The organism is Alcaligenes sp. GCM10023179, assembly GCF_042653705.1.
Lineage (GTDB): Bacteria > Pseudomonadota > Gammaproteobacteria > Burkholderiales > Burkholderiaceae_B > Alcaligenes > Alcaligenes phenolicus.
On sequence record NZ_JBHSIQ010000003.1, the window covers coordinates 400579 to 458249 of the forward strand.

A 57671-nucleotide genomic window follows, 5' to 3' on the forward strand; every position below is an offset into this window, starting at 1 on the left:
ATACGGAATGAAATTGAACAGAATTGGATGAAAGTTGATGGTTGTTTTTAGACTTTTCTGTTCGGGTCTGCTTTAGCTGGAATAAACGCAGATACTATTTATGATTGGCGGGCAGAAGCGGGTAGCGCCTTGATGAATGCGGGCTTTAGCAACTTCAAAGCCCTGGGTAACCACGGAGGCGACCCGGTGCGGTGGGATATTAATCAGTTAATAAGTGAGCAGCAAACTTTGCGGCCTATCCATGAAGGTTATCTTAAGGATAGATTTTTATTTGGGTTGATGTCCGAATGGCAGACTAATACAAACTCTATATTAGGTGCTGGAAATAATTTTGTTACTTCTGATAAGCAGGGGCAGCCTGGTGGGATTGATGTCTTGGATTATCAGTCTCGTGTTAGATACGGATGTAGGCTTCTAGGTTATTCTGAACAGCAAGGTTGCACACCATGAAGGGCTATCCATACTGGAAAGTTGGTCTGGGGTTTATTTTGTGCCCTGGAATTGCGGGTGTTATTGCAACTTTAGTGGGAACCTATTATCAAATAATAGATCCGAAAATAAGTTGGCTTGGGGTTTTGGGTTTTTTTTCTGGTTCTTTGCCGGTAATAGTTTTTTTTACTATCGTTATTAATATTCCACCGGCTTTTATTATATCTATGGTTTTGTTGTTTTTTCGTCCTTTTCGATCGTTGATGAGTTTGTTGTTTATTTCTATTTTTGGTGGGTTTCTGGCTTTTTTCTGGGGTCAGTATATATCTCCTGCTAATGATGGGCTTGGTTATTGGGAGGCAATTTCTGAAAATTGGTTAACCACGCCGTTTGCCAGTGCATTTGTACTTGGCGCGATTTCGTCATTGGTGATGGCGTTTTGGGTTTTGCCTAAACGGTCTGAAGTAAGCGACAGAAAACAGTGAAATAGTTGAAATTAACCCGGTCATGAATTGGTGAAAGCCAACGTAAATGGGTTTTATTAAATATTAAGACGATAGATCGATCATTTTCTTAACACCCTGTCCACTTGGAGCGGGTGAGCGAAGAGCATAACGGTGCGAGCAATCATGGTAATCAATAGCGCCATGACAGCCCTTGATGGCTTATGGGTCTTGCCTAAGTACCCTAGAGGCGAATAAGTTGATTCATCTTGGAAGAAGGGCTTAGGTTCGTTTTGCGTATAAGTTTTTGATGTATAGCCAATCAGGGGGGCGAAGCATGAGTCCGTACCCACGCTTGCGGGTATTTTTGGGTTTCTTGTTGTGTCCCATGCTGGCGGGTCTGTTTATTGGGGTGTGGCTGGCGCTCTCGGGGGCCCAGTCCGGGGATCAGGCTTGGGTGGTGCTGGTAGGCAGTATGGCAGGTGGTTTGTTGGCCGCTCTTAATGTACTTGCTTTTTATGGCGCCCCAGCGCTGTTACTGGCCTTGATCTATAGCGTGGTGAAACCTACCAGAACATGGCTTAACGTTTTATTAATTGCGCTTCTAGGAGCATTGACCGCCTTACTGTGGAACATGTTTGTATTTCCAGGCCTGAAGGATTGGGCGAGTGCGTTACTGGGAGGCGGCACCTCATTGTTAATGGCCATATGGGCCTTGCCTAAGCAGGCCCCAAATTCGTACCGGAAAGATAAGGTCCCGGAAAAGTAACGGAGCCTGAATAAATAGGTGATCTAGCCTGTGGGTGTGTTGAGCTTATTTCTTGGACGCCTTAACTAAGCCAAAAGGCAAGAGAGGGTAAGCCCAAAGTTGAACGGCTCAGTTTGATCAGGTGAGTGCCGGGGCTTGTCTGGACACAAAATTCAAGGATTAGCGCTAGGTATTTCGTTACCTAAGGTATGGATTGTGCCTGTTCGAGGCAGTACCGTGCGCCATGTTCTGAGAGCGCCAATAGGCTTAAGGGGTTGTTAACCTCGGTTGAATCGCAGTTCCAATTATGTTGCACTAGGCTTGGAGCCGCATTGTTGTCGTACTGTCTGGCGGCAGCGCTTGGCCTTGTGTTTTGAACGAGATTTTCTGGTAGTGGTGGCGATGAAGAAGAGTAGGCAGAACCTGGTAAATAATCGGATTGATGCGGGATATATAGTAAGAGACTTCAGCTTTAGGTCTGGTTCGCGGATCAGGAACCTGGTCTCAGCGGCTTTGGCTCTTGTGTTGGGCGGGGCCATGCTGGGAGTAGCGCAGGGGGAACCGGTACAGCCTGAGCAGCTTCGTTTTCCTAGTCTGGATAAGTGGAAGGGCGATCAGGCTTTAACGCTGGACGGATACCTGTTCAAGCCCGCAGGCGCTGCGCCTTTCCCTGCTGTTGTCATGTTTCATGGCTGCGCCGGTGCATTATCCGTCAAGACTGGGCGCATTACCTCGCGATTTACCAATATGGCGCACTTGCTCAACGAGATGGGCTATGCGGTGTTGATTGTGGACAGCTTTAATCCACGTGGCGTGTCACAAATATGCACGACACCTCTTGCGGACCGGGATATTAAGAACAGACACCGGATCAGGGATGCCTATGGGGCCTTGCAGTACTTGAATTCGCGCCCTGACATTGTGACTGACAAGATCGGTGCCATCGGGTTTTCGCACGGGGGTAGCGGTGCGTTGTCGGCAATGGACGCGACAAGCGAAGCGTATAAGCGCTCGGGACAGCAATTTGCAGCGGCGGTGGCCCTATACCCAGGCTGCGGCTGGCAGTCGCGCAAGCGCCCCGAGTTTTCTGCGTATGGCCCTTTGTTGATTTTGGCTGGCGAGAAAGACGACTGGACGCCGGTAGCGCCGTGCAGAGATTTGACGACTCGTAGCCAGCAGCGCAACGAGCCTGTTGAACTGATTGTGTATGAAGGCGCCTATCATGCCTTTGACAGCGAAAATGAAGTCTACGTCCGTAAGAATGTACCTAACGGTGTTAATGGTCAGGCAGGAGTGCATGTGGGAGCCAATCCCGCTGCCCGCGAAGCGGCCTATAAACGCATTCGCGAGTTCTTCCGTGAGCATTTGAGCTAAGCCGTCCAAAAGGTGGGTTCTGACGCTGGGCAGTGCATAGGCGGACCAGAACAGCAGCCCTTTTCGAGCGCTCTTTATTGGTTCAGCTCAAACGAGATATGCCCCAGGCACCCTGGCAGGCTAAGGGTTTTATCCGAATGGGGCGCATCATTGTTGAGGGCAGTGCTGATTCTGCGTAGGTTTGCCTCGTATTCTCCCATCGTGAGTGCGCTACCCCTGTTTGTGTGTGATGAGCGAGGGATAGCGGTCACGGATATGTTATTGGGAAGGGCAGTGCTTGGGTTCGGTCAGCGGGATGGATCGTTGGGGCAGTCCTGGGCAAATTCAATAATGAATTGCACGCTGACGTTTCCATTCCATTCGTTCTGGTCCAAGCGATAAGCGGCTTCGATATGCTCGGACAGCAAGGTATCGCGATTGAACCAAATGGCATCGAAGTATTCGCCGTTACGCTCCAGACTCAATTTCAGATGCTTGTTTTTCAGTAAGCGCTGCTGGCGCACAAAGAATCGGTCATGGAATACTGGTGCTGGAAAACCTGCGCCCCAGACTTGTTTTTGTAGCATGCCGGCCACCGTAATATTGATGTGCTCGGGCTCCAGCGAACCGTCCGTTTCGATGACAGGATCAAACTGGAAGCGGCCTGTCAGTTCCTGCACGGCTTCTTCAAAAGCTTGCACAAACACATCGTAATTATCTTCTTCGATTGTCAGGCCAGCTGCCATGGCGTGGCCACCAAACTTCAGAATCAGGCCGGGGTAGCGTTTGGAGACCAGATCCAGCGCATCGCGCAGGTGGACGTCGGGGATGGAGCGGCCCGAACCTTTGATCTCGCCTTCGTCACCTTGTGCAAACGCCAGGGTAGGACGCCAGTACTTTTCTTTCAAACGCGAGGCGACCAGGCCAACCACGCCCTGGTGCCATTCGGGGTGGAACACGCACACAGTGGCGCTGGTGTCCGGTTCGGCCAGTTCGGCTGCGCGCAGGGCCTCTTCGCGCATGGATTGCTCAATCGAGCGGCGATCCTGGTTCATGTCCTCCAGTTCGCGAGCCAAATTAGCGGCCTCGTCTTCGTCATCCGTGATCAGGCAGCGTATGCCCAAGGCCATATCGGCCAGTCGACCGGCGGCGTTGATGCGTGGCCCCAGGGCAAAACCCAGATCAAAGGCGCTGGCCTGCCGCGGGTCACGGCCAGCAACCTGGAACAGGGCGCGCATCCCAGCCTGCATCTGGCCCTTGCGCATGCGCTCCAGCCCTTGGGTGACGATCAGGCGGTTATTGGCATCCAGGCTGACTACGTCGGCCACGGTCCCCAGGGCGACCAGATCGGCCAGTTCGTTCAGGCGTGGGCCTGCATTGGCCTCATATACCCCGCGCTGACGCAGCTCGGCACGCAAAGCCAGCATCAGGTAAAAAATAACGCCCACACCGGCCAGGTTCTTGGAGGGGAACTCACAGCCGGGCTGATTGGGGTTCACAATCGCCAGGGCATTGGGCAACTCATCGCCGGGCAGGTGGTGGTCTGTGACCAGAACTTTCATGCCCGCCATATGAGCGGCTTCCACACCATCAATACTGGCAATGCCGTTATCCACGGTAATCAGCAGATCCGGTTTGCCCGAGGGATGTTGCTCTGCCAGTTCGACCACGGCGGGTGACAGGCCATAGCCGGTTTCAAAACGGTTTGGAACCAGAAAGTCCACGACTGCGCCCATGCTGCGCAGCGCACGCAGGCCGACTGCACAGGCGGTAGCACCGTCACAGTCGTAGTCGGCAATGATCAGCATTCGGTCCCGGCGGGCAATGGCATCGGCCAGCAAGACGGCGGCTTCACGCGCCTGGGTCAGCATATTGGGCGGAATCATGTTGCGCCAGGCCGGATCGATCTGGGCGGCATCGGTTACACCCCGGGAGGCCAGCAGACGGGCCATTAAATCGTGAATCCCGGCCTGTTTCAGGGCGTGGCTGGCGGCTTCTTGAGCGGGACGGTTTTTCAGGATAGGGGTGACCACCACTGACTCCAGTTAGAGGTTTGTTTGAACAGGGACAGGGGCCAGATGCGGCGCGAGGCGGGACCGACGTGAGCATAGCGGTCCAGTCCGGTCAGCACCAGTTCTGGCATGGGCCCTGCGGCCAGGGGGGCGAGCACGGTACGATCCAGCTCGGCCAGTTGTTGCAGCCAAAGCCCCCAGTCTTGACGTATCAGGCTGTCTTGCAAGTCATCAATAATGCGCAGTTCGGCGGGCTCGGGGCCTAATTGCTGACAGGACGCTCCGCCAAACAGCCACAAGCTGTTCACATTGGGCAGACCCGCCTGTTCGCGCTCCTGATTGTCCGGCAGGGAAAAGGCCAGCATTTGAAATTCATTGATAAGACGACGCCAGGGGCGGGTTTGCACATCCTGTGTCCACCAATTATTCAAATTGCTTTGGCTGACCAGTTCTGTGGAGGCCGCTTGCACCGTAAAATCAGCCGGTGGAGTGACACGCCACAAGGCCGGGCTGATGTACTCGAATTGAAAGCCGGTGTCGTCCAGATAAGGGCGAATGGCCTCCAGCAAGGCGCGGCTATAGGACTCAGTCAAGGCCAGTTGCTCGCTGGGTATCAGCATGGCGCCCTCGCGAGAGGGGGCAATGTGCACCAGCTCTGCCAGCCAGACAGCTTCTTCAGGTGTCACCGAGTGGATTTGTTTCAACTGGCGTAGCCGCAAAGGGGCCAGACCTGCGCTAAGATGCTGGGCTTGGTGCGCCGTAAAGCCGTGGGCGTGCAAAAGCCAGGCTTGTGCTGGCGTGCACAGGTCCTCGGACGGGTCGCGTACCGACAGCGTGCCTTTGCCCTGAGTCAGTAACTGAACCAGTGAAGGGGCCGTCTGGGGCAAGTGTTTGATGAGTTCGCGCGCGATGGCCGGTTCCGGCAGCGCACCGTTGATTACGATCTGCATGACAGCGATTGTAGTGTTTTCTTTGAGGCGATAGCAGCTCGCATGGGATACGAATTTTGGATTGGAGCGCGGTATGCCGGCCTGGCCAAGGGCCGCAAACGGCGTGGGGGACGAAAAGACCGTTTTGTCTCCTTTATTGCGGGCAGCTCGATGGCGGGGATTGCCCTGGGGGTAGCCGCGCTGATTGTCGTGCTGTCTGTCATGAACGGTTTTCAGACCCAGGTGCGTGATCGCATGCTGTCGGTCTTGCCGCATATTGAGTTGATTGTGCGCAATGCCGATCATCAGCAAGTCCTGAATGAATGGAAGTCGCTGGCCCAAAAAGCCCAGACCAATCCGGCGGTGGTGGGCTCGGCCCCCTATGTGGCCGGGCAGGGCATGCTGGTGCGCAGTAATCAATTGATGGGCGTGCAGGTACGTGGCATTGAGCCTGATCAGGAAAGCAAGGTGTCCGAGCTGGCCCAGCAAATGGTCATGGGCCGACTGGAAAATCTGCAGCCAGGCACTTTCGGGATTGTGCTGGGCGAGCAGTTGGCCAATCAGTTACGTGTCAGTACGGGCGATACGATCATGCTGATGGCCCCGCAAGGCTCGATCTCGCCAGCCGGCTTTTCGCCACGCATGCGCCAGTTCACGGTAACCGGCGTGTTTTCCTCCGGCTATTACGAATACGATGCCAGCCTGGCTTTTGTGAACGTGGATGATGCTTCCAAGATTTTCCGCGACAGTGGCAATAGTGGTGTGCGTCTGCGTATTAAAGATATGCAGCAGGCCCCCATGGTGGCTCAGGAGTTGGCCAGCAAAATGCCGCGCAACGTGCTGGTGTCGGACTGGACAGCTAATAACCGTACCTGGTTTGCCGCTGTGCAAACCGAAAAACGCATGATGTTTCTGATTCTGGCCTTGATTGTGGCCGTGGCGGCTTTCAACCTGCTGTCTTCCTTGGTGATGGCCGTGAAAGACAAGCAGTCGGATATTGCGATTCTGCGCACTATTGGTGCCACCCCCAGCGAGATTGCCCGTATTTTCCTGGTGCAAGGTGCTTTGATTGGCGTTGTGGGTACCTTGCTGGGCGTCGGTTTGGGTACCTTGATTGCCTACAATATCGACGTGATCGTGCCCTTTATTGAAAACCTGATGGGTCGTAAATTCCTGCCTCAGCAGATTTACTTCATCAGCGAATTGCCTTCCAATCCGCAGGTCTATGACATTGTGCTGATTGCTATCGTCTCGCTGGTTTTGTCCTTCCTGGCCACGCTGTACCCAAGCTGGCGTGCTTCCAAGCTTCAACCTGCACAGGTGCTGCGTCATGACTGATCTTATCGCTCCAACCGTGCTGCGCGCGCGCGATGTCAGCGTCCACTACGAGGAAGGTGGCAACAGCATTCAAGTGCTTTCCGGGGTGAATCTGGAAGTGTGTCGTGGCGAGATGGTGGCTATTATCGGCGCTTCCGGCTCGGGTAAAAGTACCTTGCTGCACGCTTTGGGCCTGCTGGACAAGCCTGATACAGGCAGCATCGAGGTTAACGGCACCCAGACAGAGAGTCTGAATGAAAGCGAACGCAGTCAGCTGCGCAACAAGGTGCTGGGCTTTGTGTACCAGTTCCACCATTTGCTGCCTGAGTTTGATGCGCTGGACAATGTGGCCATGCCCTTGATCGTGCGTCGCATGAAGCGTCCAGAGGCGCGCGAGCAGGCTCAGCAGGTTCTGGAACAAGTGGGTTTGTCCCAGCGCGTGCATCACTATCCGGGTCAGTTGTCCGGGGGCGAGCGTCAGCGAGTGGCCTTGGCGCGTGCTTTGGTCACACGACCTGCCTGCGTGCTGGCGGACGAGCCTACGGGTAATCTGGACCGCTATACCGCTGAAGGTATGTTTGAACTGTTAAGCCGGGTCAATGAAGAGTTCGGCACGGCTTTTGTCATCGTGACCCATGACCAGGCCCTGGCCTCCCTGGCCCATCGTCAGCTGGTCATGGACAAGGGCTATCTGACCCAGGAAATCAGGGCCGAGCGCCGGGTCTAATACCTGGCAGGGGCGTGGGGCTGTCATACCGCGTCCTTCCCTTTGAGGGGCTGAGGTTTGTGGGGAGTCTCGTTATGCTTATTGATACGCATTGTCATCTGGATGCTCCCGAATTTGCTCAAGACCGGGAGCAGGTGATTGAGCGTGCCCGCGTGGCGGGTGTGCGTTCGATTGTGGTGCCGTCCGTAGGTGTATTTGACTTTCAAGCTGCCCGTGAGACCGCGATGGCAGCAACCGGAGGCGTGTATGCGCTGGGGATTCACCCCCTGTTTACTCCTGAAGCGGGGGCAGCAGATCTGGAAGGCCTGGAGCAGGAAATCCAGCTGCGTCTGGACGACCCGCGTTTTGTCGCCTTGGGTGAAATCGGTCTGGATTACTTTGTGCCAGAGCTGAAAACCGAAGAGGCTAGTCGTCATCAGGAATGGCTGTATGAAGCTCAATTGGCCATGGCGCAACGCTATGGCTTGCCTGTACTCCTGCATGTGCGTCGCTCTCAAGACCGGGTACTGAAATATCTGCGGCAATTTCCGGGAGTAGGCGGAATCGCCCATGCTTTTAACGGTAGTGAGCAGCAGGCGCAGATGTTCGTACGCCAAGGCTGTGCGCTGGGTTTTGGTGGGGCCATGACCTTTGGCCGAGCCAAGCAGATTCGCCGTCTGGCGCAGGATATGAGTCTTGATGATATTGTGCTGGAAACCGATGCGCCGGATTTGGCGCCGTCCTGGCTGGTGGAGCCGGGGACTCCCTTGGCATCGGTTCGCAATGAGCCGGCTGAGGTGAAAGGAGTCGCGGAGAGTCTTGCAGAGCTGCGGGGGACGGGCGTGGCTGATGTCATTCGCCAGACCGGGGCCACGGCACGACGAGTCTTGCCAAGGCTGGATGCGTTTTTGTCTAGCCAGGGGTATTAGGCTGGGGGCAGGCTTTTTGATGTTGCCAGAACTGCTTTTTCACTGGGCTTTCACTCCTGGTTTATCTGTCAGGTAAGAGGCGCGTTTTGCCTATCGGTACAAGCCGATATGAGCAAAGTGTCCTTGTTTCGACCCTTTGAGGCACGCCTGAACTCTACGCTATAGATTTGCGTGGAGATCACGATGGCAGGGCAGAGCCCATGACAGGGCGTGCGTGTTTAGCCGCTTTTGTGGCCGCAGCCACATTCACCCATTTCCTGAAGCCTTCGTATCTGGCCTTGCCTGTTTGGCCGTGGCTGGGTGCTGTGGTTGTGAGCATCTTGCTGGCGCAGCGTTTTTCTTTTGCTTATGTTCTGGTCTTTGCCTGCTTGGGAGCCAGCTACAGCATTTGGCATATACAGGGCCGGCTGGCTCAATCCGTCCCGGTCACTGACATCAATAAAGTCAGTCGGGTAGAGCTGGAAATCCAGTCCTTGGTACAGGCAGGGCCGAATTACAGACAGTTTCAGGCACGAGTTTTGAGCTCCCAGCCTCCCGGTCTGCCCGAGCAGATTCTGGTTCGCTGGAATGCGGCTCAAGGCCATCGCTCCCTGTACCGTGAGCCGTCTGTACAAAGCTTCCCCGAGCTGATGCCCGGTCAGCGCTGGCGCATGTCTTTATTGATGCGTCCACCTCAAGGAGCCCGTAACCCTCATGGCTTTGACGCAGAACGTCATGCCATGACTCAAGGCTGGCGGGCTGTGGGCAGTGTGCGGGGTCAGCCACAACGATTGGACTTCGATCCGGCGCAGTCCTGGTTCACATGGACGGAGCGTCTACGCCATCATTTGCGCAACGTCCTGATGCCCTACGTACAAGAACAACGCTGGGGCGGGGTGATGCTGGCTTTGTCTTTGGGAGATCAGGCCAGTATCGCCGCAGCGGATTGGCTGATCTTCAATCGCAGTGGCCTGACGCACCTGGTCTCCATCAGCGGCACGCACGTTACGTTCCTGGCCGTGTTGTTGGCTGCCTTAGTGTCCTGGTGTTGGCGACGTGTTCGTTGGGGGCGCTGGGTATTGGCCGAACAAGTTCCTGCTCAGGTTGCTGCGACCTGGGTAGGTATTGCCGGGGCGGGTGCTTACTGCGTCATCGCAGGCTGGGGTGTTCCTGCCCAGCGTACTTTTTTGATGTTGCTGGTGCTGGGTGTCTGCCGTATTCGGGGTTTATATTTGGGAGCCAGCCGGACTTTGCTGATTGCAGCTCTGTTTGTGGTTTTGCATGATCCATGGGCGGGGCTGACCACCGGCTTTTATCTATCTTTCGCCGCCGTTTCGGTCTTGTTCGCGTTTGGCGCTTTGATGGGGCAGGTGCCGCAGCCAGGCTCCTGGTGGCAGCGCTGGGGGCGGCGGATCTGGTTTGCGACTCAGTTGCAGGTGCTGATTACCTTGGCCTTGCTGCCCGCACTGGCCCCCTTGTTCCATGAAATATCCTTGGCTTCCTTGCCCGCGAATGCGTATGCCATCACCTTGATCGGCTCAGTTGTGACGCCGCTGGTGCTGCTCTTGTTGATTTTGGCGGCGCTACAGGCTCCGCCAAGCTGGTGCGAGTCTGTCGCCAATCTTGCTCATGCTGTATTGGATTTCACCATGCAGCCTACGATCTGGCTGGCGGAGCGCAGCCTTGCCAGTGTGCCAGTGCCTGCCCAGCACTGGGCTTGGACAGTTCTGGCTTTGCTGGGGGTACTGCTATTACTTTTGCCCAAAGGCTTTGTGTCCCGCTTGAGCGGCCTGTCTCTGTTGGTGCCCGCCTTGGCTTTACGACCTTCTTTATTGCAGGAAGGGGACTGGGACTTGTTTGCCCTGGATATAGGCCAGGGCAGTGCGGTGGTGCTGCGTACTCGCAGTCAGGTGTTGCTGTTTGACGTGGGAAACCGCTACGGCCCTGATTCCGATGAAGGCAAACGCAGCATTGCGCCCTGGTTGAAAGCCAATGGAATAGGGCGGATCGATACCTTGGTGTTGTCTCATGCCGATATGGACCATGTGGGCGGGACGCGCAGCGTATTGCAGGCGGTGCCGGTTAGCCGCTCCTATAGCAGCTTTGATCTGGACGCGCATCTGAATCGGGAGGAGCGTTTGCTGGCCGTGCCTGCTGGCTCCACTGTTCGCCCGGAGCAGGCCCTGCGCTGTGAGCAGGATGTGCACTGGGAGGTAGACGGCGTACGTTTCCGGTTCTGGTGGCCCCCTGCGGATGAAGCCAGATTCAAGGCCGCCTATGGTAGCGAGGAAGATAAGAATGCCATCAGCTGTGTGCTGGAAATTCGAGGTGCCCGGCACAGCGCCTTGCTTTTGGGCGATGCCGGTGTGGCGCAGGAGCAAGCCATTGTGGCGGCGGGCTTGGGGCCTGTTGATGTCGTTGTAGTCGGGCATCACGGTTCCCGGACCTCCTCGGGGGCGCATTTTGTGAAACACATGCAAGCGGGGGTGGCGATTGCTCAACTAGGATGGTGGAATCGCTTTGGGCATCCACATGCGCAGGTGCAAACGCGTTGGGAACGCTCCGGCGCTTTATTCCTGCGTACCGATCATTGGGGCGCTTTGACTGTGGAGTCGCGTCCTTCGGCCCTGTATTACTTTGGCGAGCGTGATCGTCACGCCCGCTACTGGCAGTCCCCAGCACCGCCCTGACGGCAGGACAGAAACGGCATAGTAAAGCCCTCGGGCTGGGCTACAATAGTCCTTTATCTGTCAAATTCTGGTCTGAGCGTTCATGACAACTGATCTTCAGGAGCCGCGCCTTAATTGGGTTATGTGTGCCAGTGCCTCCGGTACGCACCGCATGGCGTACTGGGAGTGGGGCGATCCCGGTAACGATCAGGTCTTGATGTGCGTGCATGGTTTGACGCGTACTGGCCGGGATTTTGATCAACTGGCTCAGCGCCTGTCCAAACGTTACCGTGTGGTAGCCCCCGATGTTGTGGGACGTGGCCGCTCTGATTGGCTGATTGATCCTGCCGCTTACGCTATTCCTCAATACGTTGCTGACATGTTGGTGTTGATTGCCCGATTGCAGCCGGCACGGCTGGATTGGGTGGGCACATCCATGGGCGGTTTGATTGCCTTGGGTTTGCAAGGCGCGCAAGCCATGTCAGCCTTGCTGCGTCCGGCTCGCCCCGGACCAGGTCTGGGTGTCGAGCCCTTGCAACTGCCTTTGGGTCGAGTCGTTCTGAACGATGTAGGCCCGGCGCTGGATATGACAGGGCTGCAACGCATCAGTGAATACGTTGGGCAGTCCGTGCTGTTTGATACCTTCGAGCAGGCGGTGGAGTATGTACGTTCCGTCTCGGCTTCCTTCGGAGAGCATTCCGCTGAAGAATGGGCCGATATGTCCCGCCACGTCTTTGTGGAACATGAAGGTAAATGGCGTCGCCATTACGATTTGCGCTTGTCGCAAGCCTTTGCTCAGCAAGCGGATGTGGATTTGCAAGCGGCACAGGCTTTGTTGTGGGGCGCCTATGAGGGTTTGCCGGACAAGGTTCTGATCGTGCGAGGCCAAGAGTCCGATCTCTTGAAGCCAGAAGCGGCCCAGGAAATGTTGCGACGCAATCCCAATTCGCAACTGGTGACTATTCCCAATGTGGGACATGCGCCCATGCTGCGCAATGCCGAGCAAATCGACCACATCGACTACTTTCTAGCTGGATAGCCCCTTATGAGTGTTCAGGCCCGCTTGCCCGTTGATTTGCATTGCCATTCCATCTATTCAGATGGTGTGCTCAGCCCCGCGGAACTCGCCGCGCGTGCGCATGCTAACGGTGTGAAACTGTGGGCCCTGACGGATCATGACGAAATTGGTGGCTTGAAACTGGCCCGGCACTATGCCGAGGATCTGGGCATACGCTTCGTGGACGGCGTAGAAATTTCCGTCACTTGGGCGAACAAGACTATCCACATTGTTGGCCTGGGCGTGGACCCGGACCATCCTGCCTTGCAAAAGGCACTGCATGATGTGCGTGCTGGCCGCGAGCAGCGCGCCCGTCAAATGGGTGAACGCTTGGAAAAACTGGGTTTTCCCAATGCCTATGAAGGTGCAGTTCCATTTGCGGCCAATCCGGAACTGATCAGCCGCACGCACTTTGCGCGGTTTCTGGTGCAGCAAGGTTACTGCGTTGATATGAATGAGGCCTTTCGCCGCTACTTGGCGGATGGCAAGCCTGCTGCCGTGGAAACCGTCTGGGCCAGCCTGGAAGAAGCGGTGAGCTGGATACGTGAATCCGGCGGCAAGGCGATTATTGCCCACCCCGGACGTTACGAATTGGACGGCACCCGCAGCCATGCCTTGTATACCCAGTTTCTGGAATTGGGTGGTGTGGGGATTGAAGTGCTGACGGGCAGTCACACTCCGCAGGAATACAGCGTGTATACCCAGGTAGCGCGCAGCTATGGTTTTGAGGTGTCCTGCGGTTCGGATTTTCATGGTCCCAGCGAAGGGCGTGTGGATTTAGGCGGTCTGCCGCCTTTGCCCTCGGGATTGAAACCCGTTTGGCAGGAGTGGCTCTAGCAGGAGCCTTGAGAACTATGAATAAAGCCTTTGTGAAAGAGTCCGATCAGGACGACGATGACGATCTGGACGCCCCGGCCAGTGCGCTACCCAGTGGCACCAAGAATTACATGACGGTTCTGGGTTATCGCCGTTTGCGTGGCGAACTGAGCCATTTGATGAACAAGGAACGTCCCGAGGTGGTGCAGATCGTCTCTTGGGCGGCATCCAATGGTGATCGCTCCGAGAACGGCGATTATTTGTACGGTAAAAAACGCCTGCGGGAAATCGACCGCCGTATCCGTTTCCTGACCAAGCGTTTGGAAATTGCCGAAGTGGTCGATCCCGGCTTGCAGCCCAATCCCGATCAGGTGTTCTTTGGTGCAACAGTTGTTTATAGCGACAGCCAGGGTGAAGAGTTCACCATCACCATTGTGGGCGTGGACGAGGCCGAGCCTTTGCAGGGCCGTATCAGCTGGATTTCGCCGGTGGCCCGGGCCCTGATCAAGGCGCGTGAAGGCGACACCGTGGTGCTGCGCACCCCCGCCGGCAAAGAAGAGCTGGATATTCTGGAAGTGTCCTATCCCGAACCCGCACCAGCTCCTGATCTGGATGGAGACAGCCCGATTTGAACGCCGTATCGGGTCCGTATTGGAGATTACGGGGCGCCAATCGCTCCGGCCCCTCAAGACGTCTTGTCGAGCTTGCCGGGTTTGCTGTGTCTCCAGCCCCGCTTGCGGACCCCTTGTTTGAACTGAATTTTCCCTTTTTGTGCACGCCATTTACCGATGTGACCTCTTGTGTCGCTTCCGGTTAAAATGGCGTGTTTTCTATTTCTCCCACCTTTTTTGCCCCTCCCGTATCGTGAGCCAAATCCTGTACTTTCCCGGTTCGTCCGTGCTCTCCGCATTTCGTCGTGAGCGTTTGCTAGAGCGTGTCGAGCAGCGTCAACTGCCTGTTGCCGACATTCTTGCCTTGCACGAATACTATGTCTGGACTGAAGAGTCCGGCCTGGATGCCAGTGCGCGTCAGCACCTCAGCGACTTGCTGGACGATGGTCTGCCTGCGCTGGACCCTCAGCCGCCTAAAGGCGCCTTGGTTCTGCGTGTCATTCCTCGTTTGGGTACCGTGTCACCCTGGGCCAGTAAAGCGACTGACATCGCTCATAACTGTGGCTTGCAAGCGGTACGTCGTATCGAGCGTGGCGTGCGTTACATCATCACCCCCAAGCGTGGCTTGCTGGGTGCCAAGGAACTGGATCAGGCTCAGCTGGAGCAACTGGCTGCCTTGCTGCACGACCGCATGACCGAAACTGTTGTTGGTTTGGAGTTTGACGGTCAGGCGCTGTTCACCCAACTGGAAGGCAAGCCCATCCAGACCGTGGATGTTCTGGGCGGTGGCGTGGCGACCTTGAAGCAGGCCAACGAGGAAATGGGTCTGGCGCTGTCCGAGGACGAAATTGAATACCTGATGGATGCCTTCACACGTCTGGGTCGTAACCCGCACGATGTGGAATTGATGATGTTCGCGCAAGCCAATAGCGAACACTGTCGTCACAAGATTTTTAACGCACAGTGGGTAATTGACGGTCAAAACCAGGGCAAGACCTTGTTTGGCATGATTCGCGAAACCCACGCGGCTCAACCTGAAAACACTGTGGTGGCTTATGCGGATAACGCCGCCATCATGACGGGCGGCCCCGCTACTCTGTTCCATGCCGGTATTGATGATCAGGCCAACGAGCCTGTGTATCAGCGCCACGAAGCACTGGTTCACACCTTGATGAAGGTGGAAACTCATAACCACCCAACCGCAATTGCTCCTTTCCCCGGTGCATCTACCGGTGCCGGTGGCGAGATTCGCGACGAAGGCGCAACAGGCCGTGGTTCCAAGCCCAAAGCAGGTTTGACCGGTTTTACCGTGTCCAATCTGTGCTTCCCTGAGCAAATGGAGCCTTGGGAAAAAGACTCCCACGGTATTCCTGACCGTATCGCCAGCCCCCTGGACATCATGATTGAAGGCCCGATTGGTGGTGCCGCCTTCAATAACGAATTTGGTCGTCCTAATCTGCTGGGTTACTTCCGTACCTTTGAGCAAACGGCTGGCGATCAGCGCTGGGGCTATCACAAGCCCATCATGATTGCTGGTGGTCTGGGTTCGATTGACGATCGCCTGACTCACAAAGATCCTTTGCCAGTGGGTGCCTTGCTGATTCAGCTGGGTGGTCCTGGTATGCGTATTGGTATGGGTGGTGGTGCTGCGTCCAGTATGGGCGTGGGTGCCAACCGTGCTGAACTGGACTTTGACTCCGTGCAGCGTGGTAACCCGGAGATGGAACGCCGTGCCCAGGAAGTGATCGACCGCTGCTGGCAGCAGGGCGAGAATAACCCCATTATTGCCATCCACGACGTGGGGGCGGGTGGTCTGTCCAACGCCTTCCCGGAACTGGTGAACGATGCCGAGCGTGGCGCTATTTTTGAACTGACTCGCGTTCCTCTGGAAGAGTCGGGTCTGTCGCCTGCTGAAATTTGGTCCAACGAATCCCAGGAGCGTTACGTCCTGGCCATTCTGCCCAAGGATCTGCCGCGTTTCGAGCGCATTGCTCAGCGCGAGCGCTGCCCCTTTGCCGTCGTGGGTGTGGCGACTGAAGAGCGCCAATTGCGCGTGACTTTCGGCGAAGGCCTGCCTGGCGTGGACGAAGTGCACACCCCCAAGAGCATCGAGGAACGTCCTGTTGACGTGCCTATGGATGTGATTCTGGGTAAAGCCCCACGCATGGAACGCGACGTCAAGCGTCTGGACGGCGTGGCCGAACCGCTGGACCTGACCGTTATTCCGTTGACCGAAGCCATGCACCGGGTGCTGCGTCACCCCACTGTGGCCAACAAGACTTTCCTGATCAGCATTGGCGACCGCAGCGTGGGTGGCCTGTGCAGTCGTGATCAGATGGTTGGCCCTTGGCAAGTGCCTGTGGCCGACTGCGCCGTTACTTTGGCTGATTTTGAAGGCGTGCGCGGCGAAGCCATGTCCATGGGCGAACGTAGCCCTAGCGCCATGATTGACGCTGCTGCCTCCGGCCGTATGGCTGTGGCTGAAGCCCTGACCAACCTGGTCGCCAGTGATGTGCGTGACCTGAAAGACGTCAAATTGTCCGCCAACTGGATGGCCGCTTGCGGCGTGGATGGCCAGGACGCTGCCTTGTTCGACACGGTTCAGGCTGTCAGCCAGTGGTGCCAGAGCCTGGGCCTGTCCATTCCTGTGGGCAAGGACTCCCTGTCCATGCGTACTAGCTGGGAGCAGGACGGTGAGTCCCGTCAGGTGATTTCGCCAGTTTCCCTGGTGGTGACCGCTTTTGCTCAAGTGGCGGATGTGCGCCGCACCTTGACCCCCCAACTGCAAACCAATGTGGGCGATACCGCTCTGGTCTTGATTGATCTGGGGCAGGGCAAACAGCGTATGGGCGCTTCTGTGTTGGCTCACGCTTTCAATCAGGTTGGCCAGTCCGTGCCCGATATGCAGGACGCCGAAGCCATGCTGGCTTTTGTGAAGGTGATTCGCCAATTGGCCGACCAGGATCTGATCCTGGCCTACCACGACCGTTCCGACGGTGGTCTGGCCGCGACCGTAGCCGAAATGGCTTTTGCCGGTCACACCGGCGTGTCCGTGAATCTGGACATGCTGACCATCGACCCTCATGCTGCCGATTGGGGCGATTACAAGATTCGTGCCGAACAGGTTTCCGTGCAGCGTGATGAAATCACCTTGCGCGCCTTGTTCAACGAAGAGGCTGGTGCTGTTATCCAGGTGCCATTGGCCCAGCGTGATCAGGTCATGCAAACTCTGCGTGAAGCAGGTTTGTCGGCTCACTCCCACGTGATTGGTAGTCTGAACAAGACTGATCAGGTCGAGTTCTACCGCGATGGCGCTTGCATTTACCAAGCCCCTCGTGTGGAACTGGCGCAACAGTGGAGTGAAGTTAGCCGCCGCATCATGGAGCGCCGCGATAACCCCGCTTGCGCACAGGCCGAATTCGATCGCTGGGAAGACGTGCAAGACCCAGGTATCTCGCCGCGTGTCATGTTCAACCCGCAAGAAGATATTGCTGCTCCCTTCATCGCTACCGGCAAGCGCCCACGCGTTGCTATCTTGCGCGAACAGGGTTGCAACAGTCAGGTGGAAATGGCCTGGGCCTTTGATACTGCCGGTTTCGAAGCCGTTGACGTACACATGACCGATTTGCTGTCGGGCCGCGCATCGCTGGAAGGCATGCAGGGCATGGTGGCCGTGGGTGGTTTCAGCTACGGCGACGTTCTGGGCGCTGGTGAAGGCTGGGCCAAGACCATTCGTTTCAACAACCAGTTGTCGGATCAGTTTGCTGCTTTCTTCGGTCGTAGCGATACCTTCGGTCTGGGTATTTGTAATGGTTGCCAGATGATGGCCGCTTTGGCTCCCATGATTCCAGGTGCAGAATTCTGGCCACGCTTTACCCGTAACCAGTCGGAAAAATACGAAGCTCGTTTCTCCAGTGTGGAAATTGCCTCTTCGCCATCCTTATTCTTCAAGGGCATGGAAGGAACGCGCCTGCCAGTAGCCGTGGCTCACGGTGAAGGCTTTGCCAACTTCCAGCGTCAAGGCGATGCGTCCAAGGTCGCCGCTGCGGTTCACTTTGTGGATCATCGCGGTCAGCGCACCGAACAGTACCCGCTGAACCCCAACGGCAGCCCTTACGGTTTGACCGGCGTAACCACGGCAGATGGCCGCTTCACCATCATGATGCCTCACCCGGAACGCGTGACGCGCAACGTCATGATGTCCTGGACTCCAGAGCAGTGGGGCGCCGCCGATCAGGGTGCTGATCAGATGGCAAATGGTGGATTTACTCCCTGGATGCGGATGTTTCGCAACGCTCGGGTCTGGATTGCGTAATTGCTTACGCGTATAATCGATTTTTGGACGGAGTTATAAAAGCATGCGTCTCATCAAGAAAGCACTGACCTTCGACGATGTGTTGTTGGTTCCCGCTTACTCCGAGGTTCTGCCTCGCGATACATCCTTGCTCACCCGCTTTACGCGGGACATCACCCTGAATATCCCGCTGGTTTCGGCTGCCATGGACACGGTAACCGAAGCGCGTCTGGCTATTGCCATGGCACAGGAAGGCGGTATCGGGATCATCCACAAGAACCTGACGGCGGATGCTCAAGCACGTGAAGTTGCACGTGTGAAGCGTCACGAGTTCGGTATCGTGATTGACCCGGTTACTGTTACGCCCACCATGAAGGTGCGCGATGCCATCAACCTGCAGCGTCAGCACGGTATTTCCGGTTTGCCTGTGGTTGAGGCCGGCAAGCTGGTGGGTATTGTTACCAACCGCGATCTGCGCTTTGAAGACCGCCTGGATCTGCCTTTGCGCGATGTCATGACGCCTCAAGAGCGTCTGATCACCATGAACGAAGGCGCCACGCTGGACGAAGCTCAAGCGCTGATGCACCGCCACCGTCTGGAGCGCGTGCTGATCGTTAACGATCAGTTCCAGCTGCGTGGTCTGGCAACGGTTAAGGATATTGTCAAAAACACCGAGCACCCTCTGGCCAGCAAAGACAGCCACGGTCAGTTGCGCGTTGGCGCTGCGGTCGGTGTGGGTGACGGTACTGAAGAACGTGTCGAGAAACTGGCCGCAGCCGGTGTGGACGTGGTGGTGGTGGACACTGCCCACGGTCATTCCCGTGGCGTTATCGAACGCGTTCGCTGGGTCAAGAAGAATTTCCCTCGCATTCAGGTTATTGGTGGCAACATTGCTACCGCTGATGCCGCTCGCGCTCTGGTCGAGGCCGGTGCAGATTGTGTCAAGGTTGGTATTGGCCCTGGCTCTATTTGTACGACTCGTATCGTGGCCGGTGTGGGTGTACCTCAAATTACAGCGATCGCTGACGTTGCCAAGGCATTGGAAGGTACGGGCGTACCTCTGATCGCTGACGGTGGTATCCGCTTCTCCGGCGACGTGTCCAAGGCTTTGGCCGCTGGCGCTTCCGCTTGCATGATGGGCGGTATGTTTGCTGGTACCGAAGAATCTCCTGGTGAAGTGGTGCTGTTCCAGGGCCGTTCGTACAAGTCCTACCGCGGTATGGGTAGCTTGGGCGCCATGGTCGATGGTTCGGCTGATCGCTACTTCCAGGATCCTTCGAACAACGCGGACAAGCTGGTTCCAGAAGGTATTGAAGGCCGCGTGCCTTACAAGGGCAGTGTTATTGCCATTATTTACCAACTGGTTGGCGGCATCCGTGCTTCCATGGGCTACTGCGGTTGCAAATCCATCGAGGAATTGCATGCCAAGGCTGAGTTCGTGGAGATTACAGCTGCGGGTGTACGTGAATCCCACGTGCATGATGTACAGATCACCAAGGAAGCGCCGAACTACCGCGCTGACTGATCTTAGCCAGTCTCTTGCATGCCAGAAACCGCCAGCCTTTGGGTTGGCGGTTTTTTTTGGGTTTTCGCCTTTGTGTTGTGGGGCAGGGTTGGGTCTCTCAGGATAGACGCCTCTTGCGGCCTGGGTGGGGGCGTGGGGCGGACCGCTTGCCGGTGCTGCGCACCGGTGCCCTTGGCGGTGTCGAGATACGGGCGCACTCTGAACTCACCCGGTGATTGGTCCCCCGGACCAATCACAAGCGTCGGGCTCAAACAGCAGAGTGCTTGCATCCCGTATCCCGACACCGCCCGCGGCAAGCAGTCTGACTCGCCCCACGCCCCCACTCAGGCCGCAAGAGGCTCAGATCGAGAAATACTTATCCCCGCCTGATTTTTGTGCTTAGGATTTTTTTTGGTGTGTTGGTGTGTTGGGTTAATTCGCAAACTAATGGCCGATAGCTGGCAAATCAGTTCATAGCAGGAGTTGGGTATAAAACTCCCATATTTCTTATTTAGCAGGGGCTGCTTTGGTTTTGAACAGCCATTGTTGAGGCGGCCATTGAGCCAAAATCACCCCTGCCAGAGTCAGCAATCCACCGCTCACATGGTGTGCGCCCAGTTGTTCGCCCAGCAATGGGATGGCCAGCATGGCGGTCATGAAGGGCAGGATGTTCAGGAACAGGCTGCATCGGGCCGGGCCCAAGCGTGTGATGCCTTGGATCCAGCAGTAGGGCAGCAGGACGGAGGCCAGGATACCTGCGTACAGGATCAGGGGGACTGTTTGCTCATTCAATTGAGTTTGTTCAGCCGGTAGCCAGAAGAAGACGGGCAGCAGGGTGATCAAGGCTCCCCAGGCTTGAAGATAGGTCGATTGCCAGGCTGGCACAGTGATATGCCATTTCTTCAAAAAAACACTGTAAAAGGCGTAGCTCAATGCCGCTGTCAGCATCAGCAAGTCGCCAGAGCGGACTCCTTGGCTTAGCAGTTGCATGGGATGGCCGCCGCTAATCAACCAGACTGTTCCAAACAAGGCCAGCAGGGCGCCGGGCAGCATGCCGCGAGGGCCAGAGCCTGGCAGCAGCAGACGTGTGGTCAACAGGGTCAGTAGGGGTGTCAGTGCGGTAATCACGGCCATATTGGTGGCACTGGTGCTGGCTGCTGCCCAATAAGACAGGCATTGATAAAACGCCATACTCAGAAATCCCAGAAACAGCAGTTTGGGTAGTTGAGGACGGATCGAGTGCCAGTGTCGCCAGACAGGGCGAGCGGCAAACAGGCTCATGATGGCCAGCGCCAGCACGACTCGATAAAAACTCATGGCAGGTGCGGCGATCAGGCCGTGCGCCATTTTGGAAACAATGACATTGCCGGACCACAACAGCATGGTCACCAGCGGATAAGCATAGTTGCGCATTGGAAGCATCCATCAATAAGGAAGACGTATGCTCGCTGTAGACCGACTTGCCTGTCTTTCGCTAAACTGACTTGAATTAGCGCAAATGGGACAGCTTGTGCTTGATCCTCTTATTCATATTCCGGTTGAGCTGGCCAAGATGCCTATTAGTGGTTTGGCAGCAGACTATCCAGACGGCCATCTTATTCATGAACATCAGCATGTACGTGCGCAGTTCTTGTACGCCGTGCAAGGGGTGATGGTGATTGATGCCCAGGAAGGGCGCTGGGTGGTTCCTCCTAGCCGTGGCGTTTGGCTGCAACCGGGTCGTCCTCATACGGTTCGCATGCGCGGGCAGGTCAAAATGCGCACGATCTTTGTGGATGAGGATGCTGCTCCGGGCTTGCCGGCACGTAACTGCGTGCTGGATGTCAGCCCTTTGCTACGGGAGCTGATTCTGGAGGCCAGCCGAATTCCTTTGGTGTATGCGCAAGACAGTCGCGATGGCCGCTTGATGCGTTTATTGCTGGATGAACTGCGCGAGTTGCCTGTATTGCCGTTTCATCTGCCCTGGCCCGAAGAGCCGCGCTTGCTACTGGTGTGTCGACATCTAGAGGCCAGCCCCGATGATGATAGAGATGCAGACGCCTGGGCTAGGAAACTGGCCATGAGCGTCAAAACTTTCCACCGCCTGTTTCGTCGCCATACCGGCATCAGCTTTGGGCAATGGCGTCAATTCGCTCGCTTGTTGGGGTCTTTGGAGGGCTTGGCAGCCGGTGAGCCTATTGTGCAAGTGGCTTTACAACATGGCTATGCCAGTCAAAGCGCATATGCCGCCGTGTTCCGGCGGCATTTTGGGGTCACTCCCAGAGAGTTTTATCGCTCTAAAGACAGCGCGGGCGACGCAGTTTAGTCCGCTAGCTCCAGTAAAAGCCGGGCCAGCATGTCGGGGTGTGTCATCAACGCGCAGTGCCCACTTTCCAACTCACGGAATTCCCAGTCTTTCTGCTGACGGGCCCATTCACGTGAGGTATCAACCCCTCTGAAAGTGGGTTGTATGCAGGAGATATAGGAGCAAGGGCGGCCATTGCCGATGACGGGGTTCTGTAAGCGCAGGGAAGAGCGGTAGACGCTAAGCGGCTGTGGCGTCAGGCGGTTACCGACAAAGTGTAGATCTTCTGTGGCATGCAGGCCCAGTGCACTCAGTGGAGGAGGGGGGACGGCAGGAATGGCGCTTTTCCCAGCAGAGGCCACCATGCTGTCGACAATCTTTTCTGGCAGGGTGTCGAAGGTGCTGGTGCCGCTGGGCAGGATAAAGGCGTCCAGGTAAATCAGTTGTTGAATGCAGCGCGGCATGACGTCAGCGACGCCGCTAATGACCAGTCCTCCAAAGCTGTGGCCCACCAGAACCACGTTGGAGAGTTCCTCCCAACGTATCAAATTAGCGACATCATCTACAAAGGTGTTCAGGGTGATGTCCGCACTAAGCAAGTGGCTGCGTTCGCCCAGGCCTGTCAGTGTGGGGGTATAGACTTTATGCCCCTTGGCCCGTAGCCGGGCAGCCAGTCTGGACCAGCACCAGCCACCGTGCCAAGCACCGTGAACCAGCACAAAGGTCAGGCTGTCGGAGACTTCGTCCGTATCTTCCTGACATTCATAGGCAAAGCTGTGCGAGCGGGCACCGGAGGGGCCGGGAGCAGGGATATAGCTACCGCCGCCTTGTTGTTGTGTGGCCTGTGCAGGTCGGGATTCCTGGTGTTCATTAAGTTCGCTCGGACGAGGGGTACGACTCGAAGACATGCTGAAACTCCCAAAATGGCTGCATGTACTGTAGCTGCCTTGCCGCATGAATGCCAGTGATGCAGGACAATTTCGGCCTGGAGTATTTCTGCGACTCCCTAAGCGGCGCTACACAGCGTAAAATAGATCCTTTACCGCTTTATTATTGGCTCGATACTTTCATGCACCAGCGAATTCTGATTCTTGATTACGGCTCCCAGGTCACCCAGCTTATTGCGCGTCGCGTACGCGAAGCCGGTGCGTACTGTGAAATTCACCCCGGTGATGTCAGCGATGAATTCATCCGTTCCCAAGAAGGCCTGAAAGGGATCATTCTGTCGGGCAGCCACGCCTCGGTCTACGCCGAAGACGCTCTGCAAGTTCCTGCCGCCGCGTTTGAAGCCGGCGTACCCGTTCTGGGCATTTGCTACGGCATGCAAGCCATGGCCCGCCAACTGGGCGGCGTTACCGAAGGTTCGGACAAGCGTGAATTCGGTTACGCCGAAGTCCGCGCCCATGGCCACACCAAGCTGCTCGATGGTATCCAGGATTTCGCTACGGCAGAAGGCCACGGCATGCTCAAAGTCTGGATGAGCCACGGCGACAAAGTTACCGCCTTGCCTCCCGGCTTCAAGCTGATGGCTTCCACGCCTACATGCCCCATCGCCGGTATGGCTGATGAAGATCGCGGCTTCTACGCGGTTCAGTTCCACCCCGAAGTCACCCACACCGTTCAAGGCGGCGCCTTGTTCGAGCGCTTTGTGCGCGACATCTGCGGCTGCGTGGGTGATTGGAACATGCCTGACTACGTGCAAGAGGCTATTGCCAATATCCGCGAACAAGTCGGCGACGAAGAAGTCATTCTGGCTCTGTCCGGTGGTGTGGATTCCTCGGTTGCTGCTGCTCTGATCCACCAGGCTATCGGTGACAAGCTGACTTGCGTATTCGTGGACCACGGCCTGCTGCGTTTGAACGAAGCCCAGCAAGTCATGAGCACCTTCGCCGACAATATGGGTTTGAAAATCATCCATATCGACGCTTCCGACCGCTTCCTGGGCAAACTGGCCGGTGTTACCGATCCAGAAGCCAAGCGCAAGATCATTGGCCGTGAATTCGTGGAAATCTTCCAGGAAGAAGCCGCCAAGCTCAGCAACGCCCGTTGGTTGGCCCAAGGCACAATCTACCCGGACGTAATCGAATCCGCCGCCGCCAAGTCCGGCAAAGCCACTGGCATCAAATCCCACCACAACGTGGGCGGCCTGCCAGACACACTGAACCTGAAACTGCTGGAACCCCTGCGCGAACTGTTCAAAGACGAGGTGCGCAAACTGGGCGTAGCCCTGGGCTTGCCACCAGCAATGGTCTACCGTCACCCCTTCCCAGGCCCAGGCTTGGGTGTCCGTATTCTGGGTGAAATCAAGCGCGAATACGCAGATTTGCTGCGTCAAGCTGATGCCATCTTTATCGAAGAACTGCGCAATACGATTGACGAAGAAACTGGCAAGAACTGGTACGACCTGACTTCCCAGGCCTTCACCGTCTTCTTGCCAGTGAAAAGCGTAGGCGTAATGGGCGATGCCCGTACTTATGAGTACGTTGTTGCCATGCGTGCCGTGCAGACCACCGACTTCATGACGGCTGACTGGGCTGAATTGCCATACTCCTTGTTGAAGCGTACCTCTGGCCGCATCATCAATGAAGTGCGTGGCATTAACCGTGTGACGTACGACGTTAGCAGCAAGCCGCCAGCGACGATTGAGTGGGAATGATCCCGCGTCTGGCACGGCCAGGCAACTGATGGCATAAAAAGCCGCTAAGCCCGCGTAACTGCGGGCTTTTTTGCGCAATTCTGTCTGGCATTCCTAGGCCGCTAAGATGCAAATAGCTACCGAGCCGCGACCTCATAAGCCTTGCGTAAAGTGTGATGCAGTGATGATTGTAATAGTGGATGTATTGACGGATGCTGTTTCCTAGCTGCTCGATGCTCAGGAAGCAATGCAAATAGAAGAGTTCGGATTTGAGCTTGTCGCCACGGTGTGGGGCAACGGTGACTTGTGAGAGATGGGCCGTCAATGCGGAGTGTCAATCCGATGCGCGAGAGCGTTGTAAGCAGAAAGTGCTCGATATTCTATATCTACATGAGAATTATTAACATCTGTGGCGTACAATAAGTAACCCTTCGTTCGTCCGCTTCTTCTGGTGCGATAGAGCCAGCCGCAGCACATGCATGGTACGACGGGTCCCGTCGTATGGATGTGACTTTGACTGAGCCGTGTTAGCCCGCTATTACAGAGATTTGCTGAACTTTTGCATGCGCAAGGTGCGTGACCGTGACATCGCGGCTGACCTGGCGCAAGAAAGTTATGCGCGCGTGCTGGCCATGCAGCAGACCGGTGAGGCCATTCGCGAGCCCGGCGCATTGCTGCGTCAGGTGGCGTTAAATACCAGAATCGACTGGGAACGCCGTGCCAGCATCCGCCAGCACGACGACATTCATGCCTTGCTGGAAGCAGATCAGCCGCGCGGCCCGCAAGCGCTGCAGCCCGAGCAGGCCTATGCTGCGTCTCAAACCGTGCAAGCCTACCTCGACACTATCGAAGCCTTGCCGCCCCGGTGCCGCGAAGCCTTTTTCCTGTATCTGTTCGAAGATATCACCAATCAGGAGATTGCTGACCGTATGGGCGTGTCGGTCAGCATGGTGGATCGTTACATCAAGCGCGGTAAACTCGCTTGCATGGCTTGCCGGGAGGAGCTCGATAGTGACAATTGAGTACATGCTTTCCGTGGCCAACATTTCCTGTGGGGGTGTGGTTTTGCCCCTGATAGTGCGTCTATACCAATAATATGAGCCGTTTTTCTCCATCCTCGCATGCATCTTCAGTCCCATTTGATGAGGCTGTGGAGGCGCGCGAGTATGAAGAGTTCTTTCGTCAGCAAGATCTTGTGCATGTTGCCGCCGTGGATTGGCATACCCGCTGGGAGAGGGGCTTGAGCGCTGCCGAGCAGGCAGAATTCCAGCTATGGCTGAATACGGATCCGGCACATGCCGCTGCCTATGCCCATCTTGATGACGGCATGATGGTGCTGCATAGCGCATCAGCACAGCAGACGCAGCACATGGCTCAGGGGCGTCCATCTTGTTTCAATCATGCCTCGGGCCAGTTCGAGCATGTTGATAGGAATACGGCCCGGCGCCAAAAATCCGTTAACGTCTTGGGCAGGTGGTCATCACTCTTTGGCCTGTCATCACGCCGAAACTGGTTCGCGTTCTGTTTCGTGGCTTTTTTGGCCGTTGGTATCGGTTGGCACCAATGGGGGCAGGGTCGGTTCTTCTCGACGCAGTACGCGGTCAAGCGCGGACAAAGCCAGACGATTGCCTTGCCCGACGGCAGCGTGCTAGTGCTCGATGCAGAAACGCAGGCGAAGGTCATCTTTTACCGTGATCGGCGTGAGGTGCGTATTAAAGAGGGGCAAGTCATGTTTTCCGTCGCGCCTGACCGTGACAGCCCCTTTCAGGTACTGGTGGGCCGTGCGCGAGTCACCGTTGTGGGGACACGTTTCTCCGTGCGCTATCACCAGACGGGCATGGATGCCGACACTGTCAACGTCGCGGTGGAAGAAGGGCATGTGCGAGTGGCTGACGTGGGTGGTTGGTTTGGCAGAGGGGCCGGTGCCGAGGTCAACTTGGTAGCAGGGCAAGGTCTGAGCATGGCGGCAGATGGCCACATGGGCAAGGTCTCGGCAGTTGCACCAGGTAGCATTGCACTGTGGCGCAAAGGGCTGGTGCACTTCGAGAATACATCACTGGGCGATGCTTTGGTGGAGTTGGAGCGCTACGGCTCGACGGGGCTGGTAGTGCGTGATCCGGCTGTCGCCGCCATGCCCATCGGCGGCAGTTTTCAGGTGACCCGCCCCGATGAGTTTGCCCGGATGGTGAGACAGATCCTGCCCGTCAGGCTGGTACCCCGCGAAGCCGGAAAGTTTGAAATCACCTTGCAGCGCTAGGCTTGTTGACCCTACATCTGCTGGGCAAAAAAAAAGATCGTGACACAGGTGTAGTTTCGGGTGGGCTGGTGCGTCTTTAAGGGTAGTGAGTCGTATTTTTATTCATTGCTCGATTTGTAAAGGACGTTTCTATGCCGTTGGCGCACCCTCATTTCCGTCTGGCCCCGCTTGTGTTGGCCATCACGTTTGCACTGGCTACGCCGGGCATCACCTATGCACAGGCTACCGTAAGCAGCACACAAGCGGTTACGCTTTCCATTGCTGCGCAACCCTTATCGTCTGCGCTCAACGAACTGTCGGCAGCTACTGGTACAGCAATTGGTTTTTCTCCAGCACTCGTGTCGGGTAAAACTGCGCGCGCGGTCAGAGGCGAGCTGACGGCGCAGCAGGCGGTGGATCAGATGCTTTCTGGCAGCGGGCTGCTTGCCACGCAGGAAGGTGGCGGCATTGTCATAAAAGCCGCTACGCGCGCCGATGACGTGCCAATCCTGGACGCTGTGACGGTCAGTGCCAGTCAGCTTGGCCTTACCACCGAAGGCACCGGCTCGTATACGACTGGTAGCATGAACACGGCCACTCCCTTGTCCTTGTCCATCCGCGAAACCCCACAGTCGGTCAGTGTGGTGACGCGCGAGCGTATGACGGATGCGGGCATGACCTCAGTGGAGGATGCCTTGGCCTTTACGACAGGGATGACGGTGAAGGCCACGGGCGGTGAACGCAATACGTATAGTGCTCGAGGTTTTGATGTCTCCAATATCCAGGTGGATGGTCTGACGGTTGATCACGATTCGGATACCCTGGGGTCAGCCAGTTTGGCTATGTACGACCGTATCGAGGTTGTGCGGGGGGCGGCGGGCCTGCTGGAAGGCGCAGGAAATCCGTCGGCATCCATCAATCTGGTACGTAAACGGCCGACGTCGACCTGGCAGACCTCCTTGACGGCGGCACTGGGGCGTTGGGATGATTATTCGGGTAGCGTGGATACAGGCGGTCCCCTGAACGCCAGTGGCACCTTGCGCGGCCGCGTAGTGGCCTCTTTGCAGGATGCCGATACGTTCACTCAAGGGTATGGCCACAAGCGCGAGCTGTTCTATGGCATCGTAGAGGCGGATTTGACCGACCGCACTTTGCTGACCTTGGGGGGGTATTACAACAAGGAAGACAACCCTGGCGCTGACTGGAACGGTTTGCCCACGCGTGCTGACGGTAGCTTTTATGACTTTGATCGTTCGGTGCGCGCCAGCCCGACCTGGTCATACTGGAACAAGACAAATGTGAATTTCTTCGGTGAGCTCAAGCACACGTTTGAGAATGATTGGGATGTGTCTTTGAAGGGACAGTACCTAGATGGCAAGCTGGATATGTTAGGTACTTCATTGCTGGGGCGTAGTGCGGAGGATACGTTTCTTTATAACGTCGGGCAGTATCGCTACCACCATAAGAATACCTCGTTGGACTTGCGTGCGACAGGGCCTTTCACTTTGTTCGGAAGATCTCATCAGTTGGCGGTGGGCGCCAACTATCGCCATCGCGTCGATAGCGACGGCCCCGGCGGTTGGCCGAGCGCCTATGAGTATGGCTTTGACCCGATGCACTGGCAGGAGACCGTAGCCCCACCTATGCCCGAAATGAACTGGATGTGGTCGAGTGACGGAGATGTGAAAGAGTATGGTGCGTATTTCACGGGCAAGTTCAATTTGCTGGATGGGCTTAATCTATTCGCTGGCGGGCGTTTCAGTTGGTATGAACTGGATCAGACTCTCAAAAGCGGTACCTACCTTGGCAAGACAGCCTATGAGGCTAAAGGGGAGTTTACCCCTTATGCTGCCTTGACCTATGATCTGTTTGAGCAGCACACGGTATATGGCTCGGTCACCGGTATCTTCAGGCCACAGAATTACAGTTCGACTTCAGGCGCTTTGCTTGACCCCGTTGAGGGTACCAATTATGAGCTGGGCATCAAGGGCGAATACCTAGGCGGCAGGCTTAATGCCAGTCTGGCCGTTTTTCAGATTAACCAAAGTAATTTGCCGGAAAGCCTGCCTTTGTTGCTGTGTCGCTCGGGGCAATCATGCTACGCGGCAGCGGGTGAAATTCGTAGCCGTGGGATGGAACTGGAAGTCTCCGGTAATCTGACAGACGCCTGGAGCGTGTTTGCCGGATATGCGTATCAGCAGGCCGAATACCGTAAGGATTCGGTCAATGGTAAAGCGGGTGATGCTTATGCCACGACGACGCCTCGCAACTTGCTGACCTTATCCACGGTGTACCAACTGCCTGGGGCGCTGGCCAATTGGCGGGTTGGTGCATCGGCGCGCTTTCAGAGTGCGGTGCACAGCTCTATTGCTGGGGAGGGGCCAGCGGTCAGACAAGGCGCTTATGGTATTGTCAACACCATGATCGGATACAGCCCGAACTCTCATCTTGACTTGCGCTTGAACGTCAATAACCTGTTCGATAAATACTATTACCGCACTGTCAGTTACCCTCGTAATGGCAATCTGCTGGGTGAGCCGCGTAGCTTCATGCTAACGGCGCAATACAAGTTCTAGTTCGTAGGGTGGAATAGCGTCCGTGTATGCCGCCGTTTGATTGCAACATCCCACGCTCGGTGTTCGCACCCCATGGCGGGTTCATCCTTCAGATAACCCGCTTTCACATTTTACTTTTTCCCCGACACCATACTCAATCGAATCCGGCATTCCTTACCTTTGTTCGCCCTGGGTGCCACGGCATTCTTTCGCACGTGGCCTGAATACACGACCTCTACGCTTTATTTAGGTAAGCTGATGGAGGGATCGCTCTCAGTGACGGATGCCACATATGTCATGCCTAAAGACCAGATTCAGTTGGCGCAGCCGAAAACGAACGCCAAAGGCGAAGAGATCTTTGCCCCCAAACGCAAGGCCATCGTCGATGACACGCACAACCGCTTTTTCGTTATCCACCCTGTATAAGGTAGTCTGGTCTGGATCATCGATGCTGCGACGAATATGCTTGTATACACCACATCCCCAGCGAAGGCATCTGGACGGCCCGTGCCACCTATCACACTATTACCGGCATGCGATATGTCAGTCAGGGGATAAGAATGAAACTCTGGGCATCGATCCCGATGCTGGCAAAGTGGTACGGACCCTCAGCATTGACGACAGTGCGGACAACACGGCTGTGGGCTCTAAATATTTCTTCATCCAGCGTATCAAAAACACGATCGAGGACAGGACATCCCAGAGCCGAGTCTGCCAACTAATCGCCTCGACTATTACCTCGTCGGTGACCGAACTGAACAAGGCCGGCAAGACCTGTGTGCCGTCATTATCGGCTAAAAAGGCCTGAATCTCGCGCACGCTCATGCCTCGGGCATAAAGCGTGGTGATGCGCTCATCAAAACCGTTAAAGGGGCGCTCGTGCATCTTTTCTTTATAGGCATATCCATGCGGGTAAGCTTGCATAATATGTCTCATCCACAAGATTACGGATAGGTTCGAATACAGTTTTGCCCCCCTCCAGGCCCAGACCCCCGAGCCAGATCCATAAACGCCTGCAGATAATCAATCACCGTTTCCGTCTCCCTCATCCCCAGGAAGATCTGCTTGGCGATGCCATGTTTGCCCAACCTTACCGGCACTACGTCCAGTTTCTCCGCATACTCTTCCACCAGCCATCGCGGCAGCGCCGCTACGCCACGGCCACTGGCAACCATCTGCATCATGATGTCCGTCGTCTCAATCGTTTTATGCCGTCGGGGGGCGATACCAGCAGGCAGCAGAAACTGGTTGTAGATATCCAGCCGGTCTATGTCCACCGGATAGGAAATCAGTATTTCCCTGTCCAGGTCCTTAGGCTTGGCGTAGTCCACATTCGCCAGGGCATGGGCCTTGTTCACTACCAGCACCTGCTCGTAGTCGAAGACGGGCTCGAATTTCAGGCCTGGCTTATAGAGCGGGTCTGGGGTGACCAGCAGATCAATTTCATACCCAAATAGCGCACCGATCCCGCCAAACTGAAATTTCTGCTTCACATCCACATCCACGTCTGGCCAGGCGCTAAGGTACGGCGAGACGATCTTAAGCAGCCATTGATAGCAGGGGTGGCATTCCATGCCGATGCGCAGTGATCCTCGCTCGCCTTGGGCGAACTGGCCCAGGCGCTCTTCGGCCAGGTCCAGTTGCGGCAGTACGCGGTTGGCGACGGCCAGCAAGTATTGTCCTGCCTGGGTCAGTTGCAGGCTGCGGCCTTCGCGACGCCAGATTTCTGTACCCAGTTGCTGCTCTAGTTTCCTCATGGTGTGGCTAAGGGCGGATTGGGTAACGTGCAGCACGGCAGCGGCGGCGGTCAGGGACCCTTGCTTGTCAACTTGCTGCACAACGGCCAGGTGGATGCGCTCTAACATGATACGTGAATGATATTCATGGGTTGGTGAGATAAGACCATTTTACTTCATTGATATGGCTTCCTACAATGCAAGTCATTCATTCATCCACTGGCCTTTAGAGAGCAGCACATGACGACGATTCATAATCTTGGCTTTCCGCGCATTGGCGCCAAACGGGAACTGAAGTTCGCCTTGGAGTCTTACTGGAAGGGCGAGTCTTCGCGTGACGAACTCAAGGCTCTGGGCGCACAACTGCGTCAGCGTCACTGGGAAAATCAGGCGGGTCTGGATCTGGTGCCCGTTGGAGATTTCTCTTTTTACGATCAGGTGCTGGATGCCAGCTTCTTGCTGGGTAACCTGCCCGAGCGTGTACAGGGCTTTCATGGTGACGAGCTGGATAACTATTTCCGCGTAGCGCGCGGTCGTTCGGCCAAAGGTCTGGAAGATCACAGCGCCTGCTGCGGTGGTGTGGCGGCTGGTGAAATGACCAAATGGTTCGACACCAACTATCACTACATCGTCCCCGAATTTACGGCTGACACCCAGTTCAAGCTGGACGCTTCGCGTTTGCTGGAGCAGCTGGCTGAAGCCAAGGCTCAAGGCGTGAAGGCCAAGCCTGTGATTATTGGTCCCGTGACCTATCTGGCACTGGGCAAGGCCAAGGATGAATCCAACAAGCTGGCTCTGCTGGATCGCTTGTTGCCTGTGTATGTCCAATTGCTGGATACGCTGGCCAAAGCGGGCGTTGAGTGGGTGCAGATTGACGAGCCTATTCTGGTTACCGAGCTGGATGCCGATTGGCAGCAAGCGTTCAAAACCGCTTATCAGCAACTGAAAGCTGCTGGCGTGAAGTTGCTGGTAGCCACTTACTTTGGTCAGTTGCTGGAAAATGCTGCTTTGGCCGCCAGCTTGCCTGTTGCCGGTTTGCATGTGGATGCCATCAATGATCGTGATGGTGTGGATGCACTGCTCAAGCTTTTGGGTGACGACAAGGTCTTGTCCCTGGGCGTGATCAATGGTCGCAATATCTGGAAAACAGATTTGACCGCTGTACTGGACTGGGTTGAGCCCATCGCCAAGCAACTGGGTGATCGTTTGTGGATTGCTCCTTCCTGCTCGCTGCTGCATGTGCCGGTTGATCTGGACAGCGAAGAAAAGCTGGATGCAGACGTGAAATCCTGGTTGGCCTTTGCTTTGCAAAAGCTGGATGAACTGCGTGTATTGGGTAAAGCCTTGAGCCAAGGTCGTGATGTCGTCAAGGCAGAGCTGGCCGATAACCTGGCCGCTTTGACTGCCCGTCGCAACTCGCCCCGTGTGAATAATCCTGCTGTGAAAGCAGCGGTGGCGCGCATCTCGGCCGAGCTGGGCAAGCGCAAGAGCGTTTACGAACAGCGTGCTTCCAAGCAAGCTGAATTCCTGAAACTGCCCGCATTCCCCACCACCACGATTGGTTCTTTCCCACAAACGGCAGAAATCCGTCGTGCTCGTAGCGAGTTCAAGGCCGGTCGTCTGGACGAAAACAGCTATCAGGCCGCAATGCGTGCCGAGATTGAGCGCAGCGTGCGTGAGCAGGAAAAACTGGGTCTGGACGTGTTGGTGCACGGCGAAGCCGAGCGTAACGACATGGTCGAATACTTTGGTGAGCAGCTGGACGGCTACGCATTCAGCCAGTTCGGTTGGGTGCAGTCCTACGGTTCGCGCTGCGTGAAACCACCCATCCTGTTTGGTGACATCAGCCGTCCTCAAGCCATGACGGTGGAATGGATCACCTACGCCCAGTCGTTGACTCAAAAACCCATGAAGGGCATGCTGACCGGCCCCGTGACGATCTTGAACTGGTCCTTTGTGCGTGATGACCAGCCTCGCTCGGCTTCTTGCCTGCAACTGGCGCTGGCCATTCGCGAAGAAGTGCTGGATCTGGAAAAAGCCGGTGTGCATGTGATTCAGATTGACGAAGCCGCCTTGCGTGAAGGTTTGCCTCTGCGTAAATCGCAATGGCAAAGCTACCTGGACTGGGCCGTGGAAAGCTTCCGCATCACCGCCAACGGCGTGGGCGACGAGACGCAAATCCACACACATATGTGTTACTCGGAATTCAACGACATCATTTCCTCCATTGCCGATATGGATGCGGACGTGATCACTATTGAAACCAGCCGCTCGGACATGGAATTGCTGGAAGCCTTCGAGAATTTCCAGTACCCCAACGAGATCGGCCCTGGTGTGTACGACATTCACTCGCCCAATATTCCGACCGAGCAGCACATTGTGAATTTGATGAAAAAAGCCGCCGAGCGCGTGCCAGCAGAACGTTTGTGGGTGAACCCCGACTGCGGTTTGAAGACACGTCAATGGGCTGAGGTGATTCCAGCTTTGACCAATATGGTGGCCGCAGCGAAAGCCTTGCGGGCAAGTGCCTGATCAGATCATGAGCTGAGTTTGGCGGAAAGTCCCGGCCAAATGCCGGGACTTTTTTTGAGGCTGATTCAAACCTGTTTTCTGGCTTTACCAGGAAGAAGAGAGTAAGCAGTGCAGCCCCCCGAAGCAGCTCAGACAATCAGCACAGAGTGTACATAAATAAGATGAATTTATTTTTCAAGATCAATGACTTGGCTCGAAAATAAATTCGAGATTGAAATCAGAAATTAGGGCATACATAAAAATGAATAAAGAATTCGCGTTCAGCATCAGAAGCATCCGTTTTGATGAAAACTACCGTCCAGCCGATAACACACGTATCACCACTAACTTTGCCAATTTGGCCCGTGGTGAAAGCCGTCAGCAAAACCTGCGCAATACTCTGAAGATGATCGACAATCGCTTCAATAGTTTGGCGCATTGGGACAACCCGAATGGGGACCGTTATTCAGTTGAACTGGATATTGTCTCTGTTGATATTGATGTTGAAGGCAATGGTTCTACGTTTCCGACCATCGAAATTCTGAAAACCAGTATCGTTGATCGGAAAGAAGACAAGCGTATTGAAGGGATTGTGGGTAACAACTTCTCTTCGTACGTGCGTGACTACGATTTCAGTGTGGTTCTGCTGGAGCACAACAAGAACAAAAATGGTTTCAGCGCCCCGGAAGGCTTTGGTGATTTGCATGGCAAATTGTTCAAGGCTTTTGTGAACTCCACGCTGTATCAGGAAAACTTCAACAAATCCCCCGTGATTTGCCTGAGCGTATCCAGCAGCAAGGTCTACCACCGTACAGGTAATCAGCATCCCGTATTGGGCGTTGAATACCAGCAAAACGAGTTCTCGCCGACCGATGAGTACTTCGCGAAAATGGGTTTGCAGGTTCGTTATTTCATGCCCCCAAATAGCGTGGCGCCTTTGGCCTTTTACTTCCGTGGTGATTTGCTCAGTGACTACACGAATCTGGAATTGATCAGTACCATCAGCACGATGGAGACATTCCAGAAAATCTACCGCCCCGAGATTTACAATGCCAATTCGGCAGCAGGAATGCGCTATCAGCCTAGCCTGAAAAATGCGGATCATTCGGTTACGCAAATTGTCTACGATCGTGAAGAACGTAGCCGTCTGGCGGTTGAGCAGGGCCGGTTTACCGAAGAAAGTTTTATCAAGCCATACAAAGTTATTCTTGATCAATGGGCAGCCAGTTACGCGCTTTGATTCATCAAAAACAACAAGGTTATTTAATTATGAAAAAATTGCTACCCACCTCCACCGCTGGCAGTTTGCCTAAACCCTCCTGGCTTGCTGAACCCGAGAAACTGTGGTCGCCCTGGAGACTGGAAGGTGAGGACCTGGTCGAAGGCAAGAAAGATGCACTGCGCTTGTCTTTGCAAGAACAATTGCACGCCGGTATCGATCTGATTAGCGACGGCGAGCAAACCCGCCAGCACTTTGTCACTACCTTCATCGAACATCTGGAAGGCGTGGACTTTGAAAAGCGTGAGACCGTGCGTATTCGTGACCGTTACGATGCCAGCGTTCCAAGCGTTGTCGGCGCTGTCAATCGCCCCAAGTCCGTGTTTGTGGATGATGCCAAGTTCCTGCGCCAGCAAACCTCGCAGCCGATCAAATGGGCGCTGCCTGGCCCCATGACCATGATCGATACGCTGTATGACAACCACTACAAGAGCCGTGAGAAACTGGCTTGGGAATTTGCCAAGATCCTGAACCAGGAGGCCAAAGAGCTGGAAGCCGCAGGCGTGGATATCATCCAGTTTGACGAACCTGCTTTCAACGTGTTCTTTGACGAAGTGAATGACTGGGGTATTGCTACGCTGGAACGTGCCATTGAAGGTCTGAAGTGCGAAACCGCCGTGCACATTTGCTACGGTTACGGCATCAAGGCCAACACGGACTGGAAAAAGACCCTGGGTTCGGAATGGCGTCAGTACGAAGAGTCCTTCCCGAAGCTGCAGCAATCCAAGATCGACATCATTTCGCTGGAATGCCAGAACTCCCACGTTCCTATGGATTTGATCGAACTGATCCGTGGCAAGAAAGTGATGGTTGGCGCCATTGACGTGGCCACCAACGTGATTGAAACCGCTGACGACGTGGCCAACACACTGCGCAAGGCGCTGAAGTTTGTGGACGCTGACAAGCTGTACCCCTCCACCAACTGCGGTATGGCACCTTTGCCACGCGCCGTGGCTCGTGGCAAGCTGCACGCCCTGAGCGCCGGTGCTGAAATCGTTCGCAAGGAACTGTCGGCCTGATAGGTTTGATACCTTCGCGCTAGCGAGTTTCAGACTGCCCCCAGCAAACAGTATTGATGGCTTTGCCATCGCTGTTGCTGGGGGCAGTTTTATTGGGGCTGCTGATTGTGTTGCTTTAAATGACAGATGCTCTCAAGCCGCCTGCAATGCCAGTAGGCGAGTATTTTGACACCTCTGCTTAAAGAAATTCTTGTCCACCATAAAGAAATGAACTAGGATTCACTCATGTAATGAATCAAGGTTCACTTCTTTATGGCCTATCGTCAAACTCCTGCCGTTGAAGCTCGTCTGCAAGACAATCGTAGCCGTATCCTGGAAGCCGCTCGTGTTTTGGTCAGTGAAGGTGGCTGGCAGGAAGCCCAGGTGGCCAGTGTGGCGGCTGCGGCGGGTATGGCCACTGGGACGGTTTATCGCTATTTCCCGTCCAAGGCCGAGTTGTTCGCGCAAGTGCTGTCGCAGGTGTCTCAGCGGGAGGTGGATGTACTCACAGACATTGCGCAGGCTGACGGAGCCTCCATGCTGCGCCTGCATGCCGCAGTCTCAACATTCGTAAAACGCGCCATGCGTAATCCTCGTCTGGCGTATGCCTTGATTGCCGAGCCATGCGATAAGGAAATCGACGCGGCTCGTCTGGTGTATCGCGCCGCGATCAGCCAGGTCATTCACTCCATTGTTTCCATGGGGCAAGATGCCCAGGAAATGCGCCAGGATGTGCAGCCCGATATTGCGGCTACCGTCATTGTGGGCGGTTTCATGGAAGGGCTGATTGGCCCGCTTTCTCCTTTAAGCCGTCAGCAGCACGATGGCACCGACAGTTACCAGCGCCAAGTGGCCGCGCTGGCTGACCAGATTGCCCAGATGGCGTGCGCCAGCGTGGCAGTCCTTTCTGCCACGCCTTAGAAAAACAGTTCGGAGACAACCATGAACCAAGCGCTTCCCCTCAGCATTTTGAATGCGCCCGAGGATCGTTACAGCACGCATCAGGTTTTGAATCAGGCTTTGCCCGCCAGTGGTTTCAATGCTTTTACGGGTGATCAGGTTTTAACTGAGGCCATTCGCCGCGAAGCTCCGTGGGCCGAATCGCGTTGTCAGGCTTTGGGGGCGGTGGCTGGTGATGAAAATGTTCAGGAGTTGGCCCGTTTGGCGAACCGTCATATCCCTGAACTTAAAACGCATGATCGCTTCGGCAACCGGATTGATTGGCTGGAATGTCACCCCAGCTGGCATGAATTGATGACCCTGGCCTGGCAGCACGAGGTGCCGAATTTAAGCTGGCGTACGCAAGAGAAAAACGGCCACTTCGCTCGTGCGGTCTTGTCCTATCTGTGGAATCAGGTGGAGCATGGTACGGGTTGTCCGACTGGCATGGCGTATGCGGCGTATGCCGGTTTCGAGGCTGAACCTGCTTTGGCGATCTGGGCGGTCAAGCTCAAAGGGACGCGCTACGAATACAGTCGTCGCGAAGTGGGGGACAAGCCCTCGGTGGTCATTGGCTATGCGATGACAGAAAAGCAGGGCGGTTCAGATCTGCGCGAGACGCAGACTACTGCGCGCTTCTCCCATAGCGCGGATTATCACGGCGCTACGGCGCATTGGTATGAGCTGACGGGGCATAAGTGGTTTTGTTCAGTGCCGCAGTCTGATGGTTTTTTTACGCTGGCTAAAGTCAATGGCGGTGTTACCTGTTTCTTTTTGCCCCGTACCTTGCCGGACGGCAGCTATAACCGCTTTTTTGTACAACGCCTGAAGGACAAGGCGGGCAATCGTTCCAACGCGTCCAGTGAAGTGGAGTATGCGGGCACGCTGGCAATTCGGGTTGGGGAAGAAGGGCGCGGTATTCGGGAAATTCTGTCGCACTCGCATTTGACACGTCTGGATTTTGCGATTGGCTCGGCGGGTTTGATGCGACAGGCGCTGACCTTGGCCCTGCGTCACACGACATCACGCAAGGCTTTTGGAACCTCCATTGCCGATCGGCCCATGATGAGCAATGTGCTGGCGGATATGGCGGTAGAAGTGGAAGCGGCAACCTTGATGTCCTTGCGTGTGGCCAAGGCCACTGACCTGATGCAAAGCAGTGACCACGAAAGGCTGCTGGCTCGGGTGGCCACGCCTGCGGCTAAGTACTTCAATTGCTCGCGCGCCCCCTCCATTGCGAATGAGGCTTTGCAATGTCACGGCGGCAATGGCTTTATTGAAGAAAACCCCATGGCCCGTGTGTATCGAGAGGCCCCCTTGAACAGTGTTTGGGAAGGGACGGCGAATATGATGTGCATGGATGTGCGGCGCGCCATGATCAGAGATCCGCTTACGGTGGAGGCGGTTTTTAATGAACTCAGACCCTTGGCCGGGCAAGACAAGCGATTCGATGCCCTGGTACAGCACACTGAGCGCCTGGTTCGGGCGGCAATCGAGGATGAGTTCCTGGCCCGCCCCATGACCGAAGCCGTCGCCCGCGTTTTGCAGGCGGCCGAGCTGCTGCGCTATAGCTCTCAAGAAGTGGTGGATGTGTTTTTAAGTACGCGTAGCGGCGGGGAAGTGGGGGCTTGGGGAGCGCATTACGGTACCTTGGGAACGATGGCATCTTTGTCAGTCGCGCAGAAAATTATGCGCAGAGCGATGGTGACAGATTGATTTGTGCTGTTCGCAGAGCCTGGAGGGAGCAGGGGCTATCTGGATCAAGTCCAGGATAGCCCTTGTTCTTTGGAGTCCGACGGCTTTGCAAGTAATGCAGCGTCAGTCTTACGCTGCTGTGCAGACTCTTAATCGGTGTCCATCCGGGTCCAGTGCAACGAATGTGCGCCCAAAAACGGCTGTCATGGGCTCTTGCTCTATGGTGATACCCGCTGTCACCCAGGTTTGATACAGCTGATCAACAGCCGCATCATCGTCCATTAAAAAAGAAAGCTCGGAGCGATGCCCAGTTCCGGATGAGACAAAGCTGGCTGCCTGGGTAGACCACAAACCCAGGGTCAGGCCCTTGTTCAGTTCAAACGCGACATAGGTGGGGAAGGATTCAGCGGGCGCTTTCTGAAGCAGCTTTTCATAGAAAAGGCTGCTGGCGGCGGGGTCTTGGACATAGAGCAGCAAAAGGTTTGGGTGATTCATGATCGCTCCAACAAGGTGATTGAGCAGATCATTATGGGTGACCATACTGCCAAAAAATGGCAGTATCTGGCATGGCCCGAGCAGAACGACTTCTTTCCCTTTTACAAGTGCTACGCCGGCACAAACGTCCGGTGAGTGGTGCGCGGCTGGCCCAAGAGTTGGGCGTCAGCATTCGGACCTTATATAGGGACATTGCTTCCTTGCAGGCGCAAGGTGCCGATATAGAAGGGGAGCCGGGAGTCGGCTATGTGTTGCGACCTAGTTTCATGCTGCCACCCTTGATGTTTTCTCAAGCAGAGCTGGAGGCCTTGATACTGGGCTTTCGCTGGGTAGAAAAGTTTGCGGACGAGCCGCTGACCAAAGCGGCTGGCGATGCCATGGCCAAGATCTCTGCGGTCTTGCCCGATAGCTTGAGAGACAGCCTGGACAGCACCGCTTTACGGGTTGGGCCTAGAGTGATTCAGGATGCTGAGCTTGTTGATCTCGGCATTGCGCGTACAGCGATTCGTTTGCAGCGCAAGCTGCGCATCACTTATATAGACGGGGCAGGCCAGGAGTCGGAGAGAGTGATCTGGCCTTTTTCCTTGGGCTACTTTCAGCACTTCCGGATTCTGGTGGGTTGGTGCGAATTGAAAGGGGACTTCCGGCATTTCCGGACGGACAGGATACAGCGCTTGGTCTGTCTGGAGGAGTCTTATCCCCGGCATCGGGCTGACTTGTTCAAGCAGTGGCGGGCAACACAAACAGAGCTACGCTACGTGCCTGACACCTGACACCTGACACCTGACACCTGACACCTGTGACCTTGCTTTGTGAAAGCCAGTTTCTCTGTCCTGGTCGTCAAGCCCTCCTTGCAAGAGGGTTTTTTCTTGATCAATTATTGTTATGTTATAACATCTCAAAATTGATAGAAGTCCTTTGCAAGGAACGGCCCATTAATGCCTCAAGGAAGAAGAGAAATGACGATGAACCTCGATAACACGCTGGTTGATCCCGCAGTCCGCATTCCCGTAACGGTTTTGTCCGGTTTTCTGGGGGCGGGCAAGACGACTTTGCTGAACCACATCCTGAACAATCGCGAAGGCCGCCGCGTGGCCGTCATCGTGAACGATATGAGCGAGGTCAATATTGATGCCGCTTTGGTTCGTGACGGTGGTGCCGAGCTATCGCGCACGGATGAAAAGCTGGTGGAAATGAGCAACGGCTGTATTTGCTGCACCTTGCGCGAGGACTTGTTGTTGGAGGTGGACCGTCTGGCCAAGGAAGGGCGCTTTGATCAGTTGGTCATTGAATCCACCGGCATTTCAGAGCCACTGCCCGTGGCTGAAACGTTCACCTTTGAGGGCGAGGATGGCCGCTGCCTGGGTGAAGTCGCACGCTTGGACACTATGGTCACGGTAGTGGACGCCTTTAACTTTCTGCGCGATTACAGCTCGCAAGACAGCATCCAGTCCCGTGGCGAATCTTTGGGTGAAGAAGATGCGCGTACCGTTGTGGACCTGTTAATTGAGCAGATCGAGTTCTGTGATGTGCTGGTTCTGAACAAGATTGATTTGATCAGCGAGCCAGAACGCGAGCGCCTGATGGCCATTCTGAACAGTCTGAATCCCCGTGCTCGTATTGAAACAGCCGAGTTCGGCCAGGTGCCCTTGGATCGCGTTCTGAACACCGGCTTGTTCGATTTTGAAGAGGCTTCCAAGGCCCCAGGCTGGCTGCAGGAATTGCGTGGCACTCATACCCCGGAAACCGAAGAGTACGGCATAGGCAATTTTATTTACCGCGCCCGCCGTCCATTCCACCCGCAGCGTTTCAAGGCACTGGTCGAAAGCGAATGGCCTGGGGTGGTGCGCTCCAAAGGCTTTTTCTGGTTGGCGAACTTCCCGACTCTGGCGGGCTCCTGGTCACAGGCTGGCGCGGTGGCTCGCTATCACGTGGCGGGTTACTGGTGGGCGTCCATGCCGCCTGAACGCTGGCCGGAGGATCCCGAAGCGGTAGCGCTGATCAAGGAAAAATGGGACGAACGAGTAGGGGATGCGCGTCAGGAGCTGGTTCTGATTGGCATGGATATGGACGAGGAAGCACTGCGCGCCCGTTTCGATGCCTGCCTGTTAAGCGATGAAGAAATGGCCAGCGGCCCCAGCACCTGGACAACATGGACGAATCCGTTTTCAGACTGGCCTTGATGGCGTTGAGGTCTTGCCAGGTCTTTGCCAGCGTGAGCAAGGCCTTTTGATTGGATGTTGAGTATGACTGTTGTACTTCCCGACCCGGCTTTGAATGATTTCTCTCATGGCCTGACTCCGCTTTCCTGGGTGGGTATGGAGGGAATCGACCTGCCCATTACCGTGCTTGAACGAGGCTATAAGCAGCAGTTGCATGCGCGGGTGGATGCTCAGGTTGATTTGCCCTTGGCACATGTAAAAGGGATACATATGTCCAGGCTGTACCGCTTGCTGAATGACTTGCCGCCAGAACAGTCCTTGTCACCGTTAGGGCTGCGGCGTCTTTTGCAAGGCATGGTGGATAGCCAGCAGGACTGTGGAACGCGCAGTGCACGACTGTGTTTTCGCTTTGATTTATTGGTGCGACGGCCTGCCTTGGTCACGCAGGGTCTGGCCGGCTGGAAATCCTATCCCGTCGTGCTGGAGGCCAGGCTTTTGGACGGTATCTTTGTGTGCAAGGTGCAGGTTCAGATAGCTTATTCGTCGACCTGTCCTTGTTCGGCTGCGCTGGCTCGGCAGTTGATTGAACAGGGCTTTATGCAGGCTTTTGGAAAGCAGCCTGTCTTGCATGCAGATGAGGTAGCTGCTTGGTTGCACAATCACGCTAGCCTAGCCACTCCCCATAGCCAACGCAGTCAGGCTTTGGTTCAGATTCAAGTATCGGAAGACAGTGAGGACTTTGGGTTTTTGACGCTGATTGATCGCATTGAAGAGTCATTGGCAACACCCTTGCAAACTGCCGTCAAACGAGCAGACGAGCAAGCCTTTGCCGCCTTGAATGGTCAGAACCTGATGTTTGTGGAAGACGCGGCGCGTCGTATAGAAGCGGCCTTGGGGGACTATCAGAATCCTGGTGTTCAGGTCCGACATCTGGAGAGTCTGCATCCCCATGATGCAGTGGCGTTCAAAACTCCTGTATCGGAAGGGATGCCTTTTCTGCGGCTGAGCGGGGGCGTGGCGCCATGAGTGTTCTAGTCCTTGCTGTTCCGTGCCAGAAACACTCCACGAGTCAAACTTTCTTGCTATTGGCGCAGCCAAGCAAGCTCACGCTATGTCCATTTGAGCGGGTATGTCGCTCCCGTGCTTGGGAGCTGCCATGAAAACCGTTCTTGTCTCTGTTCTGGTCCTGCTTGTTCGCGGCTATCAGCTTTTTATTAGCCCTTTGCTGGGGCCACGTTGCCGCTTTTATCCAACTTGCTCCCAGTATGCGATTCAGGCTTTGCAGGTGCATGGCCCCCTCAAAGGAACTTGGCTGGCTGCACGGCGCCTTGTCCGTTGTCACCCTTGGCATCCGGGCGGGCATGACCCTGTTCCAGCTCTTGATGATCGGGGTAGGCAATCGCTCAAGCAAGCAGGAGAAGACCGTGGGTAAGGATGCAGCACCAGAAGAGTCCATAGTTCAAGCCCAGCAAGCCATTGTGGAGAGTTTCCAGTTCCTGGGGAACTGGATGGCCCGCTACGAATATTTGATTGATCTGGGGCGCTCCTTGCCGGACTTCCCGGACGAATGGCGTACCGAGATGAACCGTCTGCACGGTTGTCAGGCACAGGTCTGGATGGTGTCTGAATTGCGTGATCACAAGTTGTTTTTTCAGGCTCGTAGTGATTCCGCCATCGTCACCGGCTTATTGGCTTTATTGATGCAGGTGTACTCGGGGCGTTTGCCGCAAGAAATCCTGTCCTATCCCCCTGACTTTTTACGAGCAATTGAACTGGAGCAGCATTTGTCACCGAATCGCGCCAATGGTCTGTTTCACATGATGGAGCGGATTCGTTTGACGGCACAAGACGCTCTGGATGTGGAAGCCTCAAAGGTAAAACCATGACGCCAGTAATCCCGAAGGCCTCTACCTCTGAGGCTGCAGAAACCGCCAGGCAGCATACTTTGCGTCATGCCGATTTGCTGCTCTGTGGCGCTACGGTAATGACTCCTAATGGGGCCGAGCGTCTCGACATCGCCTGTGCGCAAGGCCGGATTACGGCTCTTGGTGATTTGTTGCCCGGCTGGAGTGCAGACTGTGTGCTGGACCTTAATGGCCTGCATGTTTTGCCAGGGGTGATCGACAGTCAGGTGCATTTCCGAGAGCCGGGGCTGGAGCACAAAGAGAATCTGGAAGCGGGTACACGGGGCGCAGTCCTGGGCGGCGTGACGGCGGTTTTTGAAATGCCCAACACCTATCCCTTGACCTTGGGTGCTGCCGATTTGCAAGCCAAGCTGGATGCTGCTCAAGGCCGAAGCTGGTGTGATCACGCCTTTTATATCGGTGGTTCTGCCTTGAATGCCGATTCCTTGCAGGAACTGGAACAGCTCCCAGGTTGTGCAGGCATCAAGATCTTTATGGGCAGCTCCTTTGGAGACCTATTAGCGGATGAGGACGACGTGCTGCGTCGCATCTTGCGTCATGGTCGCAGACGGCTGGCAGTACACGCCGAGGATGAGGCCAGGCTGCGTGAACGCAGATATATCGCCCTGGATAGTGGCGACGTGCGCCAACACCCGGTTTGGCGTGATGTGGAAAGTGCCTTGAAGGCAAGCCAACGCATTGTTCGTCTGGCGGAAGAGGAGAAGCGCCGATTGCACGTGTTGCATGTGTCTACCGCAGAGGAAATGCAGTTTCTGGCCGCGCACAAAGATCGCGTAACGGTGGAAGTCACCCCACACCATCTCAGTCTGCAAGCTCCCGACTGTTATGAGCGTCTGGGCAGCCTGGCGCAAATGAATCCCCCGGTGCGCGGGCAGGTTCATCAAGACGCGCTGTGGCAGGCGATTCGTTCGGGCGTGGTGGATGTCATTGGCAGCGATCATGCACCTCATACCTTGCAGGAAAAGTCTCAAGCCTATCCCGCCTCACCCAGTGGCATGACTGGCGTGCAAACCTTGCTGCCCGTGATGTTGAACCATGTACACGCAGGCCGCCTGAGTTTGCAGCGACTGGTGGATTTGACCAGTGCCGGACCTGCCCGGATTTTTGGACTGGAAGGCAAGGGACGCATAGCCCTGGGTTTTGATGCGGATTTCAGTATTGTGGATTTGAAGGCACGCCGCCGCGTCCGCAATGACTGGATTGCCAGCGTCAGCGGCTGGTCTCCCTACGACGGCATGCCAGTTGTGGGCTGGCCGATTCACACCATTGTGCGCGGCCATTGTGTTGTTCGTGATGAAGTCCTGGAAGGGCAGGCTCAAGGCAGGCCGCTGCGTTTTCTGGAAGTCCCTTAACCGCCCGTTCAGCAAGGAGTACGTCGTGACGGATTCAAAAGAGCTTAAAGAGCGAGGCCTGAAGGTGACGACGGCTCGTATCCAGATTCTTGAGATATTCCAGGCCCCCGGCATTCGTCATTTGACGGCAGACGATGTGTATCGCCAACTGATCCGGCAAGGCAGTGAGATTGGCCTGGCGACTGTCTACCGTGTACTGACCCAGCTGCAACAGGCAGGCTTGCTAAAGCAGGTTTATTTCGAATCCGGCCGGGCGCTGTATGAGCTGGACGATGGCGAACACCATGATCACCTGATTTGCACGGACTGCGGGCGTGTGCAGGAGTTTCATGATCAGACGATCGAGCAGCAGCAAAAAATGATTGCTCAAGAGCGGGGCTTTCAGGTTATGGAACATAGTCATGTGGTGTACGGACGCTGCCTGAAGCCGGATTGTGAATATCGCCCGGAACCCATGATGACAAGGAGAAAACGTGAAGACTGAAGGACAAGAAATAAGATCTGCTGAAAATACGGCAGTGCAAATAAGCCGCCGAATCTCGGTAGAGCAGGTGGAAGAGGGCCACGTACTGGCCCCCAAGTTTGACGAACATGGTCTGATTGCCTGCATCACGACAGACGCTAATAATGGCGAGGTCTTGATGCTGGGTTACATGAACCGGGAAGCCCTGGAAAAAACCATACAGACCGGTGAAGCCCATTACTGGAGCCGCTCGCGTCAAATGCTCTGGCATAAAGGTGCCAGCAGTGGACTGGTGCAGACGGTAGAGGAAATGCGTATCGACGACGACCAGGATGCGGTGTGGTTACGTGTGCGGGTAGCCGGTTCCGGGGCCAGTTGCCACGTAGGCTATTACTCCTGTTTCTACAGACAGGTGCCGGTTGGTGTCGAGCATAGCAAGGGTCAGGATCTGGTTTTTGTGGAGTCCGCCAAGACCTTTGATCCCAAAGACGTGTATGGGGATGCGCCCAATCCCACTGTGCTTTAAAGGGTGCTCATGCTGGCGGGGCTGGGCGAACTTCACGTTTACTTCTGGCCGCCTGAACCTGTGCTGATCAGGACGATGCAGCCCCCGTCAGTCGGGTAGAGCGATGCTCCCGATAAGCCGCTGCCAAGGTCCGCAAGGCTTCCCGCGAGCGTTGATCGGTCAGCGTTGAGTGCAACACAATCCGGGAAGGGGGCAGGGCTGGCAGTCCCAGACGTTGGCCCACATCAATTGCATCTGGCGGCGCCAGGCGGCATGAAAATGCCGCGACCGCCAAACCGGCAGAGACCGCCGCCATTACGGCCGCATGGCCACCGCCTACAAACACTTCATTCCACTCAATCCCGGCACTGCTTAACGCGTGTGTTGCAATATCCCGCACGCCGCAGCAGGGAGCCAGGGCGGCCAGCCGTAAAGGTTTGCCTTCTTGCTGATGAAAGCAGGGTGCCGCAAACCAGGCAAAGTGTTCAGGCCCCAGGTCCTCTCCGTCACGGCGATGATCCTCCTGGCGCACGATGACGGCATCCAGCTCTCCCTTGTCAAAATCTTCCAGCAAGCGATGCGAGCTTTCCAGGCGAACTTCAATCGTCAGGGCAGGGTCTCGTTCATTCAAACGGGACAACAAAGTAGGGACTTCCGGCCCGGCAACGTGCTGGGCAATTCCCAAACGAAAGCGGCGGCAATCACAGAGCAGGGCGGCTCTGGCGCGGTCGTGTGCAGCAATGAATTCCCGTGCGGGATTAATGAAAACCGTACCTTGAGCAGACAGCCGTACCAGCCTTGGAGTGCGTTCGATCAGCTTGTAACCCAGGCGCTCTTCCAGGCGTTTCAGCTTCACGCTGATCGCGCCTTGTGTGGTGCCCAAGGCTTCTGCGGCTTTGGTAAAGCTTTGGAACTCGGCAATGGTCACAAAAGCTTGTACGGATTCCACATCCAGGACAGGGCGGCTCATGATCTATCCATATTTGTTGTTTCTGATATGCCCGATCATAGCATTGATGAATGGCTGGCCCGTCCCTACTATCTCTCCTGACTGAGCGGTCCCGAGCTTTTGGGTTTTGGTGTCCGCACTTTGGCTCGCCGGGACGGCGACGTGTATTGACGACTTTTTGGAAAGATAACGATGACTCCCTCTATCTCGAGTCAGGGCCGCTACGCCTTGGCTGCCGTGTGCTTGTCAGCCTTGATGCTGGGCCTGGAGATCTCCAGCGTGCCGCCGATTTTATCCACCATAGAACAGGTCATGGGGGCCAGTTTCCGGCAACTGCAATGGGTGATGGCAGCCTACACCATTGCCATGACGACCATTCTGATGGGGGTAGGCACTTTGGCGGATCGCTACGGCCGCAAGCGCATTTTTACGATCGGGATTGTGGCGTTCGGGATCACTTCCCTGGTGTGCGGACTGACGGAAAGTGCAGCTGTTCTGATTGGCGCACGTTTTCTGCAAGGCTTGAGCGCTGCCATGATGCTGATCTGCCAGATCGCGATTTTGTCGAACCAGTTTCGGGACGGACAACAGCGTGGCAAGGCCTTTGCGTGGTGGGGTGTGGTCTTTGGTGCCGGGCTGGGTTTTGGGCCGATTGTGGGTGGCCTGATTCTGACTCTGGCCAGCTGGGAATGGGTGTTTTTGATTCACGCCGTACTGGCCATTATTACCTTGCTGCTGGCGCGCGCTGGCGTACAGGAGTCGCGTGATCCGGGCGCCAGCACCTTGGACGTAGCCGGTATTGCCACCTTGTCCTTGGCCGTGTTTTGCCTGGTGCTGTTTGTCACTCAGGGGCCGGTGCTGGGCTTTGCCAGCCTGCCAGCCTTGAGCATTATTACCCTGTCCGTCCTTAGCCTGATTGCCTTTGTAATCGTGGAGCAGCGCAGTGTTAGGCCCATGCTGGAGTTCTCCGTATTTCGTATCCGCAGTTTCTCCGGTGCCTTGTTGGGCTCGATGGGGCAGAACTTCAGCTTCTGGCCCTTCATCATCTATTTGCCCATCTACTTTCATGTGGGGCTGGGGTATGACAGTGTGCAAACTGGCCTGGCCTTGTTGGCGTACACCTTGCCGACCTTGTTTGTGCCTCCGTTTGCCGAGCGTCTGGCACAGCGTTGGCAGCCGGGTGGAGTCATTACGCTAGGTCTGTTCTTGATTGGCCTGGGCTTTGTAGTGATGAAGATAGGCAGTGTTTCCGGCCAACCGGGCTGGCTGATTCTGCCAGGCTGTGTGCTGGCCGGGATTGGTCTGGGCATGGCCAATACTACGACCACCAATGTAATTACCGCCTCGGTGTCGGCTGAACGCGCCGGTATGGCGTCGGGGGCGGATACCAGTGCCCGCATGATCTCCCTGGCCTTCAATATTGCCGTGATGGGCTTTGTTCTGGTGCAAGGCATCATGAGTGATCTGCGTACACGACTGGGTATTGCTGTTGATGGCGAACTGCGTCATCTGGCTGAAAAAGTAGCCTCTGGCGACATCAATATCGTGTCGCAAAGCAGCGCCTTGCTGGCGAATGCCGCCGATCCTGTCGAGGCGGTTCATGCAGCCCTGATTGCTGGTTTTGGCTGGGTCATGGTGTACGGTGCGCTAACTGCCTTTGCTTTGGCGGCCTTAAGTCATCTGGTGTTTGGTTCCGCCAGGATGAGTGCACAGGCGTGTTGCAGTCCTGGATAGGGGCAGGCACAAAAAAGCCGGGCAAATGAGCCCGGCTTTTTCTTATGGAGGCTGCGGTAAAAGCATTGCGTTTAGCCTATCCCCCATGACTAGTGGTTGCCAGTGCTTCAAGCCTTGGCCAGGGCTCCCAGCTTCTTCTGGCTGTTCGAGCGCCAGAACGAGTAGCTCAGTCCCAGCATCAGCAAGATGCACGCAATGATAAAGACCATGCTGATCGGGCGCTCCAGGAAGATCATCGGATCACCACGCGAGAGCAGCAGAGCACGGCGGAAGTTTTCTTCTACCATCGGTCCCAAGACAAAGCCCAGCAGCAAGGGGGCCGCCTCAAAGCGCAGGCGCATGAAGAAGTAACCCAGCACCCCAAACAGCAGCACGATATTCACATCGAACAGGTTGTTGTTGGTGCTATAGACACCCACGCACACAAAGAACAGGGCAGCGGGGTACAGGTACTTGAAGGGCACGGACAGCAGGCGAACCCACATGCCGATCAAGGGCAGGTTCAGCACCAGCAGCAGGATGTTGCCCACCCAGAAACTGGCGATCAGGCCCCAGAACATATCGGCGTGCTCGACCACCATTTGCGGGCCAGGCTGGATGCCGTGAATGATCAGCGCGCCCAGCATCAAGGCCATGACCGGGTCGCCGGGAATGCCCAGGCTCAGGGTAGGAATGAAGCTGGTCTGGGTAGAGGCACTGGTGGCGGCTTCGGGCGAAGCAATGCCCTCAATCGCACCACGTCCAAAGCGCTCGGGGTTCTTGGCAACTTTCTTTTCCGTGGCGTAGGCAATGAAAGACGCAATGGTCGGGCCAGTGCCGGGCAGAATCCCGAAAGCCGCACCAATCGCAGTACCGCGCACCAGAGCGCCTTTGGATTGCTTGATATCGCCTTTTTCCGGACGCAGGGAACGGGTGGAGACTTTACCAATGGCCTTGGTGTGGCCGCTATTGATCCGGTTGATGTTCTTGAGGAAGTCCGCAATACCGAACAGGCCCATGGCCAGCGCCACAATCTGCAAGCCGTCCTGCAGTTCCGGAATATTGAAATCAAAGCGCGATACACCACTGTTCACATCCGTACCGACCACGCCAAAGATCAAACCCATGACGACCATGGCCACGCCCTTGATGGCAGAACCTTTGGCCAGTGTGGCGCCGGCCAGCAGACCCAGCATCATCATGGAAAAGTATTCAGCCGGGCCGAATTTGAATGCAATATCGACCAGCGCGGGCGAGAACAGGATCATGGCCAGAATGCCGATGGTGGCCCCAAAAAAGGAGGACAACATCAACATGAACAGGGCCGATCCGGCCTTGCCGTTGCGGGCCATGGGGTTGCCGTCCAGACACGCCACCGCGTGCGAGGCGGTACCGGGCAGATTCAGCATGATGGAGGTAATGCCGCCACCGTACTGGGAGCCATAGTAAATACCGGCCAACATAATCAGGGCGGCGGTCGGGGTCATGGCGTAGGTCAGGGGCAGCAGGATGGAGATGGCTGCCAGCACACCCATGCCGGGCAGCACCCCGATCAGGTTCCCCATGAACACGCCAAACACGGCCCACATCAGGTTGTCCAGTTGAAAGGCAACGCTAAAGCCGTGCATCAGGTTAGATAGAATTTCCATGGCTTAGCCCCAAGTGAACAGGGGGAATTGCAGCTCCAGCCCCCAGGAGAAAATAAGCACACCCAGCAGCGTCACGAAAATGGACAGCAGCAGGGCGGTGAGCCAGGAATGTTCCTTGTCGCCCATGGCAGAGATGAACACCAGGGCAAAGGTGGCGGGAACCAGTCCGCCGTAGCGACCCAGAATAATGAAGGCGATGATGCCGCCCACAATGGCCAGCCAGCCACGCCATTGCGGCGGGCCGTAGTCTTCCTCCTGCTCATCATCGTGTGCGGCGGTCTCTACAAACAGGTACAGAGCGCCCAGCACAATCATCACGATGCCCAGCAGAAACGGGAAGTAGCCCGGTCCCATGCGGGCCATGGTGCCCAAGGAGTATTTCTGTCCCATCAGGACGGTAAATACGCCTACTCCCACCATCAGGCCGGCTGAATAATATTTTTGTCTGCTCATGAATCTCCTCATTCCCCTAAAGCAAGCATGATTTTTATAAACCCTGAAAAAGAGCGATTAAAAATGAGGCTAGCTTAGCGGAGCAGGAGAGGGCTTAGGGTGACAGTTTCATTACCTTTTGGTCATGTTTGAATGGTTTGGTAAGGCTTAAACAGGCAGCACAATGGTGACTTTCAAGCCGGATACTCCTTTGGAGAAAATCAGCTCGCCCCGGTGCAATTCAATAATGGCGGCAACGCTGGTTAATCCCAATCCAAATCCTTCACTATCATTATTGAATCTATAAAAATACTTGCCTACGTTTTCATATTCGCTTTCTGGTAATCCCGGGCCATCATCTTCCACAATGATGGAGATTTTATTGTCAAAGCGTTTTTTAATTTCAACGCTGGCATGGGAATGGGCGTATTTAACAGCGTTATCCACCAGATTGGCTAAAGCACTGGCTAATAAATTGCTGTCGCCATTAATAATGACTCTGTCGATTTTCTTTTTCTGCAGCGTGACGCCTTTCTCTTCAGCAAAGAAGCTGTACAGGTCCAGTACGTCTTCGGCAATCACTTCCAGATTGCAGGCCTTGAAGTTCTGTCTTTGCACACCGGCATTCAGCTCGGCAATTTGCAGCAGTTTGCCCAGCAGCACGCTCAGGTTCTCTACTTCTTCAATCGCGTCTTGCTGTGCTTGCCGGACATGCGGGGGGACGCCAGGCAGGTTCTGGGTTTCACGCAGCTTGCCAACGATGCGGGTGAGCGGGGTGCGGATATTGTGGGCCACGGTATCGGAGATATGCCGCGCGCCTTGCATCAGGCTCTCGATCTTGTCCAGCATGCGGTTGATGTCGTGGTGGATCAGACCAAAGACGTCCTCGCTCTCGGAGGTGATGCGCTTGGAAATATCCCCCGCACCCACCTGTTCCGTCAGCAGGCGGATGCGGCCCACACGGTATTTCAGCTCATTGCTAAAGACATAGGCGCCCAGAATTACCAGCATCAAGGCCAGGATCATGGAGGTGACGATGATGCGGCTAAGCATGGCGCGTAGCTCGATCAAGGTGCCCAGCTCGTGGCCAACCACCAGGGTTTCGCCGCCGGACAGTTTGGTGACGCGGACATTGCCTTCGGATAGCGCGTCGATATGCTTGATCTGCACTTCCACTACTTGTCGTTCTGGCAGGTTGTTCAGGCCGGGGATCTCGCTGATATTGCCCACCAGGGTGTGATTGAATTCGTCCAGCAGCAGATAGATTTCCTGGCCCGAATCAATCCGGTCCGATAGGGTCAGCTCGATCATGCGCAGGATCTCTTCGCGCCCGCCGACTTCGTAGGCAATGCTAAGCCGCTGTACGGCGACGTTGATTTGCCGCAGGTGCTCGTCGCGCAAGGCTCCAAACACCTGAACGTAGAAAAAACCGATTAAAAACAGCGTGGTGAAGATGGCCAGGATGCTGTAGTTCAAGGTCAGCCGGAAGGAGGTGGACTCCCACAGGCGTTTGATGAAATCAATCATCGCAGCGCTTTAGCTTGAAACCGTCGATGCTGTCCTTGTCGCTAAGTACATAGCCACGGCCACGCACGGTATGGATCAGGGGAGTGGCGCCTTCCTTGTCTACCTTGCGCCGCAAACGACTGACCAGCACATCAATCACATTGGATTGCGGGTCGAAGTTATAGCCCCAGACCACTTCCAGCAGCATGGTGCGGGTAACGATCTTGTGGCTGTTCATCAGCAGGTAGGACAGCAGCTTGATTTCGCGAGGTTGTAGTTCCAGCACCTCGTCGCCACGGGAGATTTTCTGGTTGCGGATATTCATGACCAGATCATCCACCTGCAGATTCTTGATTTCTGCATTGTCACTGCTGCGGCGTATCAGGGCATGCAAGCGGGCGGCCAATTCCTGAAAGGAAAAGGGCTTGATTAAATAATCATCGCCACCGGCTTTCAAACCATCAACTTTATCGTCCACACCGGATAAGGCACTTAATACCAGTACGGGGACTTTTTTACCTAAAGATCGCAAAGTAAAAAGAATGGACAGGCCATCGACATTATTGGGAAGCATGCGATCAAGAATAATCACATCCCATACGTCTTTCATGGCATTTTCCAAACCGGAAACGCCATCATGACTGGTTACCACCGAATAGCCCAGCTCGGATAAGCCATTCACTAAATACCGGGCATTTTCCCGGTCGTCTTCAATCAGTAAGCAATTCCACATTTGGCTTCTCGGAGATTTATGAAGTGGCAGATCCATTCCATTCCAGGAATGGATTGATCAAAAAGGCTAATGCCGACTATGAGGTGAACATGACAAAACGGTAATGTTTGATGTCAGGAAATATAAATATTGATTCATCCTGTTAACACCGTCATGTGCTCTGAATTATAGGAGTAATTAGTCAGCACATTATTCTAATAAAAATCTCAGGGCTGTCGGGCTGGAAATCCAGAAATGCGCCGGAAATTGTCTGGGATGCTTGTCCGGTGGCTTAAGCGTCTGTCCGGGAAGGAGGGGGCGGGTCAGGTTCTGGACTGCCGACTGGCACCGGGAGCCTGTCCTTTCAGACGCTTGTAGGCCCGGCTGAACGCCGCCTGCGAGGTATAGCCCAAACGCTGGGCAATCGTTTCAATAGACAGTTTTTCCTGACTCAGCCATTGGCTGGCCAGACCCATGCGTAATTCTGTGGCGTAACGCAGTGGAGACATGCCCAACGTGGCCTGAAAGCGTTGGGCAAAGACGGAACGAGACAGGTGAGATTGTGCTGCCAACTCTGCCACTGTCCATTCATAACCAGGTTGGCGGTGCAGGGCCAGAATGGAACGTGCCAAGCGAGGATCGCGCAAGGCAGCCACCAGGCCGGAAGCATTGCCGCAGCCGGATTCAATCCAGCCGCGAACAATCATGGCGGCCGCCACTTCGGCCAAGCGAGCCATGATGCCGGCATAGCCAATGCGGCCCGCGCAGATTTCCCCTTTCATGGAATCCAGAATCGGCAACAGGCCAGGATAGTTTTGGGCCCCAGTATTGGCAATCATGGCGCTGGGCATGAGTTTGCCCAGTCCGTGCATGCCGCCCAGATCAAACTCCATGCAACCGTAGAACAAAATTGCGCTAGGGGTGGGGTAGGAACTAGGGCATGTGCTGACACCGCTGACGGCTTGTCCCAGTGGAGCGGCCTCAAAGCTGTCTATGTGTTGAACCGAGACTTCTTCTTTGGAGAGGATTTGATGGCTTTCACCTTGCGGTAGAAACACGGTGCTGCCTGCTGAAAGCTTGTGAATCGTGCCATCACGGGTACGTAGAAATGCCGAACCTACAGCCAGAAAGTGAAAGTAGGCATGACCGGGGCGTTCTTCAAAACCCAGCCCAAAATGAGGCCCAGTTTGAATCCGGCGGTATTGCACCCCACGCAAGCGCATACCGGTCAGCAGTTCACTGATCAGGTCGGAGGACAGGGCGAATTGTTCTTGCTCGGTCATGTTCGGCGTTTCGATCAAATTTTCAAGACTGATCATCATAGATCATCCGGTTTCTGATCTCTAGACTGGGAGCTGTTTTTGTTTCTCCAGGGAAGTAGCGATGAGTCGTGATGTGTGTAATGCCAGTTTGCGGGCCCCGGTCATGGAACCTGCCTGGGTGGCTGTATTTTCATTGGCCATGGGTGTGTTTGGTTTGTTGACGGCGGAGTATTTGCCCGCCAGCTTGCTGACACCGATGGCCGTAGATTTGGGGGTATCGGAAGGCTTGGCAGGGCAGGCCGTCACAGTAACGGCGGTGGTCGCTTTGTTTTCGGGCCTGCTGGTTCCAGCGCTGACCCGTCGTTTTGACCGGCGTAATGTGTTGCTTGGTTTTACGCTGCTGATGATTGCATCGAACTTGCTGGTGGCGCTGTCCTCCAGCCTGACAGTGTTGCTCTTGATGCGGGTCCTGCTGGGGATTGCCCTGGGCGGCTTTTGGAGCATGGCGGCAGCCGTTGCCATGCGTCTGGTGCCGAGCCCCTTAGTGCCGCGTGCCTTGTCGATTATTTTTAGCGGGATTGCCGTGGGGACGGTGGTTTCGGTCCCTTTAGGCAGTTATCTGGGCGGCCTGTTCGGCTGGCGCAGCGCGTTCTTTGCGGCAGCGGCGGTTGGTGTCTTGACCTTGGTGTTTCAGTGGCTGACCTTGCCCAGCATGGCACCGCGTCAGCATGCACGCACTGCAACGGTACTGGATTTGCTGCGCAGGCCCGGTATTGCGATCGGTATGTTTGCCTGTGTGCTGGCCCATGGCGGGCAGTTTGTCCTGTTCACCTTTATTCGTCCGGCGCTGGAAGGTTTTGCCTCTATTGATATGGATGGCTTGGCCTTGATGCTTCTGGGCTTCGGACTGGCGAATTTCGTAGGCACCTTGTTGGCGGGCTGGCTGATGGAACGCAGCTTGCGGGTGACTTTGGTCGTGATGCCCGCCTTGGTGGGTTTGGCGGCCTGGGGCATGGTCTGGCTGCCGGTGCAAAATACGGGCTTGATGTGGCTGGTGGCGTTATGGGGACTGGCTTTCGGAGGTGTGCCAGTGGCCTGGTCCAATTGGGTGGCCAGTGCCATGCCCGATCAGGCGGAAGTGGCAGGCGGCATGGTGGTGGCGGCGGTGCAGTCCTCGATTGCTGCGGGGGCGGCAGTGGGTGGCTTCATGTTCGGCCTGGGCGGTGTTCCTATGGTGTTCCTCACGGGCGGGGGGGGGATGCTGTTTGCTGCGCTTTTGATTGCTTTACGGGTTACAGCGGATTGGCCGGCCTACCCCAGTGGGGAGCGGGCGCATTAAAAGGGGAGCCTGGGCCAGAGAGCCGGGCCGATTTGATGTGCTGCGGTCCACAGGTTGAAATCGGCCTGGCTTTTGAGTTCAAGATGTTTTGAGGGGTTCCAGCTTTGGCCACAAAGCATGGAAGTGATGGACCGGACCTTGCCCCAAGCCGATCTGCAATTGGTCGGCCGCGGCCAAAGCGCCATTCAAATATTCCTTGGCCAAGCCTACCGTAGCCGGCACGCTGCGGCCCGGTAGCAGGGCAGCAATGGCGGAGGACAGCGAACAGCCCGTGCCATGCGTGTTGCGTGTCGGGATGCGAGGCGACTGAAAAACATGGCTTTGCCCCTGGCCTTGCAGCAAATCAACACTGTCCGGGCCATCCAGATGACCGCCCTTGAGCAGCACCCACTCAGGGCCCAGCAAGCACAGTTCGCTTAAGGTGCTGTGCATCTCTTGCAGCGAGGCGGGTTCCGGTTTGTGCAGCAGATCGCCCGCTTCGGGCAAGTTGGGGGTAAGCAGGGTACACATGGGCAGCAGCTTGTCGCGCACGATGGACACGGCTTCGGGGCTGAGCAAACGATCCCCGCTTTTGGCGACCATGACCGGGTCCAGCACAATCGGGCAGTCTAGGCCGTGATGGTGCAGGCGGTCTGCAATTGCTTCCGCAATCCCTGCAGTGGCGATCATGCCGATCTTGATGGCATCCACGCGCACATCCTCAAACACCGCATCCAACTGGTCCGCCACAAAGTCCGGCTCCAGCGCCACAAAACGCCGCACACCCTGGGTGTTTTGCGCGACCACGGCGGTAATCACGCTCATGCCGTAAGCGCCCAAGGCGTACATGGCTTTCAGATCAGCCTGAATACCAGCGCCGCTGGTCGGGTCTGTGCCCGCAATACTCAATACATTGGGAATCATGCGCGGCCTGCCTGATCTTGAGTGGCAGCCAATGCCAGTGCCCGACGGGCAACTCGGACTACATCAAAGCTGTGTGCTACATCCAGACTGTCCAGCTCCGCATTGCTGAACCAGCGCGCGTCCAGCGCATCATCGCCCGCTTGTGGCTCGCCTTGCTGCCAGCGGAACAGCACGGCAATCAGAATGAAATGCGAATAGGCCAAAGGTGTGGCGCTGGGTTCGCGGTCAAATACATCCAGCGCATCAAAGATCTGCAGGGCCTGGCCTTGTACGCCGGTTTCTTCGGCCAGTTCCCGGTGGGCCGCCGCCATGATGGTTTCGCCCGCGCGAATCTTGCCGCCGGGAAAGGCCCAACGTCCTGCATCGGGCCTATTGGCGCGGCGTATCAGCAAAATCCGGTCTTGATGGATGACGGCAGCCAGGGTGGCGGCAACCGGGCCGACGGGGGAGGGAGAGTGGTCAGAAGACAAGATAGCAACTCCTAGTCAAGGATAGCCATCCGGCAGCAAGCGGCGAGCAGGTACAGACCCGTCCCTTCGCCGGCATGACCCGGATCAGGTTCAACGGGTCACTGCGGTGCAATCTGCTCGGGCAGTTTCTCAGCCTGCTCGCCAGGCTCCCCTCGGTGAAAAGACCGTTCCTGTAAAAACGGTCTGGGCGAGTATACCTGTCTTCGTCCCCAGACATGGCAGGCGGGTGCATGCTTTGAGTATCATCTGAATGGCATTACGATTTCGTTTGACGCAACCTTGAAAGGCTTCGACTATGGCTCGCCCTGATCTGAATCTATTGTTCGCACTGGATGCCTTGCTGGAGGAGGGCAGCGTCATGGGAGCGGCACGGCGCATGAATCTGAGCCCGCCTGCCATGAGCCGAACCTTGAGCCGCATTCGGGATACGCTGGATGATCCCGTGTTTGTGCAAGTAGGGCGCAAGCTGTTGCCTACACCCAGAGCCTATGCCTTGCGCGAGCAAGTGCGGGCAGCGGTGGAGCAGGCAACCCAGGTGTTAAGTTCCAATACCGAGATTGATCTGCTGTCCCTGGAGCGCAGTTTCAATGTGCGTGCGACGGACGAATTTGTGAATGTGCATTTGGGTCATTTGCTGGAGGCCATGGTCAAGGAAATGCCCAAAGCCATGCTGCGCCTGTCTCCCGAAGAGGACGATATGGATGACGACGCCTTGCGTAGTGGCCGTATTGATCTGTTCATCAGCGCCTCACGCAAGCTGGCGCCGGATATTCACGTACAGCCCTTGTTCACGACGCATTTTGTGGGTGTCGCGCGGGAGCACCATCCTATCTTCGACGAAGACATTTCGCTGGAACGCTTTGTGCGCTGGGACCATATCAATGTGTCGCGGCGGGGCAAGGGCCGATCCAACCTGGATGCCTTGTTGCAGGCCAGTGGCTTGCAGCGCAATGTGGCCCTGGTGGTGTCCAATCCCTACACCGCGCTGTTTGCCTTGCATGACTCCGATCTTTTGCTGCCGCTGCCCAAGCATCTGGCAAGCAGTGCCAAAGCGGCGGGCTTGGCGATCCGAGTGTTTGATTTGCCTGTACCCATGGAGACAGCCATGTTGGTGCAGGCCTGGCACATGCGCTTGCAGACAGATCCGGCCCACCAATGGTTACGCACGAC

General features: G+C 55.8%; 49 protein-coding genes, 1 pseudogene and 1 riboswitch (1 of these 51 running past the window's edge). Of the genes and pseudogenes, 34 read left to right on the plus strand and 16 right to left on the minus strand.

The genetic code is table 11. The annotated features are described in order from the left end of the window. The first annotated feature begins 446 nt into the window (after window positions 1-446). The 3 genes from ACFPDR_RS15735 (at window position 447) to ACFPDR_RS15745 (ending at window position 2994) form a co-directional block, all read left to right on the plus strand. Complete coding sequence (locus ACFPDR_RS15735) at window positions 447-914, plus strand: hypothetical protein (protein ID WP_376911430.1); 468 nt, start codon at window positions 447-449, stop codon at window positions 912-914. Window positions 915-1209: 295 nt separating this feature from the next. Next, entirely contained in the window at window positions 1210-1641 is a 432-nt protein-coding gene (locus tag ACFPDR_RS15740; protein ID WP_376911432.1) for a hypothetical protein, read from the plus strand. A gap of 516 nt (window positions 1642-2157) precedes the next feature. Beyond that, window positions 2158-2994 (plus strand): dienelactone hydrolase family protein, encoded by an 837-nt coding sequence (locus tag ACFPDR_RS15745; protein WP_226349696.1) that lies wholly within the window; start codon window positions 2158-2160, stop codon window positions 2992-2994. Window positions 2995-3281: 287 nt separating this feature from the next. On the opposite strand, the gene recJ is transcribed toward ACFPDR_RS15745, so the two are convergent. Further along, window positions 3282-5006, minus strand: coding sequence for a single-stranded-DNA-specific exonuclease RecJ (gene recJ, locus ACFPDR_RS15750; RefSeq protein WP_376911434.1), 1725 nt, complete (start codon window positions 5004-5006; stop codon window positions 3282-3284). Beyond that, window positions 4988-5935: a hypothetical protein gene (locus ACFPDR_RS15755; RefSeq protein WP_137430912.1), complete on the minus strand. Its 948-nt coding sequence runs from the start codon at window positions 5933-5935 to the stop codon at window positions 4988-4990. The genes recJ and ACFPDR_RS15755 overlap by 19 nt, the downstream gene beginning before the upstream one ends. A gap of 42 nt (window positions 5936-5977) precedes the next feature. Here ACFPDR_RS15755 and ACFPDR_RS15760 point away from each other — a divergent pair, with 42 nt between their 5' ends. The 9 genes from ACFPDR_RS15760 to guaB all read left to right on the plus strand — a co-directional run bounded on the left by ACFPDR_RS15760 (window position 5978) and on the right by guaB (window position 19817). Next, window positions 5978-7252 (plus strand): lipoprotein-releasing ABC transporter permease subunit, encoded by a 1275-nt coding sequence (locus ACFPDR_RS15760; RefSeq protein ID WP_009457991.1) that lies wholly within the window; start codon window positions 5978-5980, stop codon window positions 7250-7252. Beyond that, a complete protein-coding gene (locus tag ACFPDR_RS15765; protein ID WP_254499384.1) occupies window positions 7245-7958 on the plus strand; it encodes an ABC transporter ATP-binding protein in 714 nt (237 codons plus the stop codon). Before ACFPDR_RS15760 ends, ACFPDR_RS15765 begins: the two co-directional genes overlap by 8 nt. 74 nt (window positions 7959-8032) lie before the next feature. After that, window positions 8033-8866: a TatD family hydrolase gene (locus ACFPDR_RS15770; protein WP_321386581.1), complete on the plus strand. Its 834-nt coding sequence runs from the start codon at window positions 8033-8035 to the stop codon at window positions 8864-8866. Window positions 8867-9066: 200 nt separating this feature from the next. Beyond that, on the plus strand, window positions 9067-11535 hold the full coding sequence (locus ACFPDR_RS15775; RefSeq protein ID WP_376911438.1) for a DNA internalization-related competence protein ComEC/Rec2: 2469 nt from the start codon (window positions 9067-9069) through the stop codon (window positions 11533-11535). Between the two features lie 121 nt (window positions 11536-11656). Continuing rightward, window positions 11657-12553, plus strand: a complete 897-nt coding sequence (locus ACFPDR_RS15780) for an alpha/beta fold hydrolase (RefSeq protein WP_336972501.1) — start codon at window positions 11657-11659, stop codon at window positions 12551-12553. Between the two features lie 6 nt (window positions 12554-12559). After that, window positions 12560-13408: a 3',5'-nucleoside bisphosphate phosphatase gene (locus ACFPDR_RS15785; protein ID WP_376911440.1), complete on the plus strand. Its 849-nt coding sequence runs from the start codon at window positions 12560-12562 to the stop codon at window positions 13406-13408. 17 nt (window positions 13409-13425) lie between these two features. Beyond that, window positions 13426-14019, plus strand: coding sequence for a transcription elongation factor GreB (greB, locus tag ACFPDR_RS15790; protein ID WP_009457980.1), 594 nt, complete (start codon window positions 13426-13428; stop codon window positions 14017-14019). A 232-nt stretch (window positions 14020-14251) separates the two neighbouring features. After that, window positions 14252-18313: a phosphoribosylformylglycinamidine synthase gene (gene purL / locus ACFPDR_RS15795; RefSeq protein ID WP_226349690.1), complete on the plus strand. Its 4062-nt coding sequence runs from the start codon at window positions 14252-14254 to the stop codon at window positions 18311-18313. 43 nt (window positions 18314-18356) lie between these two features. Further along, complete coding sequence (gene guaB, locus ACFPDR_RS15800; protein WP_376911442.1) at window positions 18357-19817, plus strand: IMP dehydrogenase; 1461 nt, start codon at window positions 18357-18359, stop codon at window positions 19815-19817. Between the two features lie 486 nt (window positions 19818-20303). On the opposite strand, the gene ACFPDR_RS15805 is transcribed toward guaB, so the two are convergent. Continuing rightward, the gene (locus tag ACFPDR_RS15805; RefSeq protein ID WP_115635159.1) at window positions 20304-21209 is read right to left on the minus strand and encodes a DMT family transporter; all 906 of its coding nucleotides are present in this window, start codon (window positions 21207-21209) and stop codon (window positions 20304-20306) included. A gap of 85 nt (window positions 21210-21294) precedes the next feature. Between ACFPDR_RS15805 and ACFPDR_RS15810 the strand changes: the two genes are divergently transcribed. Then, window positions 21295-22101 (plus strand): AraC family transcriptional regulator, encoded by an 807-nt coding sequence (locus ACFPDR_RS15810; RefSeq protein WP_115635161.1) that lies wholly within the window; start codon window positions 21295-21297, stop codon window positions 22099-22101. Here the strand turns inward: ACFPDR_RS15810 and ACFPDR_RS15815 are convergent. Then, window positions 22098-22988, minus strand: coding sequence for an alpha/beta fold hydrolase (locus ACFPDR_RS15815; protein WP_088452648.1), 891 nt, complete (start codon window positions 22986-22988; stop codon window positions 22098-22100). The two genes, ACFPDR_RS15810 and ACFPDR_RS15815, sit on opposite strands and share 4 nt — an antisense overlap. A 161-nt stretch (window positions 22989-23149) precedes the next feature. Here ACFPDR_RS15815 and guaA point away from each other — a divergent pair, with 161 nt between their 5' ends. Further along, window positions 23150-24736, plus strand: a complete 1587-nt coding sequence (guaA, locus tag ACFPDR_RS15820) for a glutamine-hydrolyzing GMP synthase (RefSeq protein ID WP_035268796.1) — start codon at window positions 23150-23152, stop codon at window positions 24734-24736. Here guaA and ACFPDR_RS15825 read toward each other — a convergent pair. Beyond that, window positions 24699-25040 carry an IS3 family transposase gene (locus ACFPDR_RS15825; protein WP_115635165.1) on the minus strand — a complete coding sequence of 114 codons (342 nt, stop codon included), beginning with the start codon at window positions 25038-25040 and terminating at the stop codon, window positions 24699-24701. The two genes, guaA and ACFPDR_RS15825, sit on opposite strands and share 38 nt — an antisense overlap. A gap of 199 nt (window positions 25041-25239) precedes the next feature. Here ACFPDR_RS15825 and ACFPDR_RS15830 point away from each other — a divergent pair, with 199 nt between their 5' ends. From ACFPDR_RS15830 to ACFPDR_RS15845, 4 genes are all read left to right on the plus strand, one after another. After that, window positions 25240-25737, plus strand: coding sequence for an RNA polymerase sigma factor (locus ACFPDR_RS15830; protein WP_060185943.1), 498 nt, complete (start codon window positions 25240-25242; stop codon window positions 25735-25737). A 74-nt stretch (window positions 25738-25811) separates the two neighbouring features. Further along, window positions 25812-26972 (plus strand): FecR family protein, encoded by a 1161-nt coding sequence (locus ACFPDR_RS15835; protein ID WP_321291335.1) that lies wholly within the window; start codon window positions 25812-25814, stop codon window positions 26970-26972. Window positions 26973-27103: 131 nt separating this feature from the next. Then, window positions 27104-29527, plus strand: coding sequence for a TonB-dependent siderophore receptor (locus ACFPDR_RS15840; RefSeq protein ID WP_376911443.1), 2424 nt, complete (start codon window positions 27104-27106; stop codon window positions 29525-29527). A gap of 255 nt (window positions 29528-29782) precedes the next feature. Further along, entirely contained in the window at window positions 29783-29932 is a 150-nt protein-coding gene (locus ACFPDR_RS15845) for a hypothetical protein (RefSeq protein WP_376911445.1), read from the plus strand. A 249-nt stretch (window positions 29933-30181) separates the two neighbouring features. On the opposite strand, the pseudogene ACFPDR_RS15850 reads toward ACFPDR_RS15845, so the two are convergent. Together ACFPDR_RS15850 and ACFPDR_RS15855 are read right to left on the minus strand one after the other, a co-directional pair. Further along, a pseudogene (locus ACFPDR_RS15850) lies at window positions 30182-30388 on the minus strand (transposase); the annotation flags it as partial. A 62-nt stretch (window positions 30389-30450) separates the two neighbouring features. Beyond that, window positions 30451-31371, minus strand: coding sequence for a LysR family transcriptional regulator (locus ACFPDR_RS15855; protein ID WP_115635174.1), 921 nt, complete (start codon window positions 31369-31371; stop codon window positions 30451-30453). A 111-nt stretch (window positions 31372-31482) separates the two neighbouring features. Here ACFPDR_RS15855 and metE point away from each other — a divergent pair, with 111 nt between their 5' ends. The 5 genes from metE to ACFPDR_RS15880 all read left to right on the plus strand — a co-directional run bounded on the left by metE (window position 31483) and on the right by ACFPDR_RS15880 (window position 38685). After that, window positions 31483-33774, plus strand: coding sequence for a 5-methyltetrahydropteroyltriglutamate--homocysteine S-methyltransferase (metE, locus tag ACFPDR_RS15860; protein WP_376911447.1), 2292 nt, complete (start codon window positions 31483-31485; stop codon window positions 33772-33774). A 241-nt stretch (window positions 33775-34015) separates the two neighbouring features. Further along, window positions 34016-34993 (plus strand): DUF1852 domain-containing protein, encoded by a 978-nt coding sequence (locus ACFPDR_RS15865; protein WP_376911448.1) that lies wholly within the window; start codon window positions 34016-34018, stop codon window positions 34991-34993. A 29-nt stretch (window positions 34994-35022) separates the two neighbouring features. Next, on the plus strand, window positions 35023-36051 hold the full coding sequence (locus ACFPDR_RS15870; protein ID WP_247965528.1) for a methionine synthase: 1029 nt from the start codon (window positions 35023-35025) through the stop codon (window positions 36049-36051). 252 nt (window positions 36052-36303) lie between these two features. Continuing rightward, window positions 36304-36951, plus strand: a complete 648-nt coding sequence (locus ACFPDR_RS15875; protein WP_035268038.1) for a TetR/AcrR family transcriptional regulator — start codon at window positions 36304-36306, stop codon at window positions 36949-36951. A 21-nt stretch (window positions 36952-36972) separates the two neighbouring features. After that, on the plus strand, window positions 36973-38685 hold the full coding sequence (locus ACFPDR_RS15880) for an acyl-CoA dehydrogenase family protein (RefSeq protein WP_376911451.1): 1713 nt from the start codon (window positions 36973-36975) through the stop codon (window positions 38683-38685). 108 nt (window positions 38686-38793) lie between these two features. On the opposite strand, the gene ACFPDR_RS15885 is transcribed toward ACFPDR_RS15880, so the two are convergent. Continuing rightward, window positions 38794-39159, minus strand: a complete 366-nt coding sequence (locus ACFPDR_RS15885; protein ID WP_203144827.1) for a VOC family protein — start codon at window positions 39157-39159, stop codon at window positions 38794-38796. 71 nt (window positions 39160-39230) lie between these two features. Between ACFPDR_RS15885 and ACFPDR_RS15890 the strand changes: the two genes are divergently transcribed. From ACFPDR_RS15890 to hisI, 8 genes are all read left to right on the plus strand, one after another. Further along, window positions 39231-39932: a helix-turn-helix transcriptional regulator gene (locus tag ACFPDR_RS15890; protein ID WP_031232155.1), complete on the plus strand. Its 702-nt coding sequence runs from the start codon at window positions 39231-39233 to the stop codon at window positions 39930-39932. Window positions 39933-40118: 186 nt separating this feature from the next. After that, window positions 40119-41342 carry a zinc metallochaperone GTPase ZigA gene (gene zigA / locus ACFPDR_RS15895; protein WP_376911453.1) on the plus strand — a complete coding sequence of 408 codons (1224 nt, stop codon included), beginning with the start codon at window positions 40119-40121 and terminating at the stop codon, window positions 41340-41342. 63 nt (window positions 41343-41405) lie between these two features. Further along, window positions 41406-42347, plus strand: a complete 942-nt coding sequence (gene folE2 / locus ACFPDR_RS15900) for a GTP cyclohydrolase FolE2 (protein WP_376911454.1) — start codon at window positions 41406-41408, stop codon at window positions 42345-42347. Between the two features lie 130 nt (window positions 42348-42477). Continuing rightward, complete coding sequence (gene yidD, locus ACFPDR_RS15905) at window positions 42478-42753, plus strand: membrane protein insertion efficiency factor YidD (RefSeq protein WP_137430932.1); 276 nt, start codon at window positions 42478-42480, stop codon at window positions 42751-42753. Next, window positions 42650-43207: a SufE family protein gene (locus ACFPDR_RS15910; RefSeq protein WP_321217004.1), complete on the plus strand. Its 558-nt coding sequence runs from the start codon at window positions 42650-42652 to the stop codon at window positions 43205-43207. The genes yidD and ACFPDR_RS15910 overlap by 104 nt, the downstream gene beginning before the upstream one ends. Continuing rightward, the gene (locus ACFPDR_RS15915) at window positions 43204-44598 is read left to right on the plus strand and encodes a dihydroorotase (RefSeq protein WP_376911457.1); all 1395 of its coding nucleotides are present in this window, start codon (window positions 43204-43206) and stop codon (window positions 44596-44598) included. The genes ACFPDR_RS15910 and ACFPDR_RS15915 overlap by 4 nt, the downstream gene beginning before the upstream one ends. Before the next feature lie 25 nt (window positions 44599-44623). After that, complete coding sequence (gene fur, locus ACFPDR_RS15920) at window positions 44624-45082, plus strand: ferric iron uptake transcriptional regulator (RefSeq protein WP_060185930.1); 459 nt, start codon at window positions 44624-44626, stop codon at window positions 45080-45082. 34 nt (window positions 45083-45116) lie between these two features. Beyond that, complete coding sequence (hisI, locus tag ACFPDR_RS15925) at window positions 45117-45587, plus strand: phosphoribosyl-AMP cyclohydrolase (RefSeq protein WP_376911459.1); 471 nt, start codon at window positions 45117-45119, stop codon at window positions 45585-45587. Between the two features lie 67 nt (window positions 45588-45654). On the opposite strand, the gene ACFPDR_RS15930 is transcribed toward hisI, so the two are convergent. After that, window positions 45655-46536, minus strand: a complete 882-nt coding sequence (locus ACFPDR_RS15930) for a LysR family transcriptional regulator (protein WP_376911461.1) — start codon at window positions 46534-46536, stop codon at window positions 45655-45657. Window positions 46537-46707: 171 nt separating this feature from the next. On the opposite strand from ACFPDR_RS15930, the gene ACFPDR_RS15935 reads away from it, so the two are divergent. Next, on the plus strand, window positions 46708-48249 hold the full coding sequence (locus ACFPDR_RS15935; RefSeq protein ID WP_376911463.1) for an MFS transporter: 1542 nt from the start codon (window positions 46708-46710) through the stop codon (window positions 48247-48249). A gap of 107 nt (window positions 48250-48356) precedes the next feature. Here ACFPDR_RS15935 and ACFPDR_RS15940 read toward each other — a convergent pair whose 3' ends face one another. The 5 genes from ACFPDR_RS15940 to ACFPDR_RS15960 form a co-directional block, all read right to left on the minus strand. Further along, window positions 48357-49877 (minus strand): tripartite tricarboxylate transporter permease, encoded by a 1521-nt coding sequence (locus tag ACFPDR_RS15940; protein WP_021446689.1) that lies wholly within the window; start codon window positions 49875-49877, stop codon window positions 48357-48359. 3 nt (window positions 49878-49880) lie between these two features. Next, window positions 49881-50330 (minus strand): tripartite tricarboxylate transporter TctB family protein, encoded by a 450-nt coding sequence (locus tag ACFPDR_RS15945; RefSeq protein ID WP_376911465.1) that lies wholly within the window; start codon window positions 50328-50330, stop codon window positions 49881-49883. A gap of 147 nt (window positions 50331-50477) precedes the next feature. Continuing rightward, the gene (locus ACFPDR_RS15950; protein ID WP_060185927.1) at window positions 50478-51836 is read right to left on the minus strand and encodes a sensor histidine kinase; all 1359 of its coding nucleotides are present in this window, start codon (window positions 51834-51836) and stop codon (window positions 50478-50480) included. Continuing rightward, entirely contained in the window at window positions 51829-52548 is a 720-nt protein-coding gene (locus tag ACFPDR_RS15955) for a response regulator transcription factor (protein ID WP_035268013.1), read from the minus strand. Before ACFPDR_RS15955 ends, ACFPDR_RS15950 begins: the two co-directional genes overlap by 8 nt. Before the next feature lie 302 nt (window positions 52549-52850). Next, window positions 52851-53849, minus strand: a complete 999-nt coding sequence (locus ACFPDR_RS15960) for an AraC family transcriptional regulator (protein ID WP_060185926.1) — start codon at window positions 53847-53849, stop codon at window positions 52851-52853. Window positions 53850-53910: 61 nt separating this feature from the next. Here ACFPDR_RS15960 and ACFPDR_RS15965 point away from each other — a divergent pair, with 61 nt between their 5' ends. Next, the gene (locus ACFPDR_RS15965) at window positions 53911-55128 is read left to right on the plus strand and encodes an MFS transporter (protein WP_376911466.1); all 1218 of its coding nucleotides are present in this window, start codon (window positions 53911-53913) and stop codon (window positions 55126-55128) included. A 78-nt stretch (window positions 55129-55206) separates the two neighbouring features. Here ACFPDR_RS15965 and thiD read toward each other — a convergent pair whose 3' ends face one another. Together thiD and ACFPDR_RS15975 are read right to left on the minus strand one after the other, a co-directional pair. After that, window positions 55207-56031 (minus strand): bifunctional hydroxymethylpyrimidine kinase/phosphomethylpyrimidine kinase, encoded by an 825-nt coding sequence (gene thiD / locus ACFPDR_RS15970; RefSeq protein WP_226348875.1) that lies wholly within the window; start codon window positions 56029-56031, stop codon window positions 55207-55209. Continuing rightward, a complete protein-coding gene (locus ACFPDR_RS15975; RefSeq protein WP_268378347.1) occupies window positions 56028-56501 on the minus strand; it encodes an NUDIX hydrolase in 474 nt (157 codons plus the stop codon). The genes thiD and ACFPDR_RS15975 overlap by 4 nt, the downstream gene beginning before the upstream one ends. 44 nt (window positions 56502-56545) lie before the next feature. Beyond that, window positions 56546-56664, minus strand: a riboswitch (TPP riboswitch). Between the two features lie 132 nt (window positions 56665-56796). Here ACFPDR_RS15975 and ACFPDR_RS15980 point away from each other — a divergent pair. Next, window positions 56797-57671, plus strand: partial view of a LysR family transcriptional regulator gene (locus tag ACFPDR_RS15980; RefSeq protein WP_268378346.1) — the 5' portion only. The gene runs 58 nt beyond the window's last position; 875 of the gene's 933 nt are visible here — the first part of the coding sequence; its start codon is at window positions 56797-56799; the stop codon falls past the right edge of the window.

Bases quoted from the DNA above. Each gene is read 5' to 3' on its own strand.
- ACFPDR_RS15880 (WP_376911451.1), top strand. From the start codon at position 36,973: ATGAACCAAGCGCTTCCCCTCAGCATTTTGAATGCGCCCGAGGATCGT.
- ACFPDR_RS15955 (WP_035268013.1), bottom strand. From the start codon at position 52,548: ATGTGGAATTGCTTACTGATTGAAGACGACCGGGAAAATGCCCGGTAT.
- ACFPDR_RS15855 (WP_115635174.1), bottom strand. From the start codon at position 31,371: ATGTTAGAGCGCATCCACCTGGCCGTTGTGCAGCAAGTTGACAAGCAA.
- ACFPDR_RS15885 (WP_203144827.1), bottom strand. From the start codon at position 39,159: ATGAATCACCCAAACCTTTTGCTGCTCTATGTCCAAGACCCCGCCGCC.
- ACFPDR_RS15810 (WP_115635161.1), top strand. From the start codon at position 21,295: ATGGGACAGCTTGTGCTTGATCCTCTTATTCATATTCCGGTTGAGCTG.
- ACFPDR_RS15755 (WP_137430912.1), bottom strand. From the start codon at position 5,935: ATGCAGATCGTAATCAACGGTGCGCTGCCGGAACCGGCCATCGCGCGC.
- zigA (WP_376911453.1), top strand. From the start codon at position 40,119: ATGACGATGAACCTCGATAACACGCTGGTTGATCCCGCAGTCCGCATT.
- ACFPDR_RS15945 (WP_376911465.1), bottom strand. From the start codon at position 50,330: ATGAGCAGACAAAAATATTATTCAGCCGGCCTGATGGTGGGAGTAGGC.
- ACFPDR_RS15740 (WP_376911432.1), top strand. From the start codon at position 1,210: ATGAGTCCGTACCCACGCTTGCGGGTATTTTTGGGTTTCTTGTTGTGT.
- greB (WP_009457980.1), top strand. From the start codon at position 13,426: ATGAATAAAGCCTTTGTGAAAGAGTCCGATCAGGACGACGATGACGAT.
- ACFPDR_RS15785 (WP_376911440.1), top strand. From the start codon at position 12,560: ATGAGTGTTCAGGCCCGCTTGCCCGTTGATTTGCATTGCCATTCCATC.
- yidD (WP_137430932.1), top strand. From the start codon at position 42,478: ATGAAAACCGTTCTTGTCTCTGTTCTGGTCCTGCTTGTTCGCGGCTAT.
- ACFPDR_RS15815 (WP_088452648.1), bottom strand. From the start codon at position 22,988: ATGTCTTCGAGTCGTACCCCTCGTCCGAGCGAACTTAATGAACACCAG.
- ACFPDR_RS15745 (WP_226349696.1), top strand. From the start codon at position 2,158: ATGCTGGGAGTAGCGCAGGGGGAACCGGTACAGCCTGAGCAGCTTCGT.
- ACFPDR_RS15760 (WP_009457991.1), top strand. From the start codon at position 5,978: ATGGGATACGAATTTTGGATTGGAGCGCGGTATGCCGGCCTGGCCAAG.
- ACFPDR_RS15805 (WP_115635159.1), bottom strand. From the start codon at position 21,209: ATGCGCAACTATGCTTATCCGCTGGTGACCATGCTGTTGTGGTCCGGC.
- ACFPDR_RS15930 (WP_376911461.1), bottom strand. From the start codon at position 46,536: ATGAGCCGCCCTGTCCTGGATGTGGAATCCGTACAAGCTTTTGTGACC.
- ACFPDR_RS15875 (WP_035268038.1), top strand. From the start codon at position 36,304: ATGGCCTATCGTCAAACTCCTGCCGTTGAAGCTCGTCTGCAAGACAAT.
- ACFPDR_RS15835 (WP_321291335.1), top strand. From the start codon at position 25,812: ATGAGCCGTTTTTCTCCATCCTCGCATGCATCTTCAGTCCCATTTGAT.
- guaA (WP_035268796.1), top strand. From the start codon at position 23,150: ATGCACCAGCGAATTCTGATTCTTGATTACGGCTCCCAGGTCACCCAG.
- ACFPDR_RS15960 (WP_060185926.1), bottom strand. From the start codon at position 53,849: ATGATGATCAGTCTTGAAAATTTGATCGAAACGCCGAACATGACCGAG.
- ACFPDR_RS15935 (WP_376911463.1), top strand. From the start codon at position 46,708: ATGACTCCCTCTATCTCGAGTCAGGGCCGCTACGCCTTGGCTGCCGTG.
- ACFPDR_RS15840 (WP_376911443.1), top strand. From the start codon at position 27,104: ATGCCGTTGGCGCACCCTCATTTCCGTCTGGCCCCGCTTGTGTTGGCC.
- folE2 (WP_376911454.1), top strand. From the start codon at position 41,406: ATGACTGTTGTACTTCCCGACCCGGCTTTGAATGATTTCTCTCATGGC.
- ACFPDR_RS15870 (WP_247965528.1), top strand. From the start codon at position 35,023: ATGAAAAAATTGCTACCCACCTCCACCGCTGGCAGTTTGCCTAAACCC.
- ACFPDR_RS15965 (WP_376911466.1), top strand. From the start codon at position 53,911: ATGAGTCGTGATGTGTGTAATGCCAGTTTGCGGGCCCCGGTCATGGAA.
- ACFPDR_RS15775 (WP_376911438.1), top strand. From the start codon at position 9,067: ATGACAGGGCGTGCGTGTTTAGCCGCTTTTGTGGCCGCAGCCACATTC.
- ACFPDR_RS15890 (WP_031232155.1), top strand. From the start codon at position 39,231: ATGGCCCGAGCAGAACGACTTCTTTCCCTTTTACAAGTGCTACGCCGG.
- ACFPDR_RS15865 (WP_376911448.1), top strand. From the start codon at position 34,016: ATGAATAAAGAATTCGCGTTCAGCATCAGAAGCATCCGTTTTGATGAA.
- ACFPDR_RS15765 (WP_254499384.1), top strand. From the start codon at position 7,245: ATGACTGATCTTATCGCTCCAACCGTGCTGCGCGCGCGCGATGTCAGC.
- ACFPDR_RS15940 (WP_021446689.1), bottom strand. From the start codon at position 49,877: ATGGAAATTCTATCTAACCTGATGCACGGCTTTAGCGTTGCCTTTCAA.
- ACFPDR_RS15735 (WP_376911430.1), top strand. From the start codon at position 447: ATGAAGGGCTATCCATACTGGAAAGTTGGTCTGGGGTTTATTTTGTGC.
- ACFPDR_RS15780 (WP_336972501.1), top strand. From the start codon at position 11,657: ATGTGTGCCAGTGCCTCCGGTACGCACCGCATGGCGTACTGGGAGTGG.
- guaB (WP_376911442.1), top strand. From the start codon at position 18,357: ATGCGTCTCATCAAGAAAGCACTGACCTTCGACGATGTGTTGTTGGTT.
- ACFPDR_RS15950 (WP_060185927.1), bottom strand. From the start codon at position 51,836: ATGATTGATTTCATCAAACGCCTGTGGGAGTCCACCTCCTTCCGGCTG.
- ACFPDR_RS15915 (WP_376911457.1), top strand. From the start codon at position 43,204: ATGACGCCAGTAATCCCGAAGGCCTCTACCTCTGAGGCTGCAGAAACC.
- thiD (WP_226348875.1), bottom strand. From the start codon at position 56,031: ATGATTCCCAATGTATTGAGTATTGCGGGCACAGACCCGACCAGCGGC.
- ACFPDR_RS15770 (WP_321386581.1), top strand. From the start codon at position 8,033: ATGCTTATTGATACGCATTGTCATCTGGATGCTCCCGAATTTGCTCAA.
- metE (WP_376911447.1), top strand. From the start codon at position 31,483: ATGACGACGATTCATAATCTTGGCTTTCCGCGCATTGGCGCCAAACGG.